This window comes from Lentzea sp. NPDC037011, assembly GCF_055607425.1.
This window is the reverse complement of record NZ_JBVJRT010000001.1, coordinates 127,750-183,476: the sequence shown is the minus strand read 5'-3', so window position 1 is coordinate 183,476 and position 55,727 is coordinate 127,750. Positions and strand designations below refer to the sequence as shown.

56 protein-coding genes, 3 tRNA genes and 2 pseudogenes are annotated in these 55,727 nt (G+C 69.6%); 31 read left to right on the top strand and 30 right to left on the bottom strand.

The features are described 5' to 3' along the window. The first annotated feature begins 291 nt into the window (after positions 1-291). The 10 genes and pseudogenes from dnaN (at position 292) to ACZ7CH_RS00910 (ending at position 10,419) form a co-directional block, all read left to right on the top strand. On the top strand, positions 292-1,416 hold the full coding sequence (gene dnaN / locus ACZ7CH_RS00955; protein WP_470372908.1) for a DNA polymerase III subunit beta: 1,125 nt from the start codon (positions 292-294) through the stop codon (positions 1,414-1,416). Between the two features lie 42 nt (positions 1,417-1,458). Further along, positions 1,459-2,373 carry a phosphogluconate dehydrogenase (NAD(+)-dependent, decarboxylating) gene (gene gnd / locus ACZ7CH_RS00950; protein WP_470372907.1) on the top strand — a complete coding sequence of 305 codons (915 nt, stop codon included), beginning with the start codon at positions 1,459-1,461 and terminating at the stop codon, positions 2,371-2,373. Between the two features lie 3 nt (positions 2,374-2,376). Then, positions 2,377-3,483, top strand: a complete 1,107-nt coding sequence (recF, locus tag ACZ7CH_RS00945) for a DNA replication/repair protein RecF (protein ID WP_360397086.1) — start codon at positions 2,377-2,379, stop codon at positions 3,481-3,483. Positions 3,484-3,601: 118 nt separating this feature from the next. Next, complete coding sequence (locus ACZ7CH_RS00940) at positions 3,602-4,135, top strand: DciA family protein (RefSeq protein WP_360397085.1); 534 nt, start codon at positions 3,602-3,604, stop codon at positions 4,133-4,135. Between the two features lie 247 nt (positions 4,136-4,382). After that, entirely contained in the window at positions 4,383-6,353 is a 1,971-nt protein-coding gene (gene gyrB, locus ACZ7CH_RS00935; RefSeq protein ID WP_360397084.1) for a DNA topoisomerase (ATP-hydrolyzing) subunit B, read from the top strand. Positions 6,354-6,408: 55 nt separating this feature from the next. Next, complete coding sequence (gene gyrA, locus ACZ7CH_RS00930) at positions 6,409-8,952, top strand: DNA gyrase subunit A (protein ID WP_470369754.1); 2,544 nt, start codon at positions 6,409-6,411, stop codon at positions 8,950-8,952. A 260-nt stretch (positions 8,953-9,212) separates the two neighbouring features. After that, positions 9,213-9,896 (top strand): DUF3566 domain-containing protein, encoded by a 684-nt coding sequence (locus ACZ7CH_RS00925; protein WP_360397112.1) that lies wholly within the window; start codon positions 9,213-9,215, stop codon positions 9,894-9,896. A gap of 74 nt (positions 9,897-9,970) precedes the next feature. Then, positions 9,971-10,044, top strand: a tRNA-Ile gene (locus ACZ7CH_RS00920). 135 nt (positions 10,045-10,179) lie between these two features. Beyond that, a pseudogene (locus ACZ7CH_RS00915) lies at positions 10,180-10,299 on the top strand (DLW-39 family protein); the annotation flags it as partial. A 47-nt stretch (positions 10,300-10,346) separates the two neighbouring features. After that, positions 10,347-10,419: transfer RNA gene (locus ACZ7CH_RS00910), tRNA-Ala, on the top strand. 438 nt (positions 10,420-10,857) lie between these two features. Here ACZ7CH_RS00910 and ACZ7CH_RS00905 read toward each other — a convergent pair. Continuing rightward, on the bottom strand, positions 10,858-11,253 hold the full coding sequence (locus ACZ7CH_RS00905; RefSeq protein WP_360397082.1) for a DoxX family protein: 396 nt from the start codon (positions 11,251-11,253) through the stop codon (positions 10,858-10,860). 110 nt (positions 11,254-11,363) lie between these two features. Between ACZ7CH_RS00905 and ACZ7CH_RS00900 the strand changes: the two genes are divergently transcribed. Continuing rightward, positions 11,364-11,897 (top strand): DUF2020 domain-containing protein, encoded by a 534-nt coding sequence (locus tag ACZ7CH_RS00900; RefSeq protein WP_470369753.1) that lies wholly within the window; start codon positions 11,364-11,366, stop codon positions 11,895-11,897. Here the strand turns inward: ACZ7CH_RS00900 and ACZ7CH_RS00895 are convergent, their stop codons facing one another. Next, complete coding sequence (locus tag ACZ7CH_RS00895; RefSeq protein ID WP_360397080.1) at positions 11,898-12,464, bottom strand: hypothetical protein; 567 nt, start codon at positions 12,462-12,464, stop codon at positions 11,898-11,900. Between the two features lie 94 nt (positions 12,465-12,558). Between ACZ7CH_RS00895 and ACZ7CH_RS00890 the strand changes: the two genes are divergently transcribed. After that, positions 12,559-13,107: a peptidylprolyl isomerase gene (locus ACZ7CH_RS00890; protein WP_360397079.1), complete on the top strand. Its 549-nt coding sequence runs from the start codon at positions 12,559-12,561 to the stop codon at positions 13,105-13,107. Then, on the top strand, positions 13,104-13,994 hold the full coding sequence (locus ACZ7CH_RS00885) for a rhomboid family intramembrane serine protease (RefSeq protein WP_470369752.1): 891 nt from the start codon (positions 13,104-13,106) through the stop codon (positions 13,992-13,994). The genes ACZ7CH_RS00890 and ACZ7CH_RS00885 overlap by 4 nt, the downstream gene beginning before the upstream one ends. 1 nt (position 13,995) lies before the next feature. Here ACZ7CH_RS00885 and ACZ7CH_RS00880 read toward each other — a convergent pair whose 3' ends face one another. Next, positions 13,996-14,391 (bottom strand): PH domain-containing protein, encoded by a 396-nt coding sequence (locus ACZ7CH_RS00880; protein ID WP_458429830.1) that lies wholly within the window; start codon positions 14,389-14,391, stop codon positions 13,996-13,998. Between the two features lie 223 nt (positions 14,392-14,614). Next, on the bottom strand, positions 14,615-14,881 hold the full coding sequence (crgA, locus tag ACZ7CH_RS00875) for a cell division protein CrgA (RefSeq protein ID WP_065915483.1): 267 nt from the start codon (positions 14,879-14,881) through the stop codon (positions 14,615-14,617). A gap of 210 nt (positions 14,882-15,091) precedes the next feature. On the opposite strand from crgA, the gene ACZ7CH_RS00870 reads away from it, so the two are divergent. Then, positions 15,092-16,288, top strand: a complete 1,197-nt coding sequence (locus ACZ7CH_RS00870; RefSeq protein WP_470372906.1) for a class E sortase — start codon at positions 15,092-15,094, stop codon at positions 16,286-16,288. Next, complete coding sequence (locus ACZ7CH_RS00865) at positions 16,288-16,443, top strand: hypothetical protein (protein WP_360397075.1); 156 nt, start codon at positions 16,288-16,290, stop codon at positions 16,441-16,443. The genes ACZ7CH_RS00870 and ACZ7CH_RS00865 overlap by 1 nt, the downstream gene beginning before the upstream one ends. Here ACZ7CH_RS00865 and ACZ7CH_RS00860 read toward each other — a convergent pair. The 3 genes from ACZ7CH_RS00860 to ACZ7CH_RS00850 form a co-directional block, all read right to left on the bottom strand. Then, on the bottom strand, positions 16,430-16,885 hold the full coding sequence (locus tag ACZ7CH_RS00860; RefSeq protein WP_470372905.1) for a hypothetical protein: 456 nt from the start codon (positions 16,883-16,885) through the stop codon (positions 16,430-16,432). The two genes, ACZ7CH_RS00865 and ACZ7CH_RS00860, sit on opposite strands and share 14 nt — an antisense overlap. Continuing rightward, positions 16,882-17,004 carry a hypothetical protein gene (locus ACZ7CH_RS00855; protein WP_470372904.1) on the bottom strand — a complete coding sequence of 41 codons (123 nt, stop codon included), beginning with the start codon at positions 17,002-17,004 and terminating at the stop codon, positions 16,882-16,884. The genes ACZ7CH_RS00860 and ACZ7CH_RS00855 overlap by 4 nt, the downstream gene beginning before the upstream one ends. A gap of 85 nt (positions 17,005-17,089) precedes the next feature. Continuing rightward, positions 17,090-18,406: a ferredoxin--NADP reductase domain-containing protein gene (locus tag ACZ7CH_RS00850; protein ID WP_458434278.1), complete on the bottom strand. Its 1,317-nt coding sequence runs from the start codon at positions 18,404-18,406 to the stop codon at positions 17,090-17,092. A gap of 104 nt (positions 18,407-18,510) precedes the next feature. Between ACZ7CH_RS00850 and ACZ7CH_RS00845 the strand changes: the two genes are divergently transcribed. Further along, the gene (locus tag ACZ7CH_RS00845) at positions 18,511-19,152 is read left to right on the top strand and encodes an aminodeoxychorismate/anthranilate synthase component II (RefSeq protein ID WP_360397073.1); all 642 of its coding nucleotides are present in this window, start codon (positions 18,511-18,513) and stop codon (positions 19,150-19,152) included. Between the two features lie 60 nt (positions 19,153-19,212). On the opposite strand, the gene pknB is transcribed toward ACZ7CH_RS00845, so the two are convergent. From pknB to ACZ7CH_RS00805, 8 genes and pseudogenes are all read right to left on the bottom strand, one after another. Further along, the gene (gene pknB / locus ACZ7CH_RS00840) at positions 19,213-21,225 is read right to left on the bottom strand and encodes a Stk1 family PASTA domain-containing Ser/Thr kinase (protein WP_360397072.1); all 2,013 of its coding nucleotides are present in this window, start codon (positions 21,223-21,225) and stop codon (positions 19,213-19,215) included. A gap of 55 nt (positions 21,226-21,280) precedes the next feature. Beyond that, positions 21,281-22,849, bottom strand: a complete 1,569-nt coding sequence (locus ACZ7CH_RS00835) for a protein kinase domain-containing protein (RefSeq protein WP_470369748.1) — start codon at positions 22,847-22,849, stop codon at positions 21,281-21,283. Continuing rightward, positions 22,849-24,327 carry a peptidoglycan D,D-transpeptidase FtsI family protein gene (locus ACZ7CH_RS00830; protein WP_360397070.1) on the bottom strand — a complete coding sequence of 493 codons (1,479 nt, stop codon included), beginning with the start codon at positions 24,325-24,327 and terminating at the stop codon, positions 22,849-22,851. Before ACZ7CH_RS00830 ends, ACZ7CH_RS00835 begins: the two co-directional genes overlap by 1 nt. After that, a complete protein-coding gene (locus ACZ7CH_RS00825; RefSeq protein ID WP_458429825.1) occupies positions 24,324-25,799 on the bottom strand; it encodes an FtsW/RodA/SpoVE family cell cycle protein in 1,476 nt (491 codons plus the stop codon). The genes ACZ7CH_RS00830 and ACZ7CH_RS00825 overlap by 4 nt, the downstream gene beginning before the upstream one ends. Continuing rightward, on the bottom strand, positions 25,800-27,224 hold the full coding sequence (locus ACZ7CH_RS00820) for a PP2C family protein-serine/threonine phosphatase (RefSeq protein WP_360397069.1): 1,425 nt from the start codon (positions 27,222-27,224) through the stop codon (positions 25,800-25,802). Further along, complete coding sequence (locus ACZ7CH_RS00815; RefSeq protein WP_053732084.1) at positions 27,221-27,682, bottom strand: FHA domain-containing protein FhaB/FipA; 462 nt, start codon at positions 27,680-27,682, stop codon at positions 27,221-27,223. Before ACZ7CH_RS00815 ends, ACZ7CH_RS00820 begins: the two co-directional genes overlap by 4 nt. A gap of 51 nt (positions 27,683-27,733) precedes the next feature. After that, positions 27,734-28,534 (bottom strand): FHA domain-containing protein, encoded by an 801-nt coding sequence (locus ACZ7CH_RS00810; protein ID WP_470373179.1) that lies wholly within the window; start codon positions 28,532-28,534, stop codon positions 27,734-27,736. Between the two features lie 135 nt (positions 28,535-28,669). Then, positions 28,670-28,966 (bottom strand): annotated as a pseudogene (locus tag ACZ7CH_RS00805) (DUF3662 domain-containing protein); the annotation flags it as partial. Positions 28,967-29,083: 117 nt separating this feature from the next. Here ACZ7CH_RS00805 and ACZ7CH_RS00800 point away from each other — a divergent pair. From ACZ7CH_RS00800 to ACZ7CH_RS00785, 4 genes are all read left to right on the top strand, one after another. Next, positions 29,084-29,166: transfer RNA gene (locus ACZ7CH_RS00800), tRNA-Leu, on the top strand. Between the two features lie 162 nt (positions 29,167-29,328). Then, entirely contained in the window at positions 29,329-30,069 is a 741-nt protein-coding gene (locus ACZ7CH_RS00795) for an alcohol dehydrogenase catalytic domain-containing protein (protein WP_470372903.1), read from the top strand. A gap of 316 nt (positions 30,070-30,385) precedes the next feature. Next, positions 30,386-31,003, top strand: coding sequence for a hypothetical protein (locus ACZ7CH_RS00790; RefSeq protein WP_360397066.1), 618 nt, complete (start codon positions 30,386-30,388; stop codon positions 31,001-31,003). Positions 31,004-31,017: 14 nt separating this feature from the next. Next, a complete protein-coding gene (locus ACZ7CH_RS00785) occupies positions 31,018-31,674 on the top strand; it encodes an NAD(P)H-binding protein (RefSeq protein ID WP_470372902.1) in 657 nt (218 codons plus the stop codon). Positions 31,675-31,760: 86 nt separating this feature from the next. Here ACZ7CH_RS00785 and ACZ7CH_RS00780 read toward each other — a convergent pair whose 3' ends face one another. Then, complete coding sequence (locus ACZ7CH_RS00780) at positions 31,761-33,041, bottom strand: D-arabinono-1,4-lactone oxidase (RefSeq protein ID WP_360397064.1); 1,281 nt, start codon at positions 33,039-33,041, stop codon at positions 31,761-31,763. A gap of 83 nt (positions 33,042-33,124) precedes the next feature. Between ACZ7CH_RS00780 and ACZ7CH_RS00775 the strand changes: the two genes are divergently transcribed. After that, positions 33,125-34,306: an amino acid deaminase/aldolase gene (locus ACZ7CH_RS00775; protein WP_458429822.1), complete on the top strand. Its 1,182-nt coding sequence runs from the start codon at positions 33,125-33,127 to the stop codon at positions 34,304-34,306. Here the strand turns inward: ACZ7CH_RS00775 and ACZ7CH_RS00770 are convergent. Continuing rightward, positions 34,303-34,947 (bottom strand): TetR/AcrR family transcriptional regulator, encoded by a 645-nt coding sequence (locus tag ACZ7CH_RS00770; RefSeq protein ID WP_458429821.1) that lies wholly within the window; start codon positions 34,945-34,947, stop codon positions 34,303-34,305. The genes ACZ7CH_RS00775 and ACZ7CH_RS00770 overlap by 4 nt on opposite strands. Positions 34,948-35,029: 82 nt before the next feature. On the opposite strand from ACZ7CH_RS00770, the gene ACZ7CH_RS00765 reads away from it, so the two are divergent. The 3 genes from ACZ7CH_RS00765 to ACZ7CH_RS00755 are packed head-to-tail and all read left to right on the top strand — an operon-like array spanning position 35,030 to position 38,257. Then, on the top strand, positions 35,030-36,277 hold the full coding sequence (locus ACZ7CH_RS00765) for a GH1 family beta-glucosidase (RefSeq protein ID WP_470372901.1): 1,248 nt from the start codon (positions 35,030-35,032) through the stop codon (positions 36,275-36,277). A 40-nt stretch (positions 36,278-36,317) separates the two neighbouring features. After that, positions 36,318-37,478, top strand: a complete 1,161-nt coding sequence (locus ACZ7CH_RS00760) for an MFS transporter (protein WP_458434276.1) — start codon at positions 36,318-36,320, stop codon at positions 37,476-37,478. Beyond that, positions 37,478-38,257, top strand: coding sequence for an SDR family NAD(P)-dependent oxidoreductase (locus ACZ7CH_RS00755; protein WP_470372900.1), 780 nt, complete (start codon positions 37,478-37,480; stop codon positions 38,255-38,257). The genes ACZ7CH_RS00760 and ACZ7CH_RS00755 overlap by 1 nt, the downstream gene beginning before the upstream one ends. Positions 38,258-38,589: 332 nt before the next feature. Here the strand turns inward: ACZ7CH_RS00755 and ACZ7CH_RS00750 are convergent, their stop codons facing one another. Both ACZ7CH_RS00750 and ACZ7CH_RS00745 read right to left on the bottom strand, forming a co-directional pair. After that, positions 38,590-38,949: a hypothetical protein gene (locus tag ACZ7CH_RS00750; protein WP_035909125.1), complete on the bottom strand. Its 360-nt coding sequence runs from the start codon at positions 38,947-38,949 to the stop codon at positions 38,590-38,592. A gap of 13 nt (positions 38,950-38,962) precedes the next feature. Then, a complete protein-coding gene (locus ACZ7CH_RS00745) occupies positions 38,963-39,226 on the bottom strand; it encodes a hypothetical protein (RefSeq protein ID WP_360397059.1) in 264 nt (87 codons plus the stop codon). 218 nt (positions 39,227-39,444) lie between these two features. On the opposite strand from ACZ7CH_RS00745, the gene ACZ7CH_RS00740 reads away from it, so the two are divergent. Together ACZ7CH_RS00740 and ACZ7CH_RS00735 are read left to right on the top strand one after the other, a co-directional pair. After that, on the top strand, positions 39,445-40,827 hold the full coding sequence (locus ACZ7CH_RS00740) for a helix-turn-helix transcriptional regulator (protein ID WP_360397058.1): 1,383 nt from the start codon (positions 39,445-39,447) through the stop codon (positions 40,825-40,827). A gap of 157 nt (positions 40,828-40,984) precedes the next feature. Next, positions 40,985-41,263, top strand: coding sequence for a hypothetical protein (locus tag ACZ7CH_RS00735; protein WP_360397057.1), 279 nt, complete (start codon positions 40,985-40,987; stop codon positions 41,261-41,263). A gap of 87 nt (positions 41,264-41,350) precedes the next feature. Here the strand turns inward: ACZ7CH_RS00735 and ACZ7CH_RS00730 are convergent, their stop codons facing one another. Next, positions 41,351-42,070, bottom strand: coding sequence for an SDR family oxidoreductase (locus ACZ7CH_RS00730; RefSeq protein WP_470369741.1), 720 nt, complete (start codon positions 42,068-42,070; stop codon positions 41,351-41,353). An 88-nt stretch (positions 42,071-42,158) separates the two neighbouring features. Here ACZ7CH_RS00730 and ACZ7CH_RS00725 point away from each other — a divergent pair, with 88 nt between their 5' ends. Further along, positions 42,159-42,992 carry a LysR family transcriptional regulator gene (locus ACZ7CH_RS00725; RefSeq protein ID WP_470369989.1) on the top strand — a complete coding sequence of 278 codons (834 nt, stop codon included), beginning with the start codon at positions 42,159-42,161 and terminating at the stop codon, positions 42,990-42,992. Here the strand turns inward: ACZ7CH_RS00725 and ACZ7CH_RS00720 are convergent. From ACZ7CH_RS00720 to ACZ7CH_RS00705, 4 genes are read right to left on the bottom strand one after another with little or no spacing between them, the layout of a single operon-like run. Beyond that, positions 42,985-44,004 (bottom strand): copper resistance D family protein, encoded by a 1,020-nt coding sequence (locus tag ACZ7CH_RS00720; protein ID WP_458429817.1) that lies wholly within the window; start codon positions 44,002-44,004, stop codon positions 42,985-42,987. The genes ACZ7CH_RS00725 and ACZ7CH_RS00720 overlap by 8 nt on opposite strands. Next, positions 44,001-44,534: a copper resistance CopC family protein gene (locus tag ACZ7CH_RS00715; protein WP_470372899.1), complete on the bottom strand. Its 534-nt coding sequence runs from the start codon at positions 44,532-44,534 to the stop codon at positions 44,001-44,003. Before ACZ7CH_RS00715 ends, ACZ7CH_RS00720 begins: the two co-directional genes overlap by 4 nt. Positions 44,535-44,542: 8 nt before the next feature. Then, a complete protein-coding gene (locus tag ACZ7CH_RS00710) occupies positions 44,543-45,271 on the bottom strand; it encodes a YcnI family copper-binding membrane protein (protein WP_360397053.1) in 729 nt (242 codons plus the stop codon). 48 nt (positions 45,272-45,319) lie between these two features. After that, complete coding sequence (locus ACZ7CH_RS00705; protein WP_458429815.1) at positions 45,320-45,835, bottom strand: hypothetical protein; 516 nt, start codon at positions 45,833-45,835, stop codon at positions 45,320-45,322. A 58-nt stretch (positions 45,836-45,893) separates the two neighbouring features. On the opposite strand from ACZ7CH_RS00705, the gene ACZ7CH_RS00700 reads away from it, so the two are divergent. Then, entirely contained in the window at positions 45,894-47,543 is a 1,650-nt protein-coding gene (locus ACZ7CH_RS00700; protein ID WP_360397051.1) for a BCCT family transporter, read from the top strand. On the opposite strand, the gene ACZ7CH_RS00695 is transcribed toward ACZ7CH_RS00700, so the two are convergent. Then, positions 47,521-47,955: a DUF6474 family protein gene (locus tag ACZ7CH_RS00695; RefSeq protein ID WP_470372898.1), complete on the bottom strand. Its 435-nt coding sequence runs from the start codon at positions 47,953-47,955 to the stop codon at positions 47,521-47,523. The two genes, ACZ7CH_RS00700 and ACZ7CH_RS00695, sit on opposite strands and share 23 nt — an antisense overlap. Before the next feature lie 82 nt (positions 47,956-48,037). Between ACZ7CH_RS00695 and ACZ7CH_RS00690 the strand changes: the two genes are divergently transcribed. Further along, on the top strand, positions 48,038-49,681 hold the full coding sequence (locus tag ACZ7CH_RS00690; RefSeq protein WP_470372897.1) for a TM0106 family RecB-like putative nuclease: 1,644 nt from the start codon (positions 48,038-48,040) through the stop codon (positions 49,679-49,681). Positions 49,682-49,778: 97 nt separating this feature from the next. On the opposite strand, the gene ACZ7CH_RS00685 is transcribed toward ACZ7CH_RS00690, so the two are convergent. Beyond that, positions 49,779-50,537, bottom strand: a complete 759-nt coding sequence (locus tag ACZ7CH_RS00685; protein ID WP_458429814.1) for an SDR family NAD(P)-dependent oxidoreductase — start codon at positions 50,535-50,537, stop codon at positions 49,779-49,781. A gap of 310 nt (positions 50,538-50,847) precedes the next feature. Here ACZ7CH_RS00685 and ACZ7CH_RS00680 point away from each other — a divergent pair, with 310 nt between their 5' ends. Together ACZ7CH_RS00680 and ACZ7CH_RS00675 are read left to right on the top strand one after the other, a co-directional pair. Beyond that, complete coding sequence (locus ACZ7CH_RS00680) at positions 50,848-52,149, top strand: UDP-glucose dehydrogenase family protein (protein WP_470372896.1); 1,302 nt, start codon at positions 50,848-50,850, stop codon at positions 52,147-52,149. Positions 52,150-52,168: 19 nt separating this feature from the next. Then, positions 52,169-53,950, top strand: a complete 1,782-nt coding sequence (locus tag ACZ7CH_RS00675; RefSeq protein WP_470372895.1) for a gamma-glutamyltransferase family protein — start codon at positions 52,169-52,171, stop codon at positions 53,948-53,950. Position 53,951: 1 nt separating this feature from the next. Here ACZ7CH_RS00675 and ACZ7CH_RS00670 read toward each other — a convergent pair whose 3' ends face one another. The 4 genes from ACZ7CH_RS00670 to ACZ7CH_RS00655 form a co-directional block, all read right to left on the bottom strand. After that, on the bottom strand, positions 53,952-54,179 hold the full coding sequence (locus ACZ7CH_RS00670; RefSeq protein ID WP_458429811.1) for a hypothetical protein: 228 nt from the start codon (positions 54,177-54,179) through the stop codon (positions 53,952-53,954). 126 nt (positions 54,180-54,305) lie between these two features. Then, positions 54,306-54,638: a hypothetical protein gene (locus ACZ7CH_RS00665; RefSeq protein ID WP_470372894.1), complete on the bottom strand. Its 333-nt coding sequence runs from the start codon at positions 54,636-54,638 to the stop codon at positions 54,306-54,308. Between the two features lie 144 nt (positions 54,639-54,782). After that, positions 54,783-55,157 carry a hypothetical protein gene (locus tag ACZ7CH_RS00660; RefSeq protein ID WP_053732108.1) on the bottom strand — a complete coding sequence of 125 codons (375 nt, stop codon included), beginning with the start codon at positions 55,155-55,157 and terminating at the stop codon, positions 54,783-54,785. A gap of 314 nt (positions 55,158-55,471) precedes the next feature. Further along, a partial coding sequence (locus ACZ7CH_RS00655) for a hypothetical protein (RefSeq protein WP_470372893.1) occupies positions 55,472-55,727 on the bottom strand: 256 nt, incomplete at its 5' end.

Genomic DNA, 55,727 nt, shown 5'->3' with positions numbered 1-55,727 from the left:
CACATGGGGTGAGGTGTCTTGACCTGGGCGTTCAAGGGATGTCCACACAATCCACAGCCCCTACTGTTACTGCTGTTGATCTCTTCAAGAGAAGTTCTTCAAAAGCAAAACAGCGTGGACGGCTCCCGGGGATCGGTGCCCGAACCCCGAAGTGACGCGGAGGGCCAGGACGCTCTACCGTGGTGCTCCGCCCTCGGCCATCGAGGACACTCAGGCCGGGACGAGGCTCCCCCACCCCCACTGGCACGTTGTCGTGGTCGGGCTTGTCGACTGTCGAGGAAAGGACGCCTCATGAAGATCCGCGTCGAGCGCGACGGCCTGGCCGACGCCGTCGCCTGGGTCGCACGCAGCCTCCCGTCCCGTCCGCCCGTTCCCGTGCTGGGCGGCGTGCTGCTCGACGCGGAATCGGAAGACTCGCTGACCGTCTCCGGGTTCGACTACGAGGTCTCCGCCCAGGTCGGTGTCCCCGCCACGATCGCCGACGGTGGCCGCGCCCTCGTCTCCGGCCGTCTGCTCGCCGACATCACCAAGGCGCTCCCGAACCACCCCGTCGAGATCGCGGTCGACGGTGCTCGCATGACGATCAGCTGTGGCAGTGCCCGGTTCAGCCTCCCGACGATGCCGGTCGAGGACTACCCCGCGCTGCCGTCCATGCCGCAGCTGATCGGTGAGCTCCCCGGCGAGGTCTTCGGCGAGGCGGTCAGCCAGGTCGCCGTCGCGGCCGGCAAGGACGACACGCTCCCGATGCTCACCGGCGTCCGGGTCGAGATCGGCGAGGGCAAGCTGACCCTCGTGGCGACCGACCGGTTCCGCCTGGCGATGCGCGAGTTCCCGTGGGAGCCCGACGCGTCCCTCGGCGAGGTCGCCGTCCTGGTCCCCGCCCGCACCCTCGGCGACGCTGCCAAGACGCTCGGCTCCGGCGGCAGCAAGGTCGAGATGTCGCTCGCGGCCAACGACGGGCTGCTCGGCCTGTCCGGTTCCGGCAAGCGCACGACGACCCGCCTGCTCGACGCCGACTTCCCGAAGTACCGCCAGCTGCTGCCCTCCGAGCACTCGGCCGCGGCGATCATCGACATCGACGCCCTGCAGCAGGCGATCAAGCGCGTGTCGCTGGTCGCCGAGCGCGGCACCCAGGTCCGCCTCGAGTTCGTGGACGGCGGCCTGCGCCTGTCCGCCGGTGGCGACGACGAGGGGTCGGCCGAGGAGGAGCTGCCGGTCGAGTACGCCGGCGAGCCGGTCACGATCGCGTTCAACCCGGGCTACCTGCTCGACGGCCTCGGTGCCGTCCGCACGCAGAAGGTCCACTTGTCCTTCACCACACCCAGCCGACCGGCGTTGCTGAAGCCGGTGGACGAGGATGGGAACGTGGCGCCGGGCTACCTGTACCTGCTGATGCCCGTCCGCCTTCCCGGCTGAGAAAACCCTTACCGGGTACCAGAAACGTTAGGGGAGAACACCGTGCAGCTCGGACTCGTCGGCCTCGGCAAGATGGGTTTCAACATGCGCGAGCGGGTGCGCCGTGCCGGTCACGAGGTGATCGGCTACGACCGCAACCCGGAGGTCAGCGACTCGGAGTCGCTGGCGGACATGGTGTCCAAGCTCGAAGCACCGCGCACGGTGTGGGTGATGGTGCCGGCCGGCGAGATCACCAGGAACACGGTCAAGGAGCTCAAGGAGCTGCTGGAGCCGGGTGACCTGGTCATCGACGGCGGCAACTCGAAGTTCACCGACGACCAGGTCCACGCCGAACTGCTCGCGGAGAAGAGCATCGGCTACCTCGACTGCGGTGTGTCCGGCGGCGTGTGGGGCCTGGAGAACGGCTACGCGCTCATGGTCGGCGGTGCCGCCGAGCACGTCGAGCAGGCGCAGCCGATCTTCGACGCGCTCCGCCCCGAGGGTCCGCGCGAGGAGGGCTTCGCGCACGCGGGCAAGGTCGGTGCCGGCCACTACTCGAAGATGGTGCACAACGGCATCGAGTACGGCCTGATGCAGGCGTACGCCGAGGGCTTCGAACTGCTCGACAAGACCGATGTCGTCGACAACGTGCCCGGCGTCATCACGGCGTGGCAGCGCGGCACGGTCGTGCGCTCGTGGCTGCTCGACCTGCTGGTGCGCGCGCTCGAGTCCGACCCGGAGCTCGACGACCTGCGCGGGTACGTCGAGGACTCCGGTGAGGGCCGGTGGACCGTCGAGGAGGGCATCAACAACGCGGTGCCACTGCCGGTGATCTCCGCCGCGCTCTTCGCCCGGTTCACCTCCCGCCAGGAGGACTCGCCGGCCATGCGCGCCGTCGCCGCTCTGCGCAACCAGTTCGGCGGTCACTCGGTGCACCTCGCCGGTCCGTCGTCCGGTTCGGGCAGCACCCAGGGCTAACGGGTGCACGTCAGACACCTCCAGGTCAGCGACTTCCGCTCGTGGGAGCGGGCCGACCTGGCCTTCGAGCCCGGTGTGTCGGTGCTCGTCGGGCGCAACGGCCAGGGCAAGACGAACCTGGTCGAGGCGCTCGGGTACGTGGCGACGCTGGGCTCGCACCGCGTCGCCACGGACGCACCCCTGATCCGGCACGGCGCCCAGCGCGCCGTCGTGCGGACGGCCGTGGTCAACGACGACCGCGAGCTGCTCGTCGAGATCGAGATCACGGCGGGCAAGGCGAACCGGGCCAGGATCAACCGCGGGCCGGTCCCGCGTCCGCGTGACGTGCTCGGCATCCTGCGGACCGTGCTGTTCGCGCCGGAGGACCTCTCCCTCGTGCGCGGCGATCCGGGGGACCGGCGGCGGTTCCTCGACGAGGTGCTGGTGCTGCGCTCGCCGAGGTTCGCGGGCGTGCGCAGCGACTACGACCGGGTGCTGAAGCAGCGCAGCGCGTTGTTGAAGACGGTGAAGCACAGCAGGTCGGCCGACCTGTCGACGCTCGACGTCTGGGACGGGCACCTGGCCAAGCACGGCGCCGAGCTGCTGGCCGCGCGGTTGAAGCTGGTCCGCGACATGGCGGACCACGTGACCACGGCCTACGCGGAGGTGGCGCCGGAGTCGCGACCGGCGCTCATCTCCTACCGGTCGAGCGTCGGCGACCTGCCGGAGGACCGGGAGAGCATCGAGGACCTGCTGCTCGCCGAGCTGGACCGGGTGCGCAGGCAGGAGATCGAACGGGGGGTGTGCCTGGTCGGCCCGCACCGCGACGACCTCGAGCTGACGCTGGGCGAGCTCCCCGCGAAGGGCTACGCCAGTCACGGAGAGTCGTGGTCGTTCGCGCTCGCGCTGCGGCTCGGCGGGTACGAGCTCATGCGTGTCGACGGCATCGAACCGGTGCTCGTGCTGGACGATGTGTTCGCGGAGCTCGACCGCGGCCGGCGCCGGCAGCTCGCGAAGGTCGCGGCCGCCGCGGAGCAGGTGCTGATCACCGCCGCGGTGGCGGAGGACGTGCCGGACGAGCTCAGCGGCGCCCGGTTCGAGGTGCACGGCGGGGAGGTGCGGCGTGTCTGAGCGAAGGCCTGACTCCGGGGGTACGGACCCCCAAGATGTAGCTCGATCGGGTGTGTCCGCCCACACATCTGGGGACAAGTCTGTGGATGGTGTGGATAACTCCGTCACAAATCGGGACTTGTCCACAGGTTCATTCACACCTGAGGGTGAGCAGCTGCGCGGTTCGGACCTCGCGCGGGCGGCGCTGGAGGCCGCGAAGGCCAGTGCGAAGGCCCGCGGCCGCACGCCCGGCAGCAAGGCGAAGGGCCGACCGGTCAACCGCAGCCGTCGGCGCTGGTCGGGGCCGGGACCGGACGACCGCGACCCCCAGGCGATCGGCCGCATCGCGTCGCGGATCGCCGCGGACCGCGGCTGGGTCGAGCAGCTGCAGGGCGGCCAGGTGTTCGGGCGGTGGGCGAAGCTGGTGGGGGAGGAGCTCGCCGAGCACGCGCAACCGATCACTCTCAGTGATGGTGAGCTGACGGTCCAGGCGTCGTCCACGGCGTGGGCCACCCAGCTGCGCCTGCTCCAGCGCGACCTGCTGAAGAGGATCGCGGCCGGGGTCGGCAACGGTGTCGTGACCCGGCTCAGGATCAAAGGCCCCGACGCACCCAACTGGCGTCACGGGCCCAGGCACGTTCCCGGCCGCGGCCCGCGTGACACCTACGGGTGAGCCGCTGTCAAGGGCTCAGCGGCCGTTCTGTGGCTCAATGAGCGTTCACCTGGGGATTTGAACCCCCTTTTCGGCCGTCCGCACCCATCCACGCGCGCTTGAGGGCGTCTGTGACCGAATCAAAGGTGTCCTTGACCCCGTTCTGTCGGTGTGCCCCGGTAGAATCAGGGGAGAGCGTCACCACAACCCGGGAAGTCGGGGAACACAGTGCGGGCCCCGCCCGCATCAGCGAGGAGACTCCAGGCCCGTGTCAGCTAAGAAGAATGAGTACGACGCGTCCTCGATCACCGTCCTCGAGGGTCTTGAGGCAGTGCGCAAGAGGCCGGGCATGTACATCGGCTCGACCGGTGAGCGCGGTCTGCACCACCTCGTCCAAGAGGTTGTGGACAACTCGGTCGACGAGGCGATGGCCGGCTTCGCGACGACGGTCGACGTCACCCTGCTCGCCAACGGCGGCGTCCGGGTCATCGACGACGGCCGCGGCATCCCCGTCGACGTGCACCCGGTCGAGGGCAAGCCGACCGTCGAGGTCGTGCTCACCGTGCTGCACGCGGGCGGCAAGTTCGACAGCGACTCCTACGCGGTCTCCGGCGGTCTGCACGGCGTCGGCATCTCCGTGGTGAACGCGCTGTCCACGGCCGTCGAGGTCGAGATCAAGCGCCAGGGCTACGTCTGGAGCCAGCGCTACGAGAACTCGAAGCCCGCGCACGACCTGCGCCAGGGCGAGCCGACCGACGAGACGGGCACGACCGTCACGTTCTGGGCGGACCCGAACATCTTCGAGACCACCGAGTACAACGTCGAGACGATCGCACGCCGGCTGCAGGAGATGGCGTTCCTCAACAAGGGGATCACCATCGTGCTGCGCGACGAGCGGGTCTCGGAGGAGGACGAGGAGGCCGACGCCGAGGGCCACCAGGCCGCGGTGAAGGAACGCGTCTACCACTACCCGGGTGGTCTGGAGGACTTCGTCCGCCACATCAACCACACGCGCGAGGCCGTGCACCAGAAGGTGATCGGCTTCGAGGCGCAGGGCGAGGACCTGCAGGTCGAGGTCGCGATGCAGTGGAACACCGGCTACACGGCCTCGGTCTACACCTTCGCGAACACGATCAACACGCACGAGGGCGGCACGCACGAGGAGGGCTTCCGCGCCGCGCTGACGCGCGTCGTCAACGAGTACGCGCGCGAGAAGAAGCTGCTCAAGGAGAAGGACACCAACCTCACCGGCGACGACATCCGCGAGGGTCTCGCCGCGATCATCTCGGTGAAGTTGAAGGAGCCCCAGTTCGAGGGCCAGACGAAGACCAAGCTGGGCAACAGCGAGGCCAAGTCGTTCGTGCAGAAGTCGACGAACGAGCACCTGGCCGACTGGTTCGAGCGCCACCCCAACGAGGCCAGGGCGATCGTCACCAAGTCGGTGTCGTCGGCGCAGGCCCGCATCGCCGCCCGCAAGGCCCGCGAGCTGGTCCGCCGCAAGGGCGCGCTCGACATCGGCGGCCTGCCCGGCAAGCTCAAGGACTGCCGCTCGACCGAGCCGGAGCGCTGCGAGCTCTACATCGTCGAGGGCGACTCGGCAGGCGGCTCGGCCAAGGAGGGGCGCGACTCGATGTACCAGGCGATCCTGCCGATCCGCGGCAAGATCATCAACGTCGAGAAGGCCCGCATCGACCGCGTCCTCAAGAACACCGAGGTCCAGTCGCTGATCACGGCACTGGGCACCGGCATCCACGACGAGTTCGACCTGTCGAAGCTGCGCTACCACAAGATCGTGCTGATGGCCGACGCCGACGTCGACGGCCAGCACATCCGCACGCTGCTGCTCACGCTGCTGTTCCGCTTCATGCAGCCGCTCATCGAGCACAACCACGTCTACCTCGCGCAGCCGCCGCTCTACAAGATCAAGTGGCAGCGCGCGGAGCCGGAGTACGTCTACTCCGACCGCGAGCGCGACGCCGTGATCAAGGCGGGCCTCGAGGGCGGCAAGCGCCTGGGCAAGGACGACAACATCCAGCGGTACAAGGGTCTCGGCGAGATGAACGCCGAGGAGCTGTGGGAGACCACGATGGACCCGGCGAACCGGATCCTGCGGCAGGTCACCATGGACGACGCGGCCACCGCCGACGAGCTGTTCAGCGTGCTCATGGGCGAGGACGTCGAGGCACGCCGTTCGTTCATCACCCGCAACGCCAAGAGCATCAAGTTCCTGGACATCTGAGTCCGGCTTGCGCACCTAGGCGTCCTGGCGTTTCTGGCGAGAAGGAAAGAGAACAGTGACCGAGACGACTCTGCCGCCGGACCACGACCGCATCGAGCCGGTCGAGATCCAGCAGGAGATGCAGAACTCGTACATCAACTACGCGATGTCCGTCATCGTGGGTCGTGCGCTGCCGGACGTGCGTGACGGGTTGAAGCCCGTGCACGTCCGCGTTCTGTACTCGATGTTCGACTCCGGCTTCCGTCCCGACCGCGGCTTCAACAAGTGCGCCCGCGTCGTCGGCGACGTGATGGGCAACTACCACCCGCACGGCGACTCGGCGATCTACGACGCGCTGGTGCGCCTCGCGCAGCCGTGGGCGCTGCGCTACCCGCTGATCCAGGGCCAGGGCAACTTCGGCTCGCCGGGCAACGACCCCGCCGCCGCCATGCGGTACACGGAGTGCCGGCTCTCCCCGTTGGCCATGCACATGCTGGCCGACATCGAGGAAGAGACCGTCGACTTCCGCGACAACTACGACGGCCGCATCCAGGAGCCGACGGTCCTGCCGTCGCGCATCCCGAACCTGCTGATCAACGGCAGCTCCGGCATCGCGGTCGGCATGGCGACCAACATCCCGCCGCACAACCTCCGCGAGGTCGCGGAGGGCGTCGTGTGGGCGCTCGACAACCACGAGGCCTCCGACGAGGAGACCCTCGAAGCGATGATCGCCCGGATCAAGGGCCCCGACTTCCCGACGTACGGCCAGATCCTCGGCACCTCCGGCATCGAGGACGCCTACCGCACCGGCCGCGGCTCGGTCCGCATGCGCGCCGTCGTCGAGATGGACGAGGACGCCAAGGGCCGCACGATCCTGGTCGTCACCGAGCTGCCGTACCAGGTCAACCCGGACAACCTGGTCGAGAACATCGCCGCCCTGGTGCGCGACGGCAAGCTCACCGGCATCGCGAACATCGCCGACGAGTCGAACCGCCGCATCGGCATGCGCATCGTGATCACGCTCAAGCGCGACGCGGTGGCCAAGGTCGTGCTGAACAACCTCTACAAGCACACCCAGCTGCAGTACTCGTTCGGCGTCAACATGCTGGCGCTGGTCGACGGCGTGCCGCGCACGCTGCGGATCGACCAGATGATCCGCCACTACGTGAAGCACCAGATCGAGGTCATCCAGCGGCGGACCAGGTTCCGCCTGCGCAAGGCCGAAGAGCGCGCCCACATCCTGCGCGGACTGGTGAAGGCGCTCGACCAGCTCGACGCCGTCATCGCGTTGATCCGCCGGTCCGAGACCCCGGACATCGCGCGCACGGGCCTGATGGACCTCCTCGAGGTCGACGAGATCCAGGCCAACGCGATCCTGGAGATGCAGCTCCGCCGCCTGGCCGCCCTCGAACGCCAGAAGATCATCGACCAGCTGGCCGAGATCGAGCTGGAGATCGCGGACCTCGCCGACATCCTCGAGAAGCCCGAGCGGCAGCGCAAGATCGTCCGCGACGAGCTCATCGCGATCGTGGACAAGTTCGGCGACGACCGCCGCACGAAGATCATCCCGTTCGACGGCGACGTGTCCATGGAGGACCTGATCGCGGTCGAGGACGTGGTCGTCACGATCACCCGCACCGGCTACGCGAAGCGCACCAAGACCGACCTCTACCGGGCGCAGAAGCGCGGCGGCAAGGGCGTGCAGGGCGCGCAGCTCAAGCAGGACGACATCGTCGCCCACTTCTTCGTGTGCTCCACCCACGACTGGATCCTGTTCTTCACGAACAAGGGCCGGGTGTACCGCGCGAAGGCGTACGAGCTGCCCGAGGCCAACCGCAACGCCCGCGGCCAGCACGTCGCGAACCTCCTCGCGTTCCAGCCGGAGGAGGAGATCGCGCAGGTCATCCAGATCAAGAACTACGACGTGTCGCCGTACCTCGTGCTCGCGACGCGCAAGGGTTTGGTCAAGAAGTCCAAGTTGTCCGACTTCGATTCCAACCGATCGGGTGGACTAATCGGCATCAACCTGCGCGAGGACGACGAGTTGGTCGGAGCCGTGCTGTGCTCGGCTGATGACGACCTGCTCATGGTGTCCGCGGACGGCCAGTCGATCCGCTTCCACGCGACCGACGACGTGCTGCGCCCCATGGGCCGCGCCACCTCGGGCGTGCAGGGCATGCGGTTCAACGCCGACGACGAGCTGCTTTCCGTCGGTGTCGTCCAGGAGGGTCTCTTCGTTTTGGTCGCGACGGACGGTGGGTACTCGAAGCGAACTCCGATCGAGGACTACCCGGTCCAGGGTCGGGGCGGCAAGGGTGTGCTGACCATTCAGCACGACCGCCGACGTGGCAGGCTGGTCGGAGCGCTCATCGTCGACGTCGACGACGAGCTCTACGCCATCACCTCGAGCGGCGGGGTCATCCGGACCCGCGCCGAGCAGGTGCGCAAGGCAGGCCGGCAGACGAAGGGCGTGCGGCTGATGAACCTCGGCGAAAGCACCACTTTGATCGCGGTCGCACGCAACGCGGATGAGCCCAGCGACGTCGTTAACGGTGAGACGTCTGCCGCGGAGGGCTCTGCCGCCGACCAGGCAGAAACCCCGACCGACTCGGCTGAGTAGTCGGGCATCAGCGAGAGGCCAAGGACAAGCTCGTGACTCCACCCGAGAACCGCGAAGGCCGGGACGCGGACAAGACCGCGGTGATCACCAAGCCGACGCCGCAATCCGCGGCGAAGTCGGCCGACGACGCCGGGAAGACCGCGCCCGCGGCCTCCGGTTCCTCGGGTGGGAACGGGCAGGACACCTCGGCCCAGGACAAGACGAAGCCGGTCTCCGCCGACACGGCCAAGGCCGTTCCGGCCGAGGAGAAGACGGCCGCGGTGGCGGCGCCGGCCGCCGAACCCGCCGCACCGGCGGAGGAGCCGGCCGTCACCACGCCGCCGCCCTGGCAGCGCGTGACGAACGACACGGAGGGCACCCAGCAGGACGCCTACGTGGCCCCGACCGCACCGCCCGTGCCGTCGGCGTCGGAGCCCGCCCCGGCGTTCCCCGACACCGACCCGGACACCGTGAAGGTGCAGAAGCCCGTGGTCGGGGGCTCGGCCGTCCCGGTCGGCCTGGGCAGCAGCCGCACGTCGGTGAACCTCGGCACGGGCGGCGCACGCCCCGCCGCGTCCACCCCGTCGGCCCGCCGTCCCGGCCGCGGCCCGCGCCGCGCCTCGCTCCAGATCAAGCGCGTCGACCCGTGGTCGGTGCTCAAGCTGGCCCTGGTGCTCGGCGTTGCGCTGTTCTTCGTCTGGCTCGTGGCCGTCGGCGTGCTCTACGGCGTGCTGCACGGCATGGGCGTCTGGGACAAGATCAACAGCACCGCGAACGACCTCCTCCAGGCCAACGAGCCGGGGGAACCGCTGATCAGCGCCGGTCGCGTCTTCGGCGTCTCGGCGATCATCGGCGCGGTCAACATCGTGCTGTTCACCGCCCTCGCGACCGTCGGCGCGTTCGTCTACAACGTGTCCGCGGATCTGGCCGGTGGCTTGGAGTTGACGCTCTCCGAGCGAGAGTGACCCCCGATTTGGGAGCGGCGAGGACGATCCTGTAAGGTCTTCCTCGTCGCCCCGAGAGGGTGACAGTTGATCGAGGGCCTATAGCTCAGGCGGTTAGAGCGCTTCACTGATAATGAAGAGGTCGGAGGTTCAAGTCCTCCTAGGCCCACTCGATTCGAACTTCTCTCGAATCATCATCGTTTCTGTCTGGATTTCGAGTTCCAGAGCCCCGGCTGGACATCTGCGAAGCCTGTAGGCTGTGCGGTACGTCGGGGCCATCACAGTCTTGTTGGAGGGGTTCAGAGTGGCTAAGAAGCTCATCGCGCTCGTCGTGGTCGCCGGTGCGGTCCTGTTCTTCGTGAAGCGCAGCCGTTCCGCCAAGGCCGACGCGGACCTGTGGCGCGAGGCGACTGCCCCCACCGACTGAGCTTCGATCTCGCGGGCGGCCTGCCGCGTCGCCCCCAAGGTCTCGGGGACGTAGCTCAATTGGCAGAGCACCGCCTTTGCAAGGCGGGGGTTAGGGGTTCGATTCCCCTCGTCTCCACGTATCACCGGCTCGTGCTCGCAAAGAGCGCGAGCCTTTTACGTTCCGAGTGTTTTCTGGGGGCCGAGCCCCCAGACCCCAGCCGGGCGGCTCCGCCCCCGGACCCCCGGCCCGGCTGGCCTTCGGCCTCCCAGGACCCCCAGGCCGAGCCCAGGCCGGATTTCCCGGCCAGACCCGCGTTGGGCGTCGCCAGATTCCCGGCCGGACTTGCCCTTGGCTTCCGTCGGACTCGTCGCGTTGTTCGCGCCGGACCCTCAGCCGCGCACCGCCCTCAGCCCTTCGCCGAGAACCCGGTCGGACTCGCCTCCGCGGTCTCTCCGCGGTTCCTTCGCCAGGACTCACCAGGCTCGCCTTCGGTGGCCCGTTCGCGGGGGTGCAAGGCGGAAGCCCTGTTCGCGGCGTTGCGAACAGGGCTTCGAAAGGGTGGTGAAGGGTGTGTCAGGCGGATGCCAGGGTGCGCTGCTTCGAGGACTGGCGGAGCTTGTCGATCGACCAGGCGCCGGCACCGGTGCAGGCCAGCAGGAGGAACGCCCACGAGTAGACCGCGGCGAGCTCGCCGCCGTTCTGGATCGGGAGCAGGCCCTTCGGCTGGTGCACGATGAAGTAGGCGTAGGCCATGGCGCCCGAGCTGAGCAGCGCTGCCCAGCGGGTCCACAGGCCGATGACGATGAGACCGCCGCCGATCAGCTCGATCAGGCTCATGGGGCCGGCCGGCCAGGACAGCAGCTCGGTTCCCTTCATCACCTTCTGCACGCCGTGCATGACGAAGAACAGTCCGATCACGATGCGGAACAGCCCCAGGGCGTGCTCTCGTCGTTGCTCCAGGAACTCCATGGTCTCGGGTCCTTCCGAGGCGAGGGGCGGGTAACAGGGCACAAAAGGTATGGACCAATTTAGAGTGTGCCGGTAGAGGCGCCATCGGTATCTGGTTGACTGTTGCCCCTATGAAACGAGCACTGCTGCTGCCCCTGCTCGGCGTCCTCGCCGCGTGCGGGTCCCAGGTCGCCCAGAACGTGCCGGTGCCCGCCACGTCCGTTCCACCGGTCGTGACCACGACCAGCGCAGCACCGGCAGTGCCCCCCGCGCCACAGCCCGTGAAGGACGGCGCGTGCCCCTACCTGCCGACGACGTTCGTGGCCGAGGCGAACGGGCAGCGGGTGCCGAAAGTGAAACTGTCAACGGACGAACCGCACCCGGCGTGTTTTTTCTACGCCAACGCGACTGAGGTCCAGTTGACCGTGCGCGTGTACGCGGGCGACCAAGGGGTCGCCAAGAAGATCGTGAACGAGGCGGCGCCGGACGGTTCACAGCCCGCCAACTCACCCACCGGGTGGACCGGGGGGTACGTGAGCAGCAACAGCGGCGTCGTCTACGCCGTGGCGAAGAGCGACGCCGCTGTCGTGGTCACTACCAACCAGAAGCAGTCGATCAAGGCTCGTCGGATCGCGGAAGAAGCGATCAAGAACCTCGGGTTGTAGCTACTTGACGGGTTCCTTCTGGGTCGGGACCTGGCCGTTGAGGACGGGCTCCGCGTGCGGGGCCTGCTCCTCCTCGTGCAGGTGGACCTCCTCGGGGCGCCGCGTCAGTGCGACGTAGCCGGCTGCCGCGGCCGCGATGAGCAGGCCCAGCACCCACGGCCACCGGCGGCGCTTCGGGGCCTCGGCACCGAGGTTCGCCGCAGCCTTGCGGAGCTCCTTGGCGCGGACCTTGGCGTCCTTCCTGGCGTGCTTGGCCGCCTTCCGCACCTCCTTGCGCACGACCTCGGCCTTGGTCATGAGGTCGGCACGCGTCTGAGCGCTCTTCTTGGCGAGGCGCTTGCGGGACTTGCGGGTCTGCTTCTCCCAGTCCTCCGCCTTGCCCATGAGCTGGTCGGCGCGGTCGACGAGTGCGCCGCGGACCTGGTCGGTCGTGATGCCACGCTCGGCGAGCTTGACCTCTGCGACGTGACCAGCGCGAACGACACCCTCACGCGCGGCCTTCAGACCGGTGCCGACAGCCTTGCCAACCGATTCGCCGGCGCGGGTCATGACGTCCACCTCGTCCATCCTCTGCTCCACACGTTGTCGTCCGGTGATGTCAATAGAGGTACCCATCGTGCCCGTTTCTGAACATCTCCGCCCGTGATGGCACGATGGGGTGGTGGCTGACAGCAATGAATCCTTCGTCGGGACCAAGGTGACGGCGACCCTGCACACCACGCAGGGCGACATCCGGCTCACCCTGTTCCCCGACCACGCCCCCAAGACGGTGGCGAACTTCGTCGGGCTCGCCGAGGGCTCGAAGGAGTACACCGAAGCGAACGCGAGCGGCACGAAGTCGGGTCCGTTCTACGACGGCACCCTGTTCCACCGCGTCATCGCGGGCTTCATGCTCCAGACCGGTGACCCGACCGGCACCGGCCGCGGTGGCCCCGGCTACCGCTTCGCCGACGAGTTCACCTCCGACCTGCAGTTCAACCGCCCGTACCTGCTGGCGATGGCGAACGCGGGGCCCAACACCAACGGCTCCCAGTTCTTCATCACGGTGGCGCCCACGACGTGGCTGAACTTCAAGCACACGATCTTCGGTGAGGTCGCCGACCAGGAGTCGCGCAACGTCGTCGACGCCATCGGTGGCACGGCGACCGGCGTGAACGACCGCCCGGTCAACGACATCAAGATCGAGCGGGTCACGATCGAACGCGCGTGAGCGACGCTCTGGTCCCACCGGACGGGCCGATCGGAGCGCAGCCGGAGATGCCGGTCTGCGCACGTCATGCCGATCGGCCCACCCGGCTGCGCTGCACGAGGTGCGACCGTCCGGCGTGCCCGGACTGCCTGCGCGAGGCCGCCGTCGGCAGCCAGTGCGTCGACTGCGTCAACGAGGGCCGCAGGTCGGGCCGGCGCTCGCAGACCCTGGTGGGGGCCGAGCAGACCGACGGACGCCTGGTCGTCACGCCCGTGCTGATCGTGCTGAACGCGCTCGCGTTCGTCGTCACCGCGGTGCAGGCGGGCAACCCGCTGCTGAACCAGCGTTCCGCGATCTTCCTGGAGTCCGCGCTCCAGCCCGTCCTCGTCGCCAACGGCGAGTGGTGGCGAATCCTGACCTCGGGGTTCATGCACATCGGCCTCTGGCACCTGGTGCTCAACATGGCGGTGCTCTACATCGCCGGGTCGAGCGTCGAGCCCGAGCTGGGCCGGCTGCGGTTCACCCTCGTCTACTTCCTGGCACTGCTGGGCGGCAACGCGGCGGCGTTCTACTTCGGTGCGGCCGGTGGCCTGCTCGCCGGTGCGTCCGGTGCGGTGTTCGGCATCATGGGCGCGCTGATCGTCGTGTGGCGGCGCAAGAAGCGCGACATCTCGACGGTCGTGGTGATCGTGGTGATCAACCTCGTGTCGAACCTCTTCACCAACGCCTCACTGCTCGCCCACCTCGGCGGGTTCGTGATCGGCGGCCTGCTGACGCTCGCGATGGTCAAGGCACCGCGCGAGAACCGGAACCTCTACCAGCTCGGGGCCGTGACGGCCGCGGTCGTGTTGCTGGCGGGCATGTTCGCGTTGCGGGCGAGCGAGCTCAGGACTCTCATCGGGATCTGAGTCACGGGCGCAGTGCGTGCAGCACGCTCGCCACTTCTTCCGGGTCGGCGCCGAGGTCCAGTTTCGTGAGCACCACGAGACGGTCGTCGGCGTCGAGCTCCAACGCCTGCTGTTCCCGGCCGAGCCTGCGCGTGTGCTGCAGCTTGACCTTCACCTCGTGCCACGCCAGGTGCGTGGTGCTCGCGAACCCGCGCACCGCGATGCCGTTTGCGTCCGCGCTCAGCCGCGGGCGGGCGAGGGAGGCGAATGCGGCGAGGTAGCTGACCAGCAGCGTTGCCAGCCCGACGAGGAGACGGCCGGCGTTCTCGGTGGTGATGACCGTGGCGAACGCGAGCAGGGCGGCGGACACCCAGGCGGCGGCGACGAGCGGCGCGGGAGTGGACCAGGAGCGAGTCACAGCGTCGAGTGTCCCGCATGAAATGTGGACAACTGAAGTGCGGAAGAGGCGCTTGTGCAATTTCGCGCAAAGTTGTCCACAGGGGTTGTCCCCAATGGGGATGACTTACAACCATGTGCTTCGGTGACGCCCACGTGAACCAGGTGAACGTGGCATGGACGAACATCGGCCCGGACGAGTGAACGTCCGGGCCGTCGATGACCAGTCGTGACAGGGGGCGGACTTACCGCCAGCGCATCGTCATCAGCAGACCGATGATCATCAGCGCGAAGCCGATGGCGAAGTTCCACGCGCCCAGCTCGAGCATGAACGGGATCTTCTCGGCCGCGATGTAGTTCACGACGAGCCACGCGAGGCCCAGCAGCATGAAGCCGAGCATGATGACGACGTAGACCGGGTGGGACGGCCCCGCTGCCTTGACCTTGACCGGCGTACGGCGGTCAGTGGGTGCGGTGTAGACCGCCTTCTTCCGGACCTTGGACTTGGGCATGCTGTCCTCGCCTGACGTGGATGTCTCTGAGTGCGCGAGTTTACGTGCACTACTCAGCAGACACGTTAACGTAGCCGAGGTGGTGAGCGAACCACCTGGCAGACGCAGTTGTAATCCGTTCACAGTCCGCGCGGAGGTTCTCAGGTGAACTCGGGACCGCAGCAGCCGCCTCCACGGCGTCCTGCACCCCGTCGTGACGACCTGCGGCACGTGCGCTCGGCACCTTCACCGCAGCCGCTGCCGCCCGCGGACGCCACGCAGTTCACCAGTGCCTTCTCCGGCAGCCTGCCCCCGCCCACCGCTCCGCCGCGCCACCCCGGCCCGCCGCAGGGCCCGCAGCCGACCCCACCGGGAGGCGTGCCCCGCGGCGCGGCGCCCGGCCCGCAGGCACCCGGCCCGCAGAACGGCTGGCGGCCCGGCCCGCCCCCCGGCGCACCCCAGGGTCCGCCCCGAGGAGCACCGCAGCGCCCCCGTCCACGCCCGGTCGACCCGCCGACGGAGATCATCGAGCCGGTCGAGGACGACTACGACGACGAGTACTACGACGACGACGATTACTACGACGAGGACGAGAAGGACGCGCTCCCGCCGGAGAGCTTCCGCCGCAAGGCCGTCCGCGGCTTCGGCGAGGTGCTCATCACGATGGGCCTCGTCGTGCTGCTGTTCGTCGTCTACGAGGTCTACGTGACCGACCTGTTCTCCGCGCAGAAGCAGGACGAGGTCACCGCGGCGCTCGACTCCGAGTGGAACTCGAACACCGTCACGCCGCCCCCGGCCGACCCGAACCGCCAGTCGCAGCTGAACCTCATCGAGGGCAAGGCCTTCGCGAAGATGTACATCCCCGTCTTCGGCAACGACTGGAAGTTCTCCGTCGTCGAGGGCACCACCGACAAGCACCTCGAGATCGGCCCCGGCCACTACAAGGACACCGCGCAGCCCGGCCAGCCCGGCAACTTCTCCATCGCGGGGCACCGCGTCGGCAAGGGCGCGCCGTTCAACGACCTCGACCTGCTGGAGTCCTGCAACGCGATCGTCGTGCAGACCCAGACCCAGTGGTTCGTCTACCGGGTCCTGCCGATGAAGAACGAGGTCGCTGGCTGGGCGAACAACCCGAAGGCCGAGGAAGCCGCCTGCACCGGCATCGCCCCGCTGTCCACGACGCTGGGCGAGGCCTACGCCAAGACCGTCGGCCAGGAGATCGTGGTGCCGAGCCAGGGCGAGGTCATCGCCCCGGTTCCCCACCAGCCGAACGCGGCGGTGCCGCCGGAGCAGCAGGCCCGCCTGCTCACCCTGACCACCTGCCACCCGCGGTTCTCCGACAAGCAACGGCTGATCGTGCACGCCATCGAGACCAAGAGCTACCCGGTCGCCGACGGCTTCGTGCCGCCCGAGATGACGGAGGCCTGATGTACGGCTGGATCTGGCGGCACCTGCCGGGCCCGCTGTTCCTGCGCGTCGCCGAGGCGGTCGTGCTCGTCCTCGGCATCGTGGCGCTGCTGATGTTCGTCGTGTTCCCGTGGGCCGAACCGCTGCTGCCGTTCAACAACGTCACCACCCAGTGAGGTGCACCTCCGCGAGGCGCAGGTACTCGCGGACGTAGGCGCGGAACGGCTCCGGGTCCGTGTCGTACTGCCCCAACGCCCAGTAGACGTCGTCGTCCTCGCGCGAGAACTGGAACGTGATGTGGAACGTGCGGTCCTTCCACTCCGCACGGGGCTCGCCGGCGAGGACCTTCCGCGCGGCGTCCCGGCCGAGGAACCACTCGGCCTGCTCCGAGGTCATCGGCTCGACGCCCAGCTCGACGAGCATCTGCCGGGTCAGGTCGTAGGTCTCGCTCATGCGCTGCTGGACCGGTGACTCACCGGCCAGCTCCCGCACCGCCGGGGTGTCCAGACCCGCGAGCAGCAGGTCGCAGGCGAACCCCACGGTGTCCCTGCTGTCGAGCCGGCCGTCGGTCAGCTCGGCGTTGAAGAATGCCAAACGCTTGCGCAGGTCGTCGTTCACGGTCTTGTCCCCAGGATCTCGTCCACCGCACGCGCGACGTCGGCCGCCAGCGTGCGCATCTCGGCGCGAACGCCGTCGGTCTTCCCGTCATCCGGCGGGCGACCGAGATCGGTGTTCACGCACCCGGGGTCCGCATCGGCGCGACCGGAAAAGCTGAAACCGCCACCACGTCAAGCGTGGTGGCGGCTTCATTGGAGAACGGGCTCAGCCGTTCGAGATGGCGGTCATCTCCTCGCGCGGCACGACCTTCACGCGCTCGCGGCCCTGCTCGGCACCCAGCGCGATCTCGTGCGCGTCGAGCTTGCGCCAGCCCTCGTTCGTGACGAACGGGACGGCGCGCTGCTCCAGGAACTGCACGACGGCGTCCGGCGAGGGGGAGGTGGCGCGGGGGAGCGACTCGGCGTCCTCCAGCAGGCTCGTGATGGTCTCCAGCGCGTCGCCCTTGGTGTGGCCGATCAGGCCGATCGGACCGCGCTTGACCCAGCCGGTGACGTACGTGCCGGGCATCGGCACCTCGTCGAGGTCGAGCACGCGGCCCGCGAGGTGCGGGACCGTGCCGGAGACGTGGTCGAACGGGAGGTCGGCGAGGTGCGTGGAGAGGTAGCCGACCGCGCGGTACACGGCCTGCACATCCCAGTCGGTGAACCGGCCGGTGCCGCGGACGCCGCCGTCGCCGGTCAGCTCCTGCGTCTCGGTGCGCAGGCCGGTGACGCCGTCGGTGCCCAGCACCTCGACCGGTGCTTCGAGGAAGTGCAGGTGCAGCCGGCGGGGGCGGTTGCCGACGTCGCGGATCGCCCACTCCTGCAGGGTCTTCACGATCATCTCGACCTGCTTGTTGGTGCGGATCGCGCGCATCGAGGCCTCGTCGAACTCGATGCCCTCCGCGTGCACGATCACCTCGACGTTCGGCGAGTGGTCGAGCTCGCGCAGCTCCAGCGGCGTGAACTTCGCCTGGGCCGGGCCGCGGCGGCCGAACACGTGCACGTCGGTGACGGGGGAGGCGGCGAGGCCCGCGTGCACGTTGGCGGGGATCTCGGTGACGAGCAGCTCGTCGGCGGTCTTCGCGAGGATGCGGGCGACGTCGAGCGCCACGTTGCCGACGCCCAGCACGGCGACCTCGGTCGCGGTCAGCGGCCAGGTGCGGGGGACGTCCGGGTGGCCGTCGTACCAGGACACGAAGTCGGCGGCGCCGAAGCTGCCGGGCAGGTCGATGCCGGGGATGTCGAGCTCGCGGTCGGCGGAGGCGCCGGTGGAGAAGATGACGGCGTCGTAGAACTGGCGCAGGTCGTCGAGCTTGAGGTCGACGCCGTACTCGACGTTGCCGAAGAAGCGCACGGACGGCTTGTCCAGCACCTTCTGCAGCGCGGTCACGATGCCCTTGATGCGCGGGTGGTCCGGCGCGACGCCGTAGCGGACCAGGCCGTACGGCGCGGGGAGCTTCTCGAAGAGGTCGATCTGCACGTCGACGTCGGACTTGGTGAGGATGTCGGCCGCGTACACACCGGCCGGACCCGCGCCGATCACAGCGACGCGCAAGGGACGACTCATGACACCTATTTTAGGGAAGCCTTACCTCAATGAAGACGAGAGCTAACTCACTCGACGGGACCGACTAGGCTCTCTTCATGCGCGTGCTCGTGGTCGACAACTACGACAGCTTCGTCTACAACCTCGTCCAGTACCTCGCCCAGCTCGGCGCCGAGTGCGTCGTGCGGCGCAACGACGAGGTGGACCTCACCGAGATCGACCGCGTCGACGGCGTGCTGGTGAGCCCCGGTCCGGGCACACCCGAGCGCGCCGGGTCGAGCATCGACGTCATCAAGAAGTGCGCCGACACCGGCAAGCCGGTCTTCGGCGTCTGCCTCGGCCACCAGGCCATCGGCGTGGTGTGGGGCGGCACCGTCGACCGCGCGCCGGAACTCCTCCACGGCAAGACGAGCATCGTCTTCCACGAGGGCGCCGGCGTGCTGAACGGGGTGCCGAAGCCGTTCATCGCCACCCGCTACCACTCGCTGACGGTGCTGCCGGAGACGATCCCCGCCGAGTTCGAGGTCACCGGCAAGACCGAGACCGGCATCGTCATGGCCATGCGGCACAGGGAGCTCCCGGTCGAGGGTGTGCAGTTCCACCCCGAGTCGGTGCTCACCGATGGCGGCCACCGGATGCTCGCCAACTGGTTGAAGGTCTGCGGGTACGAGGTGCCGGAGGCCACGGTCGCGCAGCTGGAGAACGGCATGCGCACGCTCGCCGCCGCGGCCCGCCAGTAGCTCACACGAGAAGAGGCCCCCTCCCGACGCCGGGAGGGGGCCTCTTCTCGTATGAGCCGATCAGTTGGTCGGGAGGAGCCCGGTCCGGCCGATGACCACCGTGACCGCGGCGCCCTTGCCGATGGGCGAGCCCTTCGCCGGCTGCTGCGAGATGATCTTGTCCTTCTGCGGCGAACCGGGCTGGACCTGCTGCTCGTCGACGTTGAAGTTGCCGTTCCAGCCGAGCGCCCGCAGCTTGGTCTCCGCGTCCTTCTGCGACAGGCCGGTCAGGTCGGGCATCTCCATCAGGTTGCCCTTCGAGACCGTCAGCGTGACCGTGGCGTCCTTGACGGCCTTGCTGTTGGCCTGCGGGGTCTGCGAGATGACCTCGTTCTGCGGCTTCTGGCTGTCCGCCTGCGCCACGTTGACCTTGAAGCCGGAACCCTCCAGCGTCTGGCGCGCGGTCTCCAGGTCCTGGCCCACCACACCGGGCACGTTCTGCTTGTCCGGCGCCCTGCCCAGGCTGATGGTGATCGTGCCGCCCTTCTTCAGCTTCAGGCCGAACTCGGGATTCTGCTGCACGATCTTGCCGACCTTGTTGGGGTCGTCGGTCTCGACCGTGTCGGTGCTCTGCTGCACCTTGAAGCCGTTCGGGTCCTTGTCCAGGATCTGCTGGGCTTCGTTCGGAGTCTTGCCCTTCAGGTCCGGTACGGCACCCTCGCCCGGCGGTGAACCGACGCGCACGACGACCTCGGCACCCTTCAGCAGCGAGGTGCCCTCCGGCGGGTTCGTGCCGATGACCTTGCCGATCTGCTCGGACGTGCACGGCGCCGCGGCCCCGTTCGCACCCGGCTCGCAGGGCACCAGCTCCTGCTTCGGCTTCAGCCCGGACTGGGTCAGCTTGTCGTTGGCCGTCAACGGCTCCATGCCGACGACGGCGGGCACCGGCACCTTCTCCGGGGTGTCGCTGTCGCCCGGCTTCATCAGACTCGTGGTGATCCACGCGGCGAGGCCGAGCACGGCGATGCACAGGAAGACCACCAACGCGATCATGATGGTCTTCTTGCGCTTGGCGCGCCGCTCCTCTTCCTCGTCGGCGATCGGGTCGTAGTCGTCGTCCGGCTCCGACTTCAACGCCGCCGGACGGTGCCGGCCGCCGTTCACGACCTGGGTGCGCGCGGAACGCGAGGCCGACTGCTCGTTCATCACGGCCGTGCGGTCCTCGGCCGTCATGACGGCGGGCGCGGACGGGCGCTGGCCGGACAGCACGCGCACCAGGTCCGCGCGCATCTCCGCGGCGGACTGGTAGCGGTTGGCCGGGCCCTTCGCCATCGCCTTCAGCACGATCGCGTCGAGCTGCGGCGACACCTTCGGGTTCAGCGACGACGGCGCCTTCGGGTCCTCCCGCACGTGCTGGTACGCGACCGCGACGGGCGAGTCACCGGTGAACGGCGGCTCCCCGGTCAGCAGCTCGAACAGCACGCAGCCGGCCGCGTAGACGTCGGACCGCGCGTCCACGGACTCGCCGCGGGCCTGCTCCGGCGACAGGTACTGGGCCGTGCCGATCACCGCGGCGGTCTGCGTGACCGCGGCCTGGCCGTCGTGCAGCGCGCGGGCGATGCCGAAGTCCATCACCTTCACGGCGCCGGACTTCGTGATCATCACGTTCGCCGGCTTCACGTCGCGGTGGACGATCCCGTGGCGGTGGCTGAAGTCGAGCGCGGCCGAGACGTCGGCCATGACCTCCATCGCGCGCTTGCCCGACAGCGGTCCCTGCGTCTTCACGATGTCGCGCAGCGTCCGCCCGTCGACGAACTCCATCACGATGTAGGGCAGCGGGCCGTACTCGGTCTGCGTCTCGCCGGTGTCGTAGACCGCGACGATCGCCGGGTGGTTCAGAGCAGCCGAGTTCTGCGCCTCGCGCCGGAACCGCTCCTGGAACTGGGCGTCGCGGGCGAGGTCAGCGCGCAGCACCTTGATCGCCACGTCTCTGCCGAGCCGGACGTCCCGCCCCTTGTGGACCTCGGACATGCCGCCGTACCCGAGGGTCTCACCCAGTTCGTAGCGGTTTGAGAGCAGTCGCGGAGTGCTCATCGGTGCTTCGTCCCGCTCCTCATCGACGGTGTTCCCATCTCGGTTCTGGTTCTGCTCATGCCCGGCACGTCACCTTCACCCGCGTCCCGGCCGACACGTCGCCGGTCGGCGCGATGGCGGTGACGCGGCACTTCCTCAGGTCTCCCGGTGCCGTGCCCTGCGGGCTCAGCACGGTCGGCTCCAGGCCGTGGTCGCTCAGCTGCGTGCTGACCTCGTCGCCGGTCCGGCCGAGGTAGTCGTCCTCGTCGAGCCGTGTCGTCGAGGTGCCCGGTATCCGGTCGGCGGAGTCGGGCTTCGCCTGACCGTTCGCCGGTGCGTTCGGGCTGCTCGTGCTCGTGTTCTGCGGCAAGCCGCCCTGCTCGCCGGCAGCGGTCTTCCCGATGGTCAGCTTCCAGGCGACGACTCCGCCGATCACCAGCAGAGCAGTCACCAGAAGAGCGACCATAACCCACACGGTCACCCGGTTCCTCCCGGGTGGCGGTGGCATCGGGGCGAACGTCCCGGTGTGCGGCACCGGTTGCTGTTGTACCGGTTGCATGCCCGGATGGGTACCGGCGCGAGGCTGACCACCGGAGTGGTGCGGCATCGGCGGTGGTACCTGCAACGGCTGGGACACCTGGGGCTGCTGCGGGGCGACCTGCTGCGGCACCTGCGGAGGCGTCAGCTGCTGTTGCGCCAGCTGCTGGGGCGCCATCTGCTGCTGCGGTGCCATCTGTTGGGCGACCTGGTGCTGCTGCTGCACCTGCTGCGGGATCGGCGGCATCGTGAAACCCGACGGCGTCGGCAGCGGCTGGCCCACCCGCACCGCGCTGACCGCCGCGGCGAACTCGCCACCGGTGCGGTAGCGCTGCCGCGGGTCCTTCACCAGCGTCGCCTCGATCAACGCCCGCGCACCCGGCGGCACGTCCGGCGGCAACGGCGGCGCGATGTCGCGGATGTGCATCATCGCCACCGTCACCGCGTTGTCCGACAGGAACGGCCGATGTCCCGCAAGGCATTCGTAGCCGCACACGGCCAGCGAGTAGACGTCGCTCGCCGGTTCGGCCTCGCCGCCGAGCGCCTGCTCGGGAGCGATGTAGTGCGCGGTGCCCATGACCATGCCGGATCGTGTCACGGGAGCGGCGTCGACGGCCTTCGCGATACCGAAGTCGGTGATCTTCACCTTGCCCGACGGCGTCACCATGATGTTGCCCGGTTTGACGTCCCGGTGCACCAGCCCGCGTTCGTGCGCGGCCTGCAGCGCGTTCCCGGTCTGCTCCAGCAGGTCCAGCGTCACCTCGGCGGTGAGCCGGCCCCGCGAGATGATCGTCGCGAGCGGTTCGCCCTCGACGAGCTCCATCACCAGGTACGCCGTGTCCTCCGGCCCGTCCGCGACCGACGCGGTCTCGCCGTAGTCGTGCACCGACGCGATGCCGGGGTGGTTGAGCGACGCGGTCATCCGCGCCTCGACGCGGAAGCGGTGCAGGAACTCGGCGTCACCGGACAGCTCCGCCTTCAGCACCTTCACGGCGACCCGGCGGTCGAGCCGGTCGTCGGCCGCCTCCCAGACCTCGCCCATGCCACCGACCGCGATCCGCCTGGTCAGGCGGTAGCGGTCGGCGAGGAGCTGGCCCGTGGTCAGCATCAGCGACCCGCCAGGTACGCGTTCATCACGGCGCGGCCGATGGGCGCCGCCACCTTGCCGCCGGTCGCGCCGAGGCCGCGGTCGCCACCGTTCTCCACGATCACCGCGATCGCGATCTCCGGCTTCTGCGCCGGCGCGAACGCGATGTACCAGGCGTGCGGTGCCACGGTCTGCTCCCGGCTGCCGCCGACCTCCGCGGTACCGGTCTTCGACGCCACCTGGACGTTCGCGATCCTGCCCTCGCCGCCGGTGTTCGCCTCCGACTGGACCATCATGTCGCGCAGCGCGGCCGCGTTGGCCGAGCTCATCGCGGTGTTGATCTCGTCGGGCTCGGTGTCCTCGACCGTCTTCAGGTCGGGGCCGAGGATCTTCGACACCAGGTACGGCTGCATGCGCTTGCCGCCGTTGGCGATCGTCGCCGCGATCATCGCGTTCTGCAGCGGGGTCACGCGGACGTCGCGCTGGCCGATGCCGCTCTGGTAGAGCGCGGGCTCGTCGGGGACCGGGCCCATGGTCGAGTTCTCGACCGCCATCGGCACCCTGAGGTCGTCGTCGTTGAAGCCGAACTTGTCCGACTGGGCCTGCAGCTTGGCCTTGCCGACCTTCGCCGCCATCTCGCCGAACGCCGTGTTGCACGACTTGGCGAGCGCGAGCTCCATCGACGCGGTCTGCCCGCTGCCGCAGGGCTGGCCGTTGTAGTTCGGGAACGGGAAGTTGTTCGTGCCCGGCAACGGGATCGAGCCCGCCGCCGTGTACTGCGACTCCTTGGTGTCACCGTTGGCGAGCGCGGCCGCGGCCACGACGACCTTGTACGTCGAGCCGGGCGGGTAGATGCCCTGGATCGCGCGGTTGATCAGCGGGTCGCCGTTGCCGTCGGTGGTGAGCTGCTTCCACGCGGTCTGCTGCGCGGTCGGGTCGTGGCTCGCCAGCAGGTTCGGGTCGTAGGACGGCGTGCTGACCATCGCGAGGATCTCGCCGGTGTCCGGCTTCATCGCGACGACCGAGCCGCGGAAGCCCTTCGCCGCCAGCTGGTCGTAGGCGATCTGCTGGACCCGCGGCACCAGCGTGAGCTGCACGTTGCCGCCCACCGGGTCGCGACCGGTGATCAACGCCGAGACGCGGCGCGCGAACAGCCGGTCGTCCGAGCCGTTGAGCAGGTCGTTCTCGGCGCGCTCGATGCCGGCGGTGCCGTAGGTGACCGAGAGGTACCCGGTCACCGGGGCGTACGCCTGCGGCGCGGCGTAGGTGCGCAGGTACCGGAGCCGGTCCGTCGTCTCCTTGACGTCCGCGATCACCATGCCGTCGGCGGCCATGATCAGACCGCGCTTGCGGGCGTACTCGTCGAGCAGCACCCGGCGGTTGTTCGGGTTCTTGCGCCACTCGTCGGCGTTGATGACCTGCACCCACGTGGCGTTGCCCAGCAGCAGCAGGATCATCACCATCATGGCGAAGCCGACCCGGCGGAGCGGTGTGTTCATTTCGGACGCTCCACCATGACTGTGTGCTGGTCGGCGATGGCCGGCTGCTGCGGCTTCGGCTTCGGAGCACGCTGCGGCGCCCGCGCGGCCGCGGAGATCCGCAGCAGCAACGCGATCAGGACGTAGTTCGCCAGCAGCGACGAACCGCCCTTGGACAGGAACGGGGCGGTGATGCCCGTCATCGGGATCAGCTTCGTGACACCGCCGACGACGATGAACACCTGGAAGCACATCGCGAACGCCAGGCCGCCGCCGAGCAGCTTGCCGAAGCTGTCGCGCACCGAGATGGCACCGCGCAGGCCGCGCATCGCGACGACCATGTAGACCAGCAGCAGCGCGGCGAAGCCGACGAACCCGAGCTCCTCGCCGATCACCGCGGTGATGAAGTCGGTGTTGGACTCCGGGATCATCTCCGGCCGCCCGGCACCGAGACCGGCACCACCGATGCCACCGGTCGCGAGACCGAAGAGCGACTGCGCGATCTGGTAGCCGCCGCCGTCGTCGTTGTAGGTGGCGATCGGGTCCGACCAGTTCGCCACGCGCTGCTGGACGTGCGTGAAGAGCTTCCACGCGATGACCGCGCCGCCGGCGAACAGACCGAGGCCGAGCACCACCCAGGCCGCGCGTTCGGTGGCGACGTAGAGCAGCACCAGCACGATGCCGAAGAACAGCAGCGACGAGCCGAGGTCCTTCTGCAGGACCATGACCGCGACCGCCACGCCCCACGCCGCGAACAGCGGGCCGAGGTCGCGGGCGCGCGGCAGGTCCATGCCGAGGAACCGGCGGCCCGCGGTGGTGAAGAGGTCCCGCTTCGACACCAGGAACGCGGCGAAGAAGACCATCAGCAGGATCTTGGCGAACTCACCCGGCTGGATGGAGAACGGGCCGATCCGCAGCCAGATCTTCGCGCCGTTGATCGTCGGCGCGATGAAGCCCGGCAGCACACCGGGCAGCAGCAGGGCGACCAGCCCGGCCAGGCCGAACGTGTAGCCGAAGCGCGCCAGGGTGCGGTGGTCGGTGAGGAACTTCAGCGTGGCCGCGAACAGCAGCAGTCCGATCGCGGTCCAGATGACCTGCTTGAACGCCATCGGGTCCCACGTCGAGCCGTCCGCGAAGACGGTGCCCTCCATGGCGAGGTCGATCCGGTGGATGACCACCAGGCCGAGCCCGTTGAGCAGCGCGACGCACGGCAGGATCACCGGGTCGGCGTAGGGCGCCCAGCGGCGCACGGCGAGGTGCGCGCAGGCGAACAGGCCGAGGTAGGCGAGTCCCAGGTACAGGATGCGCAGGCTGAGCGAGCGCTCCTGGTTGAGCTCCACCAGGATCAGAGCCAGCGTGACGAGCCCGGCCGCGAACGAGAGCATCACCAGTTCGGTGCCGCGCCGCGTCGGCGCCCGCAGCCCCGGCGACGTGCTGGTCGCCAGCGACGCGACTGGTGAGCCGTCCCCGGACGGGGCGGGTGAGCCCTTCAACTACGGACCCTCCCGGCATTCCACGCCCGGCTTCTGCGCGGACGAGGTGAGCGAGGGTTGGGTGGTCTCGCCACCCGCGGGGGCCGTGGTCGACGAGGGCGTCCCGTTCGCGGGCTGGGTCGTCGTCGTGGGCGGGGTCGTCGTGGTCGGCGACGTCGGGGTGGACGAGGCCGAGGTGTCCTTGCACAACGGCAGCATGTGCGCCGTGCGCAGCATGCGGACCGCGGCGCGCGCGCCGTCGATGCCGTTGTCGCTGCGGATGCCCTCGGTGATCGTCTTGCGCCCGGCCTCCTGCAGGTCCTTCACCGCGATCGGCGTGCAGCCCGACGAGCCGGGCGGGCACGAGTCCTCGACCTTCGACGAGAGCTTGAACCCGAGCACGCTGCCGTTGAGCCCGCGGAAGATCGCGACCTGGCCGTCCTCGGTCGCGCCCACGTAGAACTGGGTGTTCAGCCACAGCTTGCCGCCGACCCCGGCCGCGCCGACCACGACGAGCAGCAGGAAGACGATCGCGAACGCCTTGAGGGCGTTGCGCTTCTTGCGCTTCGGGTCCTGCGGCGGTGGCGGCGGTGCCTCCATCCGCTGCGGCATCGGCTGGCGCTGCTGCGTGAGCGCGCTCGCCCGTGACGCCGCGGAGTCCGGCGGGGTGTTGTGCTCCTCGCTGCCGTCACCGGCCGCACCGCCGACGATCGGGTAGTCGTCGCCGAAGTCGACGTCCTCGACGTCCGCCACGATCACCGTGACGTTGTCGGGGCCGCCGCCCTTGAGCGCGAGCTCGATCATCCGGTCCGCGCAGGCCTGCGGGTCCGGGATGCGGATCGCCTCGTCCAGCGTCTCCATCGAGACGACACCGGACAGGCCGTCCGAGCACAGCAGGAACCGGTCACCGGCCCGTGCCTCGCGCACCGTGAGGCTGGGCTCGAAGTCGTGCCCGGTGAGGGCGCGCAGCAGCAACGAGCGCTGCGGGTGCGTGGCCGCCTCGTCCGGCGTGATCCGGCCCTCGTCGATCAACGACTGGACGAACGTGTCGTCGTGCGTGATCTGCGCGAACCCGCCCTCTCTGAGCAGGTAGGCGCGCGAGTCGCCGATGTGCACCAGGCCGAGGCGGTTGCCCGCGAAGAGCACCGCGGTCAGCGTGGTGCCCATGCCCTCCAGGTCCGGGTCGCTCGCGACCAGCTCGGAGATGGCGCCGTTGCCGGCCGCGACCGCGTCGCGGAGCTTGCCGAGGAGGTCGTCGCCGGGCTCGTCGTCGTCGACGTGGGCCAGCGAGGCGATGACCACCTTGCTCGCGACTTCGCCGGCGGCGTGGCCACCCATGCCGTCGGCGACTGCGAGCAGGCGGGGGCCCGCGTACACGGAGTCCTGGTTGTTGGAACGGACCAGGCCCCGGTCGCTTCGGGCCGCGTATCGAAGAACCAAGGTCATGAGCGCAGCTCGATCACCGTTTTGCCAATGCGGATCGGGGTGCCGAGAGGTACGCGCAGTGGTGCGGTGACCTTGGCTCGGTCTAGGTAGGTGCCGTTCGTGGAGCCGAGGTCTTCCACGTACCAGTCGGTGCCGCGCATCGACAGCCTCGCGTGCCTGGTCGACGCGAAGTCGTCGTCCAGCACGAGAGTCGAGTCGTCCGCGCGGCCGATCAGGATCGGCCGGCCGTCGAGTGAGATGCGGGTGCCGGTGAGCGCGCCGTGGGTGACCACGAGCGTCCTCGGCGCCTTGCTACCCCTCGCCGACTTGTCGGACCTCCGGAAACCGGGCAGACCTGACGCCCGGAGCCCTGAGGCCGCGTAGAGATCAGAGCGGACCACACGTAGGGCGGCCAGCACAAAGAGCCAGAGGAGCACGAGAAAGCCCGCTCTGGTCAGCTGCATCACCAGCTCTGGCACCGGTTGTAACCGCTCCTGCCTTGAGTTGCTTACCGACGCCCGTGTCGACCTCTAGCCCGCGGTGCGGAAGACCAGTGACGAGTGGCCGATGCGGACGACGTCGCCCTCCGCGAGCTGCCAAGTCTGCACTGGCGTGCCGTTCACCGTGGTGCCGTTGGTCGAACCGAGATCAGCGAGCATCGCACTGTGCCCGTCCCAGGTGATCTCCAGGTGGCGCCTGGACACACCCGTGTCGGGGAGGCGGAAGTCGGCTTCCTGCCCACGTCCTACGACGTTTCCACCCTGCTTGAGGTTGTACGTCCGGTTCGACCCGTCGTCGAGGTGCAGCGTGGCGTTGAGCTGGCGGTTGCCGCCCTGCACTGCCGGCGGGGCGTATCCGCCCTGGTTGTAGCCCTGGTCGTACCCACCGGCGGGCTGGCCGTAACCCTGGTCGTAGCCGCCGGCCGGCTGGCCGCCGCCGTAGCCCTGGTCGTAGCCCTGCTGGCCGTAGCCCTGCTGCTGGCCGTAACCCTGGTCGTAGCCGCCGCCCTGCTGGCCGCCGCCGTAGCCCTGGTCGTAACCCTGCTGGCCGTAGCCCTGCTGCTGGCCGCCATAACCCTGGTCGTAGCCCTGCTGCTGGCCGTACCCCTGGTCATAGCCCTGCTGGCCGCCGCCGTAGCCGCCGCCCTGCTGGCCGTAGCCCTGGTCGTACCCGCCTTGCTGCTGCTGTTGGCCGTAGCCCTGGTCGTAGCCCTGCTGCTGCTGGCCGTAGCCCTGCTGCTGGCCGTAACCCTGGTCGTAGCCGCCCTGCTGACCATAAGGGTCGTGGCCGGGCTGGCCCTGTCCTTGTCCGTAGCCGGGTGGCTGGCTCATGACTCGGTCTCCTGCGGTGCGAGGTGGTGCTGACCGTCGGCTGGCCGCTTTCACGTCGGGGTCGACGGACGAGCTGGTTCGGAACTGTCCGGTGTGCAGCGCCTCGGAGCGCTCCAGGGAGACTACGACGTCACCGTAGGTATCCCATCCGGACTCTTCCAGGTGCTCTCGCAGGCCCTCCGCGAGAAGCTGGGTGATGCGTAGTTCATCCTGCTCGTCCCCGGCAAGTCGATCGTGGTCCTGAGGGCCGAGCAGCACTGTGTAGTGGTTGGGGGCTAGCAGTCTGCCACCCGCGAGCTCGCGGATGTTGCTGTCACCCTCCCGTTGCAGCGCCTGTGCCACCTCTTGGGGCACGACGTTGCCTCCGAACACGCGCGCGAAGGTGTTGCCGACCAGACCTTCGAGCTTGCGCTCGAAGCGTTGCAGGCCCATGTCAGCTCCTTCCGCCTGGACGGTCTTCTGCACCGATCGTATCCGGGTGCGACCAGGCCTACAGGGGGCGATTAGGAACCTGGTTTGGACGCGTGCTAGTGTTTCCAACGTCTCCAGGGGCAAGTGGCGGAATGGCAGACGCGCACGGTTCAGGTCCGTGTGTCCGAAAGGACGTGGGGGTTCAACTCCCCCCTTGCCCACAGAGAAAGACAGATCGAACCCCCCTCGCGGAATCGCGAGGGGGGTTCTTTCGTTGACCGGCAGTATCGGATTCCGTGATCCAACAGGTGATGTCTGTCACTCGTTCGGAGGGCGACATGTGGGCGATAGCGGCGGCGGACTTCGGTGCGGAGCTCGAGCTGGTGGAGCTGCCGGAGCCGCAGGCGGGTCCGGAAGAGCTCAAGGTGCGGATGCTCGCCGCGAGCGTGAACCCCTTCGACCGCAAAGTCGTCGACGGGATGCTTCGGAGTTCCGCAGAGCACCGGTTTCCGATGGTTCCCGGAACCGACGGTGCCGGTGAGGTCGTCGGTTCCGGCGAGCGGATTTTCGGGACCTTCTTCCACCGCCCCGTCGGACGGGGGACTTACGCCGAGTACGCCGTGGTTCCGGCCGGGAACGCGTTGGCGCCGTTGCCGGACGGCCTCGACCCCGCGGTCGCCGCGGCATTGCCGACCGCAGGCATGACGGCGCTGCAGCTGGTGGAAGCGCTCGGTGACGCGAAATCCGTGCTGGTCGTCGGTCCGAACGGCGGCGTCGGCTCGTTCGCCGTCCAGATCGCGCGGGCGGCGGGCAAGCACGTGGTCCCGATCGGCCGGGGCGACTCGCTCGTGGAGGCCGACGCGCTCATCGACCTCGTGAGCGCCGACCGCTCGTCGTTCGAGGCGAACGCGCGCTATGCGCCGTTGGCGTTCAACACCAACTACGCGTCGAGCGACAGCGCGCAGAACTTCGGCATGAAGGGCTCACCGGAGACGCTTGTCCGCCTGGCGTCCATGGTGCTCGACGGCGATCTCTCGGTGCCGATTTCCCGCCGTGTGCCGTTGCGCGAAGCCACCGGTGTTTTCGCAGGTCACGGGCCTGGCAAAACCGTGATCATCATGTAGGTGGTCGTTCTGGCGCGGTGAGCGGTCGGCGGCCGGTGACCGGCACCGTTCGCCGCCTTTTCGCCACCACGCCTGGAGCACCCACTGTGAGCAGGTCTTTTGGTGCGTCCAACCGGATTAACGTCACCCAGACGGCAGCACCGTAGGACCGAACTCCCCGCGCCGCTCCTCGACCGGTCACCGACCGGTCGGCGCCGTCGATCGCAGGGGCTCCGATGACCTGGGGGCGGGCCGCGCGCTTCCTGGTACGCCTTATCCAGAGCACGAGTCGAAACGTGGCGGATCGCCCGCCGCGTGGTGGCGAGGAGGCACTGGCGTGAGCAGCACCCCAGCAAGGATCGCGGCGCCCGGCAGCGCGCAGGGACTGTCGACGACCGCGGTCCCGGTTCCGGAACTGCCCGCGTCCGTCGAGGAGCTGGCAGCCGCAGCGGCGATCCGCCTCGGCTGGCACGGCGTGGTCCTCCCGGAGATGGTCCTCATGGGCCGCAAGGTCGTCGTCGTGGCCGAGCTCCTGGCCGACGCCCACGCCGAGCGCGTGTGCGTGGGTGCGGGTCCCGAGGTCGACAAGACCACCGTCTCCACCTGGGTGTGGCCGGAGATGGAAGGCCGCGTCCCGCCGGCCGCCGTGCGCATCGTCGGCGTCTTGGCCGTCGCACGCCACTGGCGCACCGCGCTGGCCTCCGCGGTTCCCTTCGCCCGTTACGGCAACGCCGCCGCCGTCCTCCCGGACTCGGTCGCGTTCACCAACGACTACCTGACGAACTGCCTGCCGCGCGTGCGCCGCTACGGCGTCTCGGTCCTGCTGGCCGACGAGGAGAAGGACCTGTCCGTGGACGTGTCCGGCCGCAACGAGTGCGTGCCCGTCGAGGACACCGCCATCACCCGTTGGGTCAACGAGCTGGTCTACGAGCAGGTGCTCGCCACCGCTTCCTGATCTACGGTCGGGGCATGCGAGTAGTCATCGCCGGCGGACACGGGCAGATCGCGCTGCTTCTCCAGCAGCAGCTGGCCACCCGTGGAGACGCGGCAACAGCACTGGTCCGCAACCCCGATCACTTCGCTGACGTGCAGGAAGCCGGAGCCGTTCCGGTGCTGTGCGACCTGGAGTCCGCCACAGTGGACTCGGTCGCCGAATACATGAACGGCGCGGACGCCGCGGTCTTCGCCGCCGGCGCAGGGGCAGGCTCGGGAGCCGCCCGCAAGGACACAGTGGACTTCGGGGCCGCCGCCCTGTTCGCCACGGCAGCGGCCGAGGCGGGCGTGCGGCGGTTCCTCCAGGTCTCCACGGTCGGCATCGAGTCAGCGGACTCGCCGTCGGTGGACTCCGAGTTCGCGGTGTACCTCAAAGCGAAGAAGGCGGCGGAGGACGACCTGAAATCGCGTTCACTCGACTGGACGATCCTGCGTCCCGGCCCGCTGACGAACGACGCCCCGACCGGTCTCGTCACCCTGGCCGCCCCGGTGCTGCCGCGCTCCCCGGTGACCCGCGCCGACGTCGCCGCCGTGCTCGCGGAGCTCTTGACCGCACCCCAGACCGTCCGCAAAACGCTCGAACTGACGAACGGCTCCACGCCCATCCCCGACGCCGTCCGCGCCGTCCTCTGAGTGCACGCGGGGAGCTTTCGTACTCTCCTGGCGCACGCGGGGGCCCCGCGTGCCCCTCAGGGGAACGTGGGGCTCGCGCGTGACATCTAGCCGAGGACGCGGGTCAGGTAGGCGTTGGTGAAGGTGCGGGTTGGGTCCACCTCGTCGCGGACGCGCAGGAAGTCGTCGAAGTGCGGGTACAGCGGGCGCAGCTCGGCAGCGGTGAGGTCGTGCATCTTGCCCCAGTGCGGGCGACCGCCGACCGACGCGGCGATGGACGCGTACGCGTCGAAGAACGCCTTGTAGGGCATGCCGAGCGCCTGGTGCATGGAGATGTAGGCGGTGTCACGGCCGGAGGCGGTCGACAGCCAGATGTCGTCGGCCTGCGCCACCCGCACCTCGCACGGGACGATCAACGCGTCGCGGTCGCCCAGGCGGTTGGCGACGGCACGCAGTTCGCCGATGACGTCCATCAGCGTCTCGCGAGGGATGGAGAACTCGGTCTCCACGAACCGGACCCGGCGCGGGGTCACGAAGACGTTGTGCGAGTAGTCCGAATAGGACCGCTCGCTGATCAGCGAGCCGCAGACCTCGTTGAGTTTCCTGGTGTAGCGCGGGAAGGTCTTGGCCACCTTGCACACCGCGCCGAACGCGGCGTTCTCCATGACCTCGTACTCCCAGGCCTGCCGGAACCGCGACAGCGGCTGCGCGGGCTCGGGAACCCGGTTGTTGCGCTTGAGGATCACCCGATCCGAGTGCGTGAACCAGTGGAACTCGACGTGGTCCTCGACCGCGCACAGGTCGTCGAACTGCTCCAGCACCGCGTCGAGCCGGCCCGGTGCCTCCGAGGCCTGCAGCACGAACGACGGCACGCACTGCAGCGTGACGGTGCTGATCACGCCCAGCGCGCCGAGGCCGACGCGGGCGGCGTTGAACAGGTCCGGTCGCTCGGAGCGCGAGCAGGTGACCACCGAACCGTCGGCGAGCACCAGCTCCAGCGCGGCGATGGCGGTGGCCAGGACGCCGAGCTTCGCGCCGGTGCCGTGGGTGGAGGTCGACACGGCACCGGCCACGGTCTGCGCGTCGATGTCGCCGAGGTTCGGCATGGCGAGGCCGAGTCGGTGCAGGTCGGCGTTCAGGACGTGCAGCGGCGTGCCGGAGCGGACGGTGACCAGGCCCGTCTCCACGTCGGCGCGGACGATGCCGGTCCACCGGTCGAGGTCGAGCGCCACCTCGGGGGCGACGGCGATGTCGTTGAACGAGTGACCGCTGCCGCGCGCCCGCACCCGGCCGCCGGAGACGACGGTCGCGGCGATCTCGTCAGTGCTCGCCGGGTGGACGACGCGCGTCGGCGCACAAGTCGCGGTGCGAGCCCAGTTCGTCCACACGGGTACCTCCACGGAGTGTGACCTGCGAGTAACGTAAGTGAAAGCTCTTCACGTTTCAAGGGTTGAGGACGTACCGTCGGAGCATGCGCCGAACTCGACTCGACACCGCGACGAAGGACCTCGATCCTCCGTTCGCGATCGTCGACCTGGACGCCTTCGACCACAACGCGGCGGACCTCGCCCGCCGCGCTGCCGGTCATCCCATCCGGGTGGCGAGCAAGTCGATCCGCGTGCGCGACCTGGTGAGCCGGGCCCTCGAACGACCCGGTTACGCCGGGGTCATGTGCTACTCGCTCGCCGAGGCGCTCTGGCTCTCCGAGCAGAACGTCAGCGAGGACCTGCTGGTCGCCTACCCCACGGCCGACCGCGCCGCGCTGCAGAAGCTCGCCGCGAACGAGACCGCCCGTCAGCGCATCACCATCATGGTCGACTCGGTCGAGCACCTCGACTTCGTCGACGCCGCCATCGGCCCGCACGCCGACATCAGGGTCTGCCTGGAGCTCGACGTCTCCTGGCGCCCGCTGCCCGGCGTCCACATCGGACCACGCCGCTCGCCGGTGCACACCCCGGCGCAGGCCGCGTCGCTCGCCGCCAAGATCGTCCGCCGCACCGGGTTCACCCTCGTCGGCGTCATGGCCTACGAGGGCCAGATCGCCGGCCTGGGCGACAACCCGCCCGGTCAGCCGCTGCGCGCGATCGGCATCCGGCTCATCCAGGCCAGGTCCGGCCCGGAGCTGATCGAACGGCGCACCGCCGTGATCACCGCGGTCCGCCAGGTCACCGACCTGCAGTTCGTCAACGGCGGCGGCACCGGCAGCCTGGAGCTCACCGGCACCGACCCCTCGGTCACAGAGCTGGCAGCGGGCAGCGGGCTCTTCGGCCCCACCCTCTTCGACGGCTACCAGGCCTTCAAACCCCACCCGGCGGCACTCTTCGCGCTGTCCGTGGTCCGCAAGCCGACCAAGCGCGTCGCCACCCTGTTCGCCGGCGGCTACATCGCCTCCGGTACCCCGACCCCGGACCGCCAGCCCTCGCCGTACCTGCCGGAGGGCCTGAAGACGCTCGGCCTCGAAGGCGCGGGCGAGGTGCAGACCCCGGTCACCGGCAAGGCCGCCGAACAGCTGCGCATCGGCGACCGCGTCTGGATGCGGCACGCCAAAGCGGGCGAGCTGTTCGAGCGGTTCGACGAGGTGCACCTGGTGCGCGGCGACCGCGTCGAACGCACGGTGCCCACCTACCGCGGTGAGCGCCGCAACTTCGGCTAGGCCGGCAGCCGCGACGACAGGTAGCCCCTGACCAGCGCCTTCGCCTCCACGAGGATCGCCTGGTCGCCGGTCGGGTTGTTGCGGAACGCCATCTTCAGCACGGCGTCCGCGGCCTCGACGGCGATCGCGATCGGCAGCTGCACCTCGTTCATCGGGATGCCGAAGTTGCCCGAGATCAGCTCGGAGATCTTGTCGGAGATGACGGCGTTGTTGTCCCGCCGGTCGTCGAGCAGCCGCATGTCCACGACGTCGCCGAAGTGCAGCTTGCCGAACGCCGGGATCTCGCGGTGCATCGTCACGTAGACGTCGAACACCGTGTCCACGGCGTCCCACCAGTGCTCCAGGGTGGCCTGTTCGAGGCGGTCGGTGATGCCCTGGGAGAACCGGTCGACGTTGCGCAGGGTCAGCGCCTGCACGACGGCCCGCTTGTCCGGGAAGAACTGGTACAGCGAGCCGACCGCCACGCCCGCTCTCTCCGCGATCAACGTGGTGGTGACGCCGTCGTAGCCCACCTCGTCGATGAGGGTCGCGCAGGCTTCGAGCATGCGCTCGACCCTCTTGGCGCTGCGCTGCTGGACGGGCTGACGGCGGAGCGGGGTGGTGCTCGTCACGGCGACTCCCAGTAGTTCGGGTTCTTCCATCTTGCCTTCTGCGCGGCGTCTTCACTTCCCTGAACCTGTCAACACGCCTACGATCCGAACAAGTTTCACATTTGGAGGATCGATGAGCGACTTCCTCTGGGGAGTGTCGACGTCCGCGTTCCAGATCGAAGGCGCGTTCGACGCGGGCGGCCGAGGCCCCTCGGTGTGGGACGACTTCGCTCCGGTGCACGACGACGACAGCGCCCGCGTTGCGTGCGATCACTACCACCGGTGGCGCGAGGACGTGGCACTCATGACCCAGCTGGGGGTCAACGCCTACCGGTTCTCCATCGCGTGGCCGCGCATCCAGCCCAGCGGCAAGGGCCCGGCCAACGCCGAGGGCCTCGACTTCTACGACCGGCTCGTCGACGCGCTCGTCGAGGCCGGCATCGCGCCCGTGGCCACGCTCTACCACTGGGACACGCCGCTGCAGCTCGAAGCCGAGGGCGGCTGGCTCGGCCGCGACATCGCCGACCGGTTCGCCGACTACACCGCACTGCTCGCGGAACGGCTGGCCGACCGGGTCCACATGTGGATTCCGATCAACGAACCGGCCATGGTCACGTTGCAGGGCTATGCGATCGGTGAGCACGCACCGGGCAAGACGCTGCTCTTCGACGCGTTGCCGACCGCCCACCACCTGAACCTCGCTCACGGCCGTGCGGTGGAAGTTCTGCGCGGCCACAACGCCCGCTCGGTCGGTACCGCGAACAACCACACGCCCGCGTGGCCGGCCACCGCCGCCGACCAGCCCGCGGCCGACGCGTACAGCGACGTCCACAACTGGCTGTACGCCGATCCGGTGCTGGCCGGCCGCTATCCGGACTCGGTCGCCGAGCTCATGCCCGTCCGGGACGGCGACCTCGCGACCATCCACCAGCCGCTCGACTTCTACGGCGTCAACTACTACAACCCGACCAGGCTGACGCTGCCGTCGGAGGGCAACCCGCTGCCGTTCGAGCTGGTCGAGGTCGACGAGTACCCGCGCACCGGGTTCGGCTGGCCGGTCGTGCCGTCCGGGCTCACCGAGATGATCGCCACCCTGCGCGAACGGCACCCGGACCTGCCGCCGGTGCACGTCACCGAGAGCGGCTGCAGCTTCCCGCACGAGGTCGAGGACGCCGACCGGATCGCCTACCTCGACGGACACCTCAAGGCAGCGCTCGACGCCGGTGTCGACGGGTACTTCGTGTGGTCGCTGCTCGACAACTTCGAGTGGGAGGCCGGCTACTCGCAGCGGTTCGGCCTGGTGCACGTCGACTTCGAGACCCAGCGCCGCACGCCGCGCGACTCGTTCCACTGGTACCGCAGGGTGATCAGCGGTGAGTGAGGCGCTGGCCGAACCGGTCGTCCCGGTCCGGCGGGGCTGGATGGCCTGGCTGTTCGCCGCGAACCTCGGGCTGTGGCTGGCGGTCTACGCGCCGATCCAGGTCCTGCTGCCGCAGCAGGCCGAGCTGCTCGACGTGGCGGACAAGGAGTTCGTGTTCGGCGTCGTCACCGGCGTCGGCGCCGCCGTGTCGCTGCTGGTGGTGCCGCTCATCGGGTACCTGTCCGACCGCACGACCTCGCGGTTCGGCCGGCGCCACCCGTGGACGCTGATCGGGGCGGTCGTCGGCGCGATCGGCCTGGCGGTGCTCGCCACCGCGCCGTCCGTCGCGGTCATGACCGCCGGCTGGTGCCTGGTGCAGGCCGGGATCGGCGGCATGCTCGCCGCGCTCACCGCCGTGGTGCCCGACCAGGTGCCCATCGCCCAACGGGCGCAGGTCGGCGGGTTGATCGGCATCAGCCAGATGCTCGGCACGGTGCTGGGCGCGGTCGTGGTGACGTTGCTGGTCAGCGGACTGCAAGCCGGTTATTTGGCGTGCGCGGCCATCGTGCTCGTCGGTGCCGTCTTCTTCGTCCTGCGCACGCCCGACACGCAGCTCGTCACCAAGCCGGTGCGGCCGACGTTCTGGATCTCACCCCGGGAGCACCCCGACTTCGCCTGGGCGTGGGCCGGGCACCTCCTGATCAACCTCGGCAACGCGTTCGGCACGCTGTACCTCCTCTACTTCCTCGGCGACGTGGTCCACCACGAGTCGCCGGAGGACGGACTGCTCGTGCTGATGGCGCTCTACGGGGTGGCGCTCGCCGCAGGAGCGGTGCTGTTCGGCGCACGGAGTGATCGTTCCGGGCGCCGGAAGCCGTACGTCTACCTCGCCGCGGTCGTGATGGCGCTCGCCGCTCTGCTGCTCGTCGCCTGGCCGACCTGGACCGCCGCGCTGGTCGCCGCACCGCTGCTGGGCGTCGGCTTCGGCACGTACTGGGCTGTGGCCATCGCGCTGCTCACCCAGGTGCTGCCGGCGGCGTCCGACCGGGCCAAGGACCTCGGCGTGCTGAACGTGGCCAACGCGTTGCCGCAGGTCATCGCGCCCTTGCTGACCGCGGTGATCTTGGCCAACCTTGGCGGGTACCGCGGTCTGTTCGCGGCGTCGGCGCTGGCGACGGCGGTGGCGGGAGTGTTGATGAGTCGAGTGCGATCGGTGGACTGATGCGACTGTCGGGCAAGCGGGTACTGGTCACGGGCGCGTCCCAGGGCATCGGCGCGGAGACCGCGTTCCGGTTCGCGGCACGCGGTGCGCACGTCCACCTGGTGGCCCGCAGCGCCGAGCTGCTCGATCGGCAGGTCGAGCGGATCACCGAGTTCGGCGGTTCCGCGACCGCCCATCCGGCCGACCTCGCCGACGCCGCGCAGATCCACGCGCTCGCCGAGGCCGTGGAGACGCCGGACGTGCTGGTCAACAACGCGGGTGTCGGGCGCTGGTTGTTCCTCGACGAGTGCTCGCAGGACGACCTGGCCACGATGACCGCCGTGCCGTTCATGGCCGCCATGCTGCTCACCAGGGAGTTCCTCGGCGCCATGCGGTCGCGCGGCTCCGGCTGGATCGTCAACGTGAACTCGCCGGTGTCGCGGCTGCCGATCCCCGGCGCGGCCGGCTACCAGTCGGCGCGCTGGGCGTTGCGCGGCCTGACCGCGTCCCTGCGGCTCGACCTGCGCGGGACCGGCGTCGGCGTGAGCGAGGTCGTGCCGGGCAAGGTCTCCAGCGAGTACTTCGCCAACAACCCCGGCGCGGAGGAGCGGATTCCGGCGATCGCCAGGCTGATCCCGACGGTCACGCCCGACCGTGTCGCCACGGCGATCGTCGACGCCGTGGAGAAGGAACGCGCCGAGCACCTGTTCCCGTGGCAGCTCAAGGCGTTCGAACTGTCCGGCCGCTTGCTGCCCGGCCTCACGTCCTACCTCACGTGGAAAACGGGTACGCGCCGCTGAAGCCGGGCGCGGAACCGGGAGCACCGGCAGCAGAAACCGCGGGAAGTGGGAAGAAGCGGCGCGCAGCTCCAGCCGTGCTCGCGGCGTCCGAACGTGGAAACGGCCCCTCACCCGCGCGGGAGGTGCAGGCAAGGGGCCGGGGTTGGTGACCGCGGACCGGTACCGGTCGGGAGGGAAGGTGCACGGCACCGGCCCGCGGGAATCTGTGGAGTTGAGCTGACCGGGGTCCGCGATGCAGCGGTCGGGGGTTCGCACATCGCGGACCACCGGTCAGTAGGCCGTTTGCAGACCTGGTCGTGTCGGGGGGACGCCAGGTCGGTCGCAAAGGCCCGTTAGTGGGCTCGAGCCACCGCGCGGCGGGTCCGGGTGACAGGAGGGGTCACCGGGGCCTCGCGCAGGTGGCGAGCCGGGCGCGGGGCGAGACCGCCCGCGACCAGGTGTTCGTACGCGGCGCGCCACACCGAGCAAGGTGACTTCTGCTGGCGCCAACGACCGGAGCACTCGGGGCAGTTGCCCTTCTCGTCCGGCTCGTGCGCTGCCAGCAGAGCACGCCATCCCTCGGTCAGCCGAGGGAGCTCGGATCGAGCCACCGACAGGAGGGACGGGGCGTCAGCGCGGCTCGCCAGCTCCGTGAGCAGGTCGAGGCGTTCCCACACAGCGTTGCGAAGAACCTGTCCGAGGATCGCGTCCATCGAAACGTCACCGTCACCTTTCCGCCTGGTCGGCGGCTTCGCGTAGCGCAGCCCTGAGCTGTACGAGCTGGTCGTGGGACAAGACTGCCGTCTCCCCGGGAGGGCCGACCAGGACCACTCGGCCCTGAACCACCTTCACGGTGAGCTGGCGGTCCCGGTCGACCACGTCGCCGCAGCTGATCTGCCACGTCCGACGCTGCCCGGTCGTGCCGCGCCATGTGGATCCGGTGTCACCCGTCTCCACGATGGAGGTGGAGCCGGGGGAGGAGCTGTCCATCGGTTGGCTGTTCCTCTCCGTGCTCACTCGCTTACCGGAATCCAGATTGCGATGATTCATGCCGGAACGGGACGTCACAGCGCCCACCGGTGGAACTCTTACGGTGAGCGGTAAGCGGTGTTCGGCAGGGCCGATCAGCCCTGCCGAAGAGGACTTCTCGGGCTCGGGGACCTCCCCCTAGTCTGCCGATGACGCCCAACGGACTGTGAGGGTGCGCGATGAACACCATGAGTTCCCAGGGCTCTCCGATCCCCACCGACGTGTGGGACCAGCAGGAGATGCGGGACGCACTGGCCCGACGGGAGATCAGCTCGGTCTACCGGCTGCTCCGACGGCACGGCGTGTCCCAGCGCCAGATCGCGGCGCTCACCGGGCAGTCGCAGTCCGAGGTCTCGGAGATCCTCAAGGGACGTCAGGTGATGGCCTACGACGTCCTGACCAGGATCGCCATCGGCCTGGGTGTCCCACGTGGATACATGGGTCTCGCCTATGACGAGACAACGGCAGTGAGGGTGGCCGCAGCCGCGGACACACCCCATCCTGAGGAGGACGAGTCGGTGAAGCGTCGGAAGTTCCTCGCGCACGCCGCCGCCGTGACAGTCGGCGCGGCCGTGTTCGGAGCGGACTCCGGGTCGTGGGTCTCACACCCCACACAGACTCCGGCTCCGGGACGCATCGGCATGACCGACGTGCGCCAGGTGGAAGCGGCCACCCGCGCGTTGCGCGCCCTCGACTACCAGTACGGCGGCGGCTCCTGCCGCGACGCGGTCGTCGCCCAGCTGTCCTGGGGACAGCAGATGCTCGGTGCGAGCTCCACGGACGTCGTGCGCCAGCGCCTCTACGTCGCACTGGCCGACCTGCACAACCTCGCCGGCTGGACGTCGTTCGACACGGGCCTGATGGACTCCGCCCGCAACCACTTCGGTCAGGCGCTCGACCTCGCCAAGCAGGGCGACAACGAGGCGCTGATGGCGAACATCCTGTACCGCATGGGCCGCGTGTACCTGCACCAGAACGCCCCCGACGACGCGCTCAAGGTGTTCCAGCTCGGCCAGCTGGCCGCGCAGAACTCCGGTTCCGAGCTCGCGGTGGGCATCCTGTGCGCCAACGAGGCCTGGGCGTACGCGAAGATGGGCTCCGACGAGCAGGCGCTCAAGCTGCTCGGCCGCGCCCGCGACGAGTTCTCCCGCGCCAACGTCGCCGAGGCGCCCGCGTGGGCCAAGTTCTTCAACGAGATCGACCTCTCGTCCATGATCGGCACGGTGCACACGGAGCTGGCTCAGACGGTGGACGCCAAGTACACGAGGACCGCCATTCCCGCGCTGTCCAAGGCGATCAACAACTTCGGCGACGACATGGCCCGCAGCCGGTCGTTCAACCTGACCTCGATGTCGATCAACCACCTCATCGAGGGCGACATCGACCACGGCGCCAAGATCGGCCGCCAGGCGGTCGACCTGTCGGAGAGCCTCAAGTCGGTGCGCACCAAGCAGCGCATGGAGCCGTTGCGCCAGGAGGCCGAGAAGCGCCGCAACAACCCCGAGGCCCGCGAGCTGGCCGACCGCGTCGCCCGCTTCACCGGAGCCGACACGGCTGCCTGACCAGCACGTCGTTTGGGCCCCATAGCACCACGTTCGGATGGCGTGGGACACGAACCGGTAACGCCAGGAGCCCCTGACACGAATGCAGCATCGACGGGCGGGAAACACAGGGCCTAAGGTGCGGCAGGTCGGGGCGAAGGGCGGGGTGCGGCGCGTGATGCTTACTCGGAGGTGGCGGTCACGGAGAGCGCTGCGGTCCGCGCAGCTGCTCGACGAGGTCGTGGACACCCAGCTGCCGCTGCTCGCGTCGTTCGACGAGGAGCGCCGGCGGCGTTCCGCCGACTACCTCGCCGAGCTCGTCGCCCTCGCGCAGGACTACCGCTACTACGCCAACGGCTGGATCGACAGCCGTGAGCTCGACCGCCGCGGCCAGCGGACGATGAACCGCCTGGCCCGCATGCGCGAAGAATCTTCGGCCCGACTGATCACCGACTAGTCCGTTCGCGCGCTGTTCGCCGCGTCGAACGGACCACTCGCCGAGTGCAGCCCCGGTCACCCCGGATGTTTCACGTTGAACAACGCATCACCAGGGCACCGGACCATCGCCGTCGAAGAGGCCACCGGTCGGCCCGTCGTCGGGCAGCGTGGCCAGCTCGACCGCGATCCGCGCGGCGTTCGCCGGCGTCTCCCGCCCCTGGAAGTCGTTGAACTCGGTCGCGACGTAGCCGGGGCAGGCGCCGTTGACCTTCATGCCGGTCAACTCCTTGGCGTACTGCACGGTGACGGCGTTCAGGAACGTCTTCGACGGCGTGTAGATCCCGTCGATGTCGTGGAAGGCCGCGTCCGGCGCGGTCTGCAGGGTCAGCGACGACAGGTGGCTCGACTGGTTGACGATCCGCGGCCGTGCCGACCGGCCCAGCAGGGGCAGCACCGCGTTGGTGACCCGGACGACGCCGATCACGTTGGTCTCCAGCACCTCCCGCAGGCCCGCCGGGGTGGCGGCGGACGGCGGCGTGGGCCACGACCCGGCGATGCCCGCGTTGTTGACCAGCACGTCGAGGTGGCCGAACCGCTCCTCGAACAGCGCCGCGGCCGCGGCCACGCTCTCGTCGTCGGTCACGTCCAGCGGCACGAAGAACGCGTCCGCGCCGTTCGCCCGCAGCTTCTCCGCCGCCTCCTCGCCACGCCGGGCGTCCCGAGCGCCCACACCGACACTCATGCCGAGCGCGCCGAGACCGGCGGCGATCTCGTACCCGATGCCCTTGTTCGCGCCCGTGACCAGTGCAATCGTCTGTTCGCTCATGTCTCTGATCGTCTTCCGCGAGGCCGTGAAGACCAACACCACCTCGGTGTCGCAGCGATACCCCAGCGGTATGGATACGGTGGACGGCGTGGAGACCAGGGAGCTCCGTTACTTCGTCGCGGTCGCCGAGGCGCTGCACTTCGGCCGCGCGGCCGAACGCCTGGGCATCGCCCAGCCGCCGCTGTCGCGCACCATCGCTCAGCTCGAACACCGGCTCGGCGTCGAACTGCTGACCCGCACCAGCCGCAAGGTCCTGCTCACCGCCGCCGGGGAGACCCTGCTGGCCGAGGCCAGGGCGATCCTCGCCGCTGTCGTCGCAGCCGAACGCCGCACCAGGGACGCGGCCGCCGACCGGCCGTCGCTGGTGCTCGCCGCGAAGGCGGGCAGCTCCGGTGAGGTGCTGGCGAAGCTGCTCGACGTGTACGCCGCCCAGCCCGGTGCCGTGCCGGTCGACGTCCTGCTGTGCGAGTCGAACACCCACGTCCCGCTGCTCGATGGACGGGCCGACGTGGCGTTGCTGCACGAGCCGTACGACCCGACGACCGGCCTCGACGTGGAGGTCCTGCACACCGAGGACCAGGTCGCGGTGATGCCGTCGGCGCACCCGCTCGCGGGAGTGGCGCAGCTGCGGATGGCGGACGTCAGCGGTCTGGCCGAACGGGCCCGCTGGCCGCGTCCGGACGGCACCTACCCGGACGGTCCCGGCATCGAGGTGCGCAACCTGACGCAGCTGTTCCAGATGATCGAGCTCGGCAGGGCCGTCGCCGTGGTGCCGGAGGACTTCCGCACGAGGCTCACCGAAGGGCTGGTCGCCGTTCCGGTCGTGGACGCCCCGAAGGTGACCACGGTGATCGCGTGGCCACCGCACAGCCGGTCACGGGCGCTCGCCGACCTGGTCAGGGTCGCGACCGGGGTCAGCTGACCGGTGCGCGGCTCAGCACGACGGCCAGGCCGAACGCCAGGCCCATGACGGTGATCTCGAAGACCGCCCACTGCACGATCGCCGTGGTCCGGTGCTGCGAGATCTGCGGCAGCAGCTTCCACCGGATGCGCGCGCCGAGCACCGCGACCGCAGCCGCACACGCCGCCTTGCCGAGGAACAGCAGGCCGTAGCCGGTGGTGAACATCGACTGCGGGAACGGCACGACCGGGTTCAGGGCCAGCTCCAGCAGACCGTTGAACAGGCCGGTCACCGTGACGACGACCAGGCTGACGGTCGCGATCCGGGAGAACTTCGGCAGCGCGACGGCGAGCAGGCCCTTGCGGTACGCGACCAGCGCCATCAGCGCGCCGAGCCCGCCGGTCCACGCCGCCGCGCCCAGCACGTGCAGCTCCATGGAGACCATCGAGTAGTCGTGGTACTTCCAGTTGGAGGCGTGCCCGGTGACCGGGATCGGCAGCAGGCCGAACATCGAGACCAGGATGCGCAGCTCGGCCGGCACGGACTCGCCGCTGCGCACCGCCAGCACGCCGACCAGCAGGTACGCGAACGCGCAGGCGGCGCTGAACAGCAGGCCCTTGCCGGCGCCGACCGTGGCGATGTAGTCGACCGCGTTGCCGATGCTGACGTCGCTGCCCGGCCGCAGCTCCGCCGCCTGCAGGACGATCGCGAGCAGCGCGGTCACCACCCAGACCGCCGCGGCGACGACCGCGGCGGGCCGGGCGATCCGCATGACCGGTTCGGTGTGCGTGGGCCGGTCGAAGCCGAGCAGCTTCGGCAGGATCGACAGGCCGACGACGATCGTCGCCGACACGTCGAGCAGCACGCGGGTGACCGGCAGGCCGTACCGGACCGCCGCCCCGGCGTCCACGACCCCGGCGACCACGACGGGGGGCGCCAGCACGAGGCCGAGGGCGATGCCCGCGAGCGCGCCGAACACCAGACCGGCGAGCACGCGGTAGTGGGTGGGGGCGGTGGTCCGGACGTCGCTCATGCCTTGGCGCTCCCGCCGCCGCCGCGCAGGGCGATGAACACGCCGCCGCCGAGCAGCACCACGGCGCCGACGATCCACACCCACAGCGGGATGCCGCCACCGGAGTCGCTGCTGCCGGAGGCGTCGGCGCTGGCCGGGGTGGTGGGCGTACCGGTGCCGTCCTTGGTGAGCGTGAACGTCAGCTCACCGGAGACCGGGTGGCCGTCCGCGGACAGGATCCGATAGCCGATCTTGTACTGACCGGCCTTGCCCAGGGCGTTGACCTGGGCGGACACCGAGTTGTCGGTGATCTTCGGGTCGCCCGGCACCTCGTAGTGGCCGCCGTTCGCGTCCACCACCGAGATCGTGTTGATGTCCTTGCCGCCCTGCACGTCCTGGTCGAAGGTCAGCGTGACCGAGGACGGGCCGACCTCCAGCGAGGCCTTGTCCTTCGGGTCGCTGCTGATCAGTGCGTTGTGCGCCGAAGCGGGCGCGGCCGTGGTGAGCACGGCCGCACCCGCGATCAGGCACGCGATGAGTGCGCGCTTCATGCTGTGGGTCACGCCTTCCTGCGCGAACGCAGGATCGCGCCGATGCCGAAGCCCAGGCCCAGCGCACCGACGGCCAGGCCGGCGCCACCGAGGTAGCGGGCGGTCTGGTCGGAACCGGCGGCCGACGCCTCGTGCGTGTCGGTCGAGTTCGCGGCGTTCGTCGAGCCGTGGCCGTGGTCGTCGCCGTCCGCCTTCTTCGGGGCGAGCTTCAGCGCGGGTGCCGGGTGCTCCGGCTCCTTGCCGTCGGCGCCCGCGGGCTGGCTCCAGTCGACGACCTCGCCGTTCTCGTAGGTCTGCTTGGTCGGCAGCAGCAGGGTGTCCTTCTCCGGCAGCGTGCCGAGGGCGACGTAGAACTCCTGGTACTCGTTGACCCCGATCTTCGTGCCGGGCTCCGCGGTCCAGGTGATCGACGTGAACGCCTCGGTGATCTCCTTGCCGGCGACCGTGACGGGCTTGTCGAGCTTGCCCTTGACCGCCTCTGCCTTCCAGCCGGGCAGCGGCCGGGTGCGCACCGAGGTGAGCGGGGTGTCCTGCGGCAGCGTGACCTCGATCTTGGTCGTGCCGGCGTTGTCCCGCTCGTTCGGGACGCGGAACGCGAACGTGGCGCGGCCGCCCTGCGTGAACTCCGAGGGCTGGGCGCTGACGTGCGCGGACGCGATCGCGGGGGTGCCGAGGACGGCGAACCCGGCCACGGCGAGGACGGCGAGCGCGCGCACGCCAAAGCGATGTGCAGACATGTGGTTGTGGCTCCTGATGCCAAAGGGGGAGATGCGGGTGCGTGGGTGTCAGGAACCACAGGGCGGGCCGCGCAGCCCGTGGGCACGGCTCAGCTCGGCGGCGTGTGCGCGCCGCAGGTAGGGCGTGCCGGTGGACGTCCGCACCGGCGTGAGCACCGGCTGCGGCATGAGCCTGCGGGGGATCAGGCGGGTGACCGCGGCGAACAGCCGGAACAGCGCGTTCTCCGCGTGGAACAGCAACAGCCCGGTCAGCGTCGCCGCGACGAGGTGCGCGCCGAACATCTGCCAGGTGAGCGTGCCGGTGTGCTCGTGGCTGACCCAGGTCAGCAGCAGGTGCTGCGCGAGCTGGGCCGTGGCGAGCCCGGCCATGACCGAGAGCCTCCCGGTCCGCCGGTCCGCGAGCGACGCCGCCGCGAACGCGATCAGCACCACCAGCGGCAGCGCGTGGACGAACTCCGCGAGCTCACCACCGCCGATGCCGTGGGCGGCGATCGTGAGCGCCGACGAGGTCACCGCGAGAACGGCACCGCGAAGGGTGCGCATCTCACTCGACCGGGTGCTCACGGATCTGAGGGTAATGCGATCGGTTTGCATCGGTCCACGAGTGGGTATCTAGGGCCGCATGCACAACCAATGCGACAGGCCGGGCCGCACCGACCGGGTCGTGTTCGGCGTTGCCGCAGGTCTCACGCTTGCATTCGTGGCCTGGGGGATTGCCGGAACTGACTCGTTGGCCTCGGCCTCGAAGACCGCGCTCGGGTGGGTCATCCAGAACCTGGGATGGGCCTTCGTGCTCACGGCGTCCGGCTTCGTGCTGTTCGCCCTCTGGCTCGCCTTCAGCCGTTACGGCAAGATCCCGCTCGGTCGTGACGACGAGAAACCCGAGTTCAAGACGGTCTCGTGGGTCGCGATGATGTTCAGCGCCGGCATGGGCATCGGGCTCATGTTCTACGGCGTGAACGAGCCGCTCACGCACTTCGTGAAGCCGCCGCCCGGCACCGAGGGCGACCCCCTCGAGACCGCCATGGCCACCACGCTCTTCCACTGGACCCTGCACCCGTGGGCGATCTACGCCGTCGTCGGCATCGCGATCGCCTACGGGAGCTTCCGCCGTGGCCGGTCGTCGCTGATCAGCGCTGCCTTCGCCCCTCTGCTCGGTCGCAGGGCCGCGTCGGGGTGGGGCCGTGCGATCGACGTGATGGCGATCTTCGCCACGCTGTTCGGCTCGGCCGCCTCCCTCGGTCTCGGCGCCCTGCAGATCGGGAGCGGGCTGGAGGCGGCCGGGTGGGGTGGCCAGGTCGGCAAGGGCGTGCTGGTCGCGGTCATCGCCGTGCTGACCGTGGCGTTCGTCGCATCCGCCGTCTCGGGGGTCGCGAAGGGCATCCAGTGGCTGTCGAACACCAACATGGTGCTGGCCGTGGTGCTGGCGCTGTTCCTGTTCGTCGTCGGCCCGACGGTGTTCATCCTGAACCTGCTGCCCACCGCGCTCGGCGACTACTTCCGCGAGCTGGCCAACATGGCCGGCCGCACCGCCGCCTCCGGTGGTGAGGCGACCGAGACGTGGCTGTCCGGCTGGACGATCTTCTACTGGGCGTGGTGGATCTCCTGGACGCCGTTCGTCGGCACGTTCATCGCCCGCATCTCGCGCGGCCGCACGATCCGCCAGTTCGTCGCCGGCGTGATCCTCGTGCCGTCCGCGGTGTCGCTGGTGTGGTTCGCGATCCTCGGCGGCTCGGCGATCTTCGAGCAGCGGTCCGGTGTGGACCTCGCGGGCCAGTCGACGCCGGAGTCGCAGCTGTTCTCGCTGCTCGACCAGTTCCCGCTGGCCACCGTGGCCGGCGTGGTCGTGATGATCCTCGTCGCCATCTTCTTCGTGTCCGGCGCCGACGCCGCGTCCATCGTGATGGGAACGCTCTCCCAGCGGGGCTCCATGCACCCCACCAAGGCCGTGGTGGTGTTCTGGGGCGTGCTCACCGGTGCCGTGGCCGCGGTGATGCTGCTGGTCGGCGGCTCCAACGCGTTGACCGGCCTGCAGAACCTCACGATCATCGCGGCGCTGCCGTTCATGGTCGTGATGGTCGGCCTGTGCGTCTCGCTGGCCAAGGACCTGCGGTCCGACCCGATGATCCGGCGCGAGGAACGCGTGGCCGAGGTCATGGAGGAGGTCACCGCCCACCTCGACCCCGGTCAAGTGGTCGAGGAGGCGGCGGTCGAGGCCGTGGCCAAGGTGACCGGGCGCACGCCGAACGTCAGCGCACGTTCAGACGCCTGAGCAGTTCCTGCTCCAACACGTCCAGATCGGTTCCGACGGCCCGGTGCGCTGCTTTGCGCCGGGCCGTCGGCATGCGTTCGGAAGCGCGCACGGCGGCGAGCAGTTGCGACAGGCGCGCCTCGGTCTTCGAAACCCAATCGGAATCCGCGGCCCGCACCGTCTCGAGCGACTCCGAAAAGCCGACGATCCGCGCGTGCAACCGGGCCCCGTAACCGGAGTACCGGCCGATGTCGGCCACGTCGATGCCGAGCCTCCGTGCGCGGTAGCGGTCGTACTGCTCGCTCAAAACCCCAGCTCCGCGGGCGATCACGGGGGCCAGCACCGGGATGAGCGCGGGCGCCACCACCTTCGCGACGCCGACCAGGTTCTTCGCCCTGCTGGGCGTGAATCCGGCCTTCGCTTTGCGCGCCATTCGGGTACACCTCCTCCGTCACGTGAAACTTACTGCCCAGGTTGCTGGCACATGAGGTCGGCGCGCGACATACGCTGCACCGGTGACTTCCCAGGTGCAGCTAGACGCCGGCGTGGTCACTCGTTGTCGGCGGCGGGTGCACCTCGAAAACGATCCGGAGATGCGCGACGCTCTCAAAGCGGCGCTGGACCCGGCTTCGGAACAACGGAAAGCGGACGCGGCGAACCACCGCCGCGCGGTGGCGGACGCCCTCGGGCGGATCGTCGGCTCGAACCTCTTCGAGGTGCCGAACGGTCCCGAGGTGCGGACCGCGGACCGGGAACGCGTCACGCTCGCGGCGATGGAGATGGGCGCGCCTTACATCTGGGGCGCCGCACTGCCGCGTGACCCGCGTGGCGGCCGTCGCGGTGGCATCGACCTGCTGGTGAAGGACGCGACCGGGTACGTGCCGGTGCTCGTGGTGCGGCACAAGATCACCGACCCCGGCCAGGGCGCGCGCACCAGCCCGTTGACCATGCCGTTGCCCGGCGGCAGCCGGACCGACCCGCACCGCAAGGTCCGGCCGCAGCCCCGTGACCAGCTGCGGCTCGCGCACGCCCAGCGCCAGCTCCAGGCCGCGGGCCACGCGACGAACGCCCGCGCGACCGGTGGCGTGATCGGCATGGACGCCGACGTGGTGCTGTGGCACGACCTGGAGGCACCGACCTGGCCCGGCGGACGCACCGCGCTGGCCGAGTACGACGCGCGGTTCTCCGACCGGCTGGCCGTGGCGCTGGCGGCGGCGAACCAGAAGGACCCGCTCGCCAAGCCGTCGCGGATCGTCGACTGCAAGACCTGCCCGTGGTGGCCGACCTGCGACACCGACCTCAAGCGCGGCAGGGACGTCTCACTGGTCGTGCGCGGTGAGGACGCGGTGGCGCTGCGCAGGGTCGGTCTGTCCACTGTGGACCAGCTGGCGGAGCTCGACCCGGCCTCGGACGGCCCGATCCAGCTCGTCGGCATGCCGTTCGGCGACGCGGTCGTGCTCGCGCGGGCGTGGTTGCGCGACCTCACGCTGGTCCGCCGCGTGCGGGAGATGAACGTGCCGCGCGCCGACGTCGAGGTCGACGTCGACATGGAGAGCTTCGGCGACCTGGGCGCGTACATGTGGGGATGTCTGTTGTCCGGCAAGGACGTCGACGAGGACCACGGCTACCGCGCGTTCGTCACGTGGGACGCGCTGCCGTGCGACGACGAGGCTCGCTCGTTCGCCGAGTTCTGGACCTGGCTGACCGGCATCCGCCTGCGCGCCAAGGCACGCGGCCTGTCGTTCCGCGCCTACTGCTACAACGAGCTCGCCGAGAACCGCTGGCTGCTGGCGTCCGCGGAACGGTTCGCCGGCAAGCCCGGCATCCCGACCGTGGCGCAGGTCAAGGAGTTCATCGGCTCCGACGCGTGGGTGGACCTCTTCGGCATCGTGCGCGAGCAGTTCCTGTGCGCCCACGGCAAGGGACTGAAGATCATCGCCCGGGTCGCCGGCTTCACGTGGCGCGACCCGGAGGCGGGCGGCGAGAACTCGATGCGCTGGTACCGGTCCGCGGTCGGCCTGAACGGCGACCCGCTCGACCTCGACCAGCGGCGCAGGCTGCTGGAGTACAACGAGGACGACGTCCGAGCCACCCACCGCCTGCGCGAGTGGATGACCTCGGACGCGATGTCCCGCCTGCCCTACGCCGGCGACCTCTGACGCGCCGCCCGCCCACGCCGAACGCACGCGGGGACCTTTCGTACCTCATGTGAGTACGAAAGCTCCCCGCGTGCACTCGAGAAGCAGGCGCGTGGGGCTAGCGAGGGGACATGCGGAGGGCGCCGTCCATGCGGATGACCTCGCCGTTGAGGTAGTCGTGCTCCACGATCGACACGGCCAGCTGCGCGTACTCCGACGGCTGCGCCAGGCGCTTCGGGAACGGCACACCGGCGGCGAGGCCCGCGCGGAACTCGTCGGAGACCGTGGCGAGCATCGGGGTGTCGACGATGCCGGGGGCGATGGTCAGCACGCGGATGCCGACGGAGGACAGGTCGCGCGCGGCCGGGAGGGTCATGCCAACGACGCCGCCCTTGGAGGAGGCGTAGGCGACCTGGCCGATCTGACCGTCGAACGCGGCGATCGAGGCGGTGTTGATGATGACGCCGCGGGCGCCGTGCTCGAGCTCCTCGGTCTTGCCCATCGCGGCGGCGGCGAGGCGCAGCACGTTGAACGTGCCGATCAGGTTGACCTCGACGACCTTGCGGTAGAGGTCGAGGTCGTGCGGGCCGCTCTTGCCGACGGTCCTGGTCGACGGGCCGATGCCAGCGCAGTTCACCGTGATGCGCAGCGGGGCGCCGGAGCCGGCCGCGGTGTCGACGGCGGCCTGGACCTCGTCGCCGGAGGTCACGTCGGCGGCCAGGTAGGTGACGTTCTCGACGGCTTCCGCCTTCTCGATCGCGCCGGGCAGGTCGAGCGCGAACACCTGCGCTCCACGCGCCGCCAGCGCACGTGCGGTCGCGCCGCCGAGACCGGACGCGCCACCGGTGACGATGGCCGCGGTACCCGAGATCTCCATGCCTTCACCTTCCTCGAAGCGAACTGCTCGCGAGGAGGTTAACGCTCGTTACCCGGTGGTCGACCCCCGGACCGGGTCAACGGTCGGACAGGTGCAGCAGCGCCACCAGGGGCACCGCTGCCAGCACCGCGAGGCCGATGAAGATCATTGCGATCAGCAGAACTCCCATGCCTTGAACTGTGCCGTTCGACGGTGTTCGAAACATCGCCCGCGCCGGTAGACCTCTGGGAGGAGATCTGTCACGGTCAGCTACGACGAAAGTCGTACGGTGTTCCCCGAGCGGCCAACCGGGGATGTCAGGGTCACCCGCATGTTCGCCCGTCGCATCGCGGTCGTCGGCACCGGCTACGTGGGACTCACCACGGGAGCCTGCCTCGCATCACTGGGACACCGCGTCGTGTGCGCGGACGTCGACGCGGAGAAGGTGGTCAGACTGCGCGCCGGCCAGGTCGACATCCTCGAACCGGGGCTCGCCGAGCTCGTCGTCGAGGGCCGGCTGGCCGGACGGCTGGAGTTCGTCGTCGGTGCCGCTCCCGCGGTGCGGGACGCCGACGTCGTGTTCTTCTGCCTGCCGACGCCGATGGGCGCGGGTGGTGCGGCCGACCTCAGCGCCGTCGAGTCCGTCGCCGCCGAGATCCGCGACGTGCTGCCGTACGGGACGGTCGTGGTCACCAAGTCCACGGTGCCCGTCGGTACGTCGGAACGCGTGCGCGCGTTGCTCGGGCGTGAGGACGTGGCGGTGGTGTCGAACCCCGAGTTCCTGCGCGAGGGCACTGCCGTGCGCGACTTCCTGCACCCGGACCGGATCGTGGTCGGGTCGGACTCGCCGTCCGCGGCCGAGCGGGTGGCGGCGCTGTTCGCCAAGCTGGGCGCACCGACCGTGCTGATGGACGCCGCCAGCGCCGAGATGGTCAAGTACGCCGCGAACTGCTTCCTCGCGATGAAGCTCTCGTACGTCAACGCGGTCGCCGAGCTGTGCGAACGGCTGGGCGCCGACGTCGAGTCGGTCACCGAGGGCATGGGCTACGACAAGCGGATCGGGCAGTCGTTCCTGCGGCCAGGACCGGGCTGGGGCGGGTCGTGCCTGCCCAAGGACACGCACGCGATGGTGCAGATCGCCGAGGCGGCGGGTGTCGACTTCGGACTGGTCCGCTCCACGATCGAGGCGAACGTCCGCGCACAGCTGCGGGTCGTCGAGAAGGTCCGCGCCGCCTGCGGTGGAACGCTCGCCGGAGTGCGGATCGGCGTGCTCGGGCTCGCGTTCAAGGCCGGCACGAACGACCTGCGCGACTCGCCCGCCCTGGCCGTGGCGGAACAGCTGGTGCTGGAGGGTGCCGAGCTCACCGCCCACGACCCGGAGGTGAGCGGGCCGATCACCGGGATGCTGGTGGTCGACGACCCGTACCAGGCGGTCAAGGGCGCCGAGGCGGTCGTGCTGCTGACCGACTGGCCGGTGTTCCGCACGCTCGACTGGTCGCGGGTGGCCGAGCTCATGGACGGTCACACGATCGTCGACTCCCGGAACCACCTGGACGCGGAGGCGCTGGCCCGCGCAGGGCTGCTCCATTCGGGCGTGGGTCGTGCGTCACTCGGAGTCACGCAATTTAGTTAGCCCCGCGTACCTTTATGGGGTGTTCACCACGCGCCCCGAACTCGTCGGCACCTTCGGCATGGTCGGCTCGACCCACTGGCTGGCCTCCTCGGCGGCCATGGCCGTGCTGGAGGACGGCGGGAACGCCTTCGACGCCGCCGTCACCGCCGGATTCGTGCTCCAGGTCGTGGAACCGCACCTCAACGGCCCCGGCGGCGAGGTGCCGATCATCTTCGCGAAGGCCGGGTCCGCCCCGCGCGTGCTGAGCGGCCAGGGCGTCGCGCCCGCCGCCGCCACGATCGACCACTACGCCGGCCTCGGCCTCGACCTGATCCCCGGCAGCGGCCTGCTGGCGGCGACCGTGCCGGGCGCGTGGGACGGCTGGCTCACGCTGCTGCGCGACCACGGCACCAAGACGTTGCGCGAGGTGCTCGACCGCGCGATCGGTTACGCCAGGGACGGGTTCCCGCTCCTCGACCGCGTGGTCGACACCATCGAACGCGTCTCCGACCTCTTCCGCGACCACTGGACCACCTCGGCCGCGCAGTGGCTGCCCGGCGGTGCGCTGCCCGCGCGCGGTGGCCGGTTCCGCAACCCGAAGCTCGCCGACACCTGGGAGTGGCTGCTCGCCGCAGGAGAGGCCGCGGGCGCCGACCGCGAGGCGCAGATCGAGGCCGCGCGCAGGGCGTGGTCGCAGGGCTTCGTGGCCGCCCAGGTCGACGAGTTCTGCCGGACCGCCCACCGCGACGACTCCGGCCGCGACCACGCCGGTGTGCTGACCGGTGCGGACATGGCGTCGTGGGAGGCGTCGTACGAGGACGCGCTGACCGCGGAGTTCGGCGAGTGGACGCTCGTCAAGGCCGGCGCGTGGACGCAGGGACCCGTTCTGGTGCAACAGCTCCGGCTGCTGGAGGGCTACGACCTGTCCTACGTGGACGGCAAGCCGACCGCGGAGACCGTGCACTTGGCGGTCGAGGCGGCCAAGCTGGCGTTCGCCGACCGCGAGGCCTGGTACGGCGACGTCGGCGACGTCCCGCTCGACATCCTGCTGTCCCGCTCCTACGCGGCCGAACGCCGTGCCCTGATCGGGGAAAGCGCTTCCTACGAGCTGCGGCCCGGCTCGCCCGGCGGCCGCGCACCCGTGCTGCCCCGGCACATCACCGGCGGACCCGCCACCCCCGTGTCCGACCCGACCGGTGCGATCGGCGAGCCGACGGTGGCGCGCTCCGGCGTGACGCGCGGCGACACCGTGCACGTCGACGTCGTGGACCGCTGGGGCAACATGGTCTCCGCGACCCCGTCCGGCGGCTGGCTCCAGTCCTCGCCGACGATCCCGTCGCTCGGGTTCTGCCTGGGCAGCCGCGCCCAGATGTTCTGGCTCGACCGGGGACTGCCGAACTCGCTCGCCCCCGGCAAGCGCCCGCGGATCACGCTGTCGCCGTCGATGGCGCTGCGGGACGGGGAGGCCGCACTGGCGTTCGGCACGCCCGGCGGGGACCAGCAGGACCAGTGGCAGCTCGGCTTCTGGCTCGCGCACCGCGCCGGGCTGAACCTGCAGGAGGCGATCGACTCGCCGATGTGGCACTCCAACGCGTTCCCGAGCTCGTTCTACCCGCGGGCCTGGACACCGGGGGAGCTCGTCATCGAGTCACGCGCCGGCGTGGACGTGCTGGCAGCGTTGCGTGCGCGTGGCCACCAGGTCGTGGACGCCGGCGAGTGGACCCTCGGCCGGATGTCGGCCGTGGCCAGGGACGCCGCGGACGGGCTCCTGCGCGCCGGGGCCAACCCGCGCGGCGCACAGGGGTACGCGGTCGGTCGCTAGCTCAGCCCTCCACCAGCGCGGTGCCGTTGTGCACCGCCGTCACGTTTGGACCGTTGAGGTCGTGCAGCGCCGTGACACCCGCGCGGTCACCGAGCTCGCTGAGCTGCGTGACCGGGTCGAGCTGCGGCAGCTGCGGAACGGCCTGCGGGCTCGCGTTCGCGGTGCCGGCCAACGCGGCCAGCGCACCGGCGGCGATCCCGGCGGAGGTGACGATCTTCTTCAGGCGCACGGCGGTTCCCTCTCTTCAGGTGCTGGAGAAAGTGGAACGGCGCCCGGTTCGAGGGGGAGGGAACCGGGCGCCGCTCCGGTCAGGAAGAACTGGTCAGTTCAGCGGCGGACGATCAGGTGCCGACGATCAGATGTCGACGGAGGCGTTGCCGGTCGGCACACCCGAGGGCTCGGTCAGGCCCAGCAGCGCCGCGGTCGCACTGGAGTCGACGTTCTCGACGAGCGCGTTGACGTCGGGCTGCTGGGCGTTGAGCGCCTGGACCTTGCCGTCGACGTCCTTGGTGTTGACGGAGGCGAGGTCGCCCACGGACGCGACGTCACCGAGCTGGCCACCCAGGTCGGGAGCGGTGTGGGCGTTGGCGTTCGCGGTGTCCGCGTGCGCGATGCCACCCAGGCCGAGCATGACGGTGGCGCTGCCGAGGGCCACGGCGGCCCCCGCGACGGTCTTCCTGAGGTTCATGGGCGCGAAGGTTCCGCACCCGGCCCCTCTACATCAAGCTGCGTAATCCGGGAGGGGGAAGTTCTTCACACGTTCGGTGAGCTGTTCGGCGCAGCATTCGAAGTCGCCGCAACAACTGGCGACTCGGGAATGACCGGCACGTCGTCAGGCGATGGCGCCCGGCGGCAGCTTCAGCTTGAACGGCAGCGTCGTCACGACGGCCAGATCGGACGCGGTCGCCTTCATCAACGACGGCGCGTTGCGCGCACCCGGTTCCGGCAGGTCCAGCAACCGGTCCACGGCCTCGATCAACGGGCCCTCGTAGATCCAGACGGCCTGCGCGGGCCTGGCCGAGTCGCGCACCGCGGGCAGTCGTCCCGCGCGGGCCTCGGTCTCCGACCAGAAGAGGATCGAGTCGATGAACCCTCTGCGCTGTTTGAACGCCATGATGCGGTCGAGCTGCCCGGCGTCGTCCCTCAGGTGCAGGAACTGAAACCCGTTTTCGCGCAGCTCGATGACCTTGCTCAGTGCGTGGTCCATGGCGCACCTACCCCTGTGAGGTCCCCATCAGGTGACCGTTCAGTCATACGACCCGAAAGGATCGTACGGTAAGTCAACGTTCGCCCGTAAGCCGTAGGCCGAACGAGTATCTCAATTGGTGGACGTTTGTGGCTTAGTGTAGTCATTCATCTTCTTGCGAGAGGAAACGGCCAGGACGGCCGTCACGGTTCGCGTCAAGAACGCCAAACCACCTAATGTGACTAATGTCATGCTGATCCACATGTGTCGCCTCCGAACGGTGACTTACACAGGTAGACGTCTAGCACTCGTCGGCGGTTGCAAGTGGGAGCGACTCACTGAGCCGGTCGATTCTCCCGGCTGCGCCGCTCGGACCGGTGATCTTTTCTGGCCTGTTCCCTCTGGGTTTGCTCGGCGAGCAATGCGGCCACGGTCACGGCCCCGCGGGCGTTGTCGTCCAGTCGCCGGCGGCGGGAACCCTCGTCCGGGTCGGTGGTCGGGTAGTTCGGCACGCGCGGCAGGACCTGCGTGTGGTCCTCGTCCTCCGCGGCAACGACGGCGGGAACGGCCCGTTTGCGCACGCGCGGCAGG

Coding starts and splice junctions, on each gene's coding strand:
- dnaN (WP_470372908.1), top strand. CDS start 292: ATGAAGATCCGCGTCGAGCGCGACGGCCTGGCCGACGCCGTCGCCTGG.
- ACZ7CH_RS00905 (WP_360397082.1), bottom strand. CDS start 11,253: ATGGAGTTCCTGGAGCAACGACGAGAGCACGCCCTGGGGCTGTTCCGC.
- ACZ7CH_RS00900 (WP_470369753.1), top strand. CDS start 11,364: ATGAAACGAGCACTGCTGCTGCCCCTGCTCGGCGTCCTCGCCGCGTGC.
- ACZ7CH_RS00895 (WP_360397080.1), bottom strand. CDS start 12,464: ATGGACGAGGTGGACGTCATGACCCGCGCCGGCGAATCGGTTGGCAAG.
- crgA (WP_065915483.1), bottom strand. CDS start 14,881: ATGCCCAAGTCCAAGGTCCGGAAGAAGGCGGTCTACACCGCACCCACT.
- ACZ7CH_RS00865 (WP_360397075.1), top strand. CDS start 16,288: ATGTACGGCTGGATCTGGCGGCACCTGCCGGGCCCGCTGTTCCTGCGC.
- ACZ7CH_RS00845 (WP_360397073.1), top strand. CDS start 18,511: ATGCGCGTGCTCGTGGTCGACAACTACGACAGCTTCGTCTACAACCTC.
- pknB (WP_360397072.1), bottom strand. CDS start 21,225: ATGAGCACTCCGCGACTGCTCTCAAACCGCTACGAACTGGGTGAGACC.
- ACZ7CH_RS00835 (WP_470369748.1), bottom strand. CDS start 22,849: ATGCTGACCACGGGCCAGCTCCTCGCCGACCGCTACCGCCTGACCAGG.
- ACZ7CH_RS00830 (WP_360397070.1), bottom strand. CDS start 24,327: ATGAACACACCGCTCCGCCGGGTCGGCTTCGCCATGATGGTGATGATC.
- ACZ7CH_RS00820 (WP_360397069.1), bottom strand. CDS start 27,224: ATGACCTTGGTTCTTCGATACGCGGCCCGAAGCGACCGGGGCCTGGTC.
- ACZ7CH_RS00810 (WP_470373179.1), bottom strand. CDS start 28,534: ATGAGCCAGCCACCCGGCTACGGACAAGGACAGGGCCAGCCCGGCCAC.
- ACZ7CH_RS00785 (WP_470372902.1), top strand. CDS start 31,018: ATGCGAGTAGTCATCGCCGGCGGACACGGGCAGATCGCGCTGCTTCTC.
- ACZ7CH_RS00775 (WP_458429822.1), top strand. CDS start 33,125: ATGCGCCGAACTCGACTCGACACCGCGACGAAGGACCTCGATCCTCCG.
- ACZ7CH_RS00770 (WP_458429821.1), bottom strand. CDS start 34,947: ATGGAAGAACCCGAACTACTGGGAGTCGCCGTGACGAGCACCACCCCG.
- ACZ7CH_RS00765 (WP_470372901.1), top strand. CDS start 35,030: ATGAGCGACTTCCTCTGGGGAGTGTCGACGTCCGCGTTCCAGATCGAA.
- ACZ7CH_RS00760 (WP_458434276.1), top strand. CDS start 36,318: ATGGCCTGGCTGTTCGCCGCGAACCTCGGGCTGTGGCTGGCGGTCTAC.
- ACZ7CH_RS00755 (WP_470372900.1), top strand. CDS start 37,478: ATGCGACTGTCGGGCAAGCGGGTACTGGTCACGGGCGCGTCCCAGGGC.
- ACZ7CH_RS00750 (WP_035909125.1), bottom strand. CDS start 38,949: ATGGACGCGATCCTCGGACAGGTTCTTCGCAACGCTGTGTGGGAACGC.
- ACZ7CH_RS00745 (WP_360397059.1), bottom strand. CDS start 39,226: ATGGACAGCTCCTCCCCCGGCTCCACCTCCATCGTGGAGACGGGTGAC.
- ACZ7CH_RS00740 (WP_360397058.1), top strand. CDS start 39,445: ATGAACACCATGAGTTCCCAGGGCTCTCCGATCCCCACCGACGTGTGG.
- ACZ7CH_RS00735 (WP_360397057.1), top strand. CDS start 40,985: ATGCTTACTCGGAGGTGGCGGTCACGGAGAGCGCTGCGGTCCGCGCAG.
- ACZ7CH_RS00730 (WP_470369741.1), bottom strand. CDS start 42,070: ATGAGCGAACAGACGATTGCACTGGTCACGGGCGCGAACAAGGGCATC.
- ACZ7CH_RS00720 (WP_458429817.1), bottom strand. CDS start 44,004: ATGAGCGACGTCCGGACCACCGCCCCCACCCACTACCGCGTGCTCGCC.
- ACZ7CH_RS00715 (WP_470372899.1), bottom strand. CDS start 44,534: ATGAAGCGCGCACTCATCGCGTGCCTGATCGCGGGTGCGGCCGTGCTC.
- ACZ7CH_RS00710 (WP_360397053.1), bottom strand. CDS start 45,271: ATGTCTGCACATCGCTTTGGCGTGCGCGCGCTCGCCGTCCTCGCCGTG.
- ACZ7CH_RS00700 (WP_360397051.1), top strand. CDS start 45,894: ATGCACAACCAATGCGACAGGCCGGGCCGCACCGACCGGGTCGTGTTC.
- ACZ7CH_RS00695 (WP_470372898.1), bottom strand. CDS start 47,955: ATGGCGCGCAAAGCGAAGGCCGGATTCACGCCCAGCAGGGCGAAGAAC.
- ACZ7CH_RS00685 (WP_458429814.1), bottom strand. CDS start 50,537: ATGGAGATCTCGGGTACCGCGGCCATCGTCACCGGTGGCGCGTCCGGT.
- ACZ7CH_RS00680 (WP_470372896.1), top strand. CDS start 50,848: ATGTTCGCCCGTCGCATCGCGGTCGTCGGCACCGGCTACGTGGGACTC.
- ACZ7CH_RS00665 (WP_470372894.1), bottom strand. CDS start 54,638: ATGAACCTCAGGAAGACCGTCGCGGGGGCCGCCGTGGCCCTCGGCAGC.
- ACZ7CH_RS00660 (WP_053732108.1), bottom strand. CDS start 55,157: ATGGACCACGCACTGAGCAAGGTCATCGAGCTGCGCGAAAACGGGTTT.